Here is a 57,671-nt window from a genome sequence, read left to right on the forward strand (position 1 = left end):
GAACATTATATAGAGCAAAAAGATGACCGCAACTAAAATCCTTACTCTCAAAGAGGATTCGTCACGAAACGACTAACGTGGGAGCAAAGTTATCGATAAAAAATATGCAACGATTTGTCCATAACAGTCTTTAGGGTTTAGATGTAAAAAAGCAGCACTCCTATGAGTACTGCTTTTATAATAAATCGAAGTGATTACGCGTTTTTAAACGCTTTCATGGCTTGAACGTGTTGAGAGATCTTTTTGAATTTATGACTCTCTTTCTCATCCCAAATAATATCGTAGTAGTCTTCAAGTGCAGCTGCGGTTTTAGTGTTATCGTGAATTTCATCTTCACGTGAAAGTATCACTAAACAACGTCCCTTGTTTTTCATACGATACTGAGCGACGCACTTAGTTGCGATGTCTTCATATTCTTCTGGACGATCAATTCGACCAACCATATTTTTTTCTGGCTGTAGGTTAGGGTTGAACACCACTTGCTTAATACCACACAAGAAACCGATGCGCTCAGACCAAAAACCACCTAACCCTACACCACAGATAATTGGGTGAGGATCATCAGATTGTTCAATCACTTTATGCACTTCTTTTAGGAGATGTTGCATATCATGTTTGGGATGCAAAGTACTGTAGTTAACGAAACGAACGTCATCATCAATGAATTGCAACTGCAGTACTTTTTCGTGATTGCCAGGGCTTGTAGAATCGAAGCCATGCAGGTAAATGATCATTTGTACCTCCTCCGTTGAATGCTGGTACGCTTAGATAAATCTAACATGAAAAATAAGGTTTTAAAGAGAAGAACCCCGAAATTATATTTTTCACTTCCTAAACGTGATCCTAACTACAGAAAGTACGGCAGAGTACCTCTGCTTCATCCAGGTAAATTTCATCGCCCCACAATTGATGGGCGAGTAAATACCATAACATTGCCATCATTCTACTTCGTGGTAACCACGCCTCTACCCCCTTAAGCCAAGGTTGAACGTCATGAATGCCGCGTAACTGACAATACGTTTGAACCGCTTCAGTGACAGACACGCGGGCAGCCGAAATCGTTAATGTTAAGTCAAGCCTAGGGTCTGCAAGCGCCGCATATTCCCAATCAATGACTTTAATCCCCTAGTGGCTTCTCACGAGATTATAGCCACCGAGATCAAAATGACACAAAGACAAATCAACACTTGGGATACTGGGAGGTATACGCCACTCTTGATATATTTGGGTGCAAGTTTCCGTCTTATGAATCGCATCAAGCTGCAACCAGTAATGATCAACTCGCGCCGTAAAACAGAATGGTTGGAGAGGCAATCGTTTCGTGTTAACCAAATGCACTGAGATCAGTGTTTTCAGCAAATCATCAAGCTCTAAACCTTCATAGAGCGTATCGCCAGCAATCCACTCAACCAATAACCCCAGATCATTCACCACGATAGGACTTGGCCCAATACCAAGACGTTCTATTGCCGAGAGCACTTGATATTCTTCATGACGCGAAATGAAGAACGCTTTAGTTATCGGTGTGATAGGACGCCAAACATACTCAGTGCCATCAACTAAAACCAACTTCCAACAGCGATTGGTCAAACCACCAGTCAGCGTCTGCGCTCGGATTGGGGGATCAGAAAAGTAACCATCAAGCGAACTCAAACTGGTATCAAGAAGTTTGGCTTCAGACCAAGAAAAAATTGCCATTACTTATTCCCTATCAATGTCTTCATTGCCCTACAAAAAAGACACTGACCAAAAAGCCAGTGTCTTTTCATTAATAACACGCAATGCCCCACATTGGCGTATGACCTAGCTAAGCGCTGTCGTCAATAGTGACTTAGAGGGCAAGTAAGCGAAATTAGAGACCCAGTAGGCTCTTAGATTGTTGCTTACGGATTTCAGTTTCATCAGCCCATTCAATCAAACCCGACTCAAGATCCATAAGACGCATCGTCATCTTGTAGTATACATCTTCGTCGCTGCCGTCTTTCTTCACGATGCTTGATAGATTGCCGTACAACATGTATTGCGCACCAACCATCTTACCGAATTGAATCGCTGAGCTTTGATTTACAAGCTCATCATTGTTTTGGAAATTCAGTTGTTCACGAACAGACTCGACACGATCCATATCAACGAAACGGAACTTACCAGAGTTGAGCATTTTTGTACTGATGGTGTCCGTGATTGATTCTGTATCGATGTGCTCACTGGTTTTATTCTTGATTCGCTCTACGAACACGATTGGACGTTGTTCACGAGTGAGATAGGCTACAGAACCAGAAGCCATCATGCTATCCACCATTTCACCTGCAATCTTTTGAAGGTCAGTTGAACCAAAATCGATTGTCGTGGTTTCTACAGCTTGTGCATCGCCATAACTTACCTTATTTGAACAACCGCCTAAAATAACCGCTAAACCTAGTAGCGCAATGACACTCTTTTTCATTTTACTTCCTCAAATTATCACTGAGTGGGGCCACACCCTTACTCTTAAATAGTTGTTTTGGCGAATCAATAGATCCGCTTATCGCAATCTGACTTACTGCTCTCGGAACTGAACTCGAAATTGAGTTGCGTTCGGGTTTACCGACACTTCAGACAGCGAAAGACTTTCGAAACCACGAACAATCGCTTGCTTCCAAGGTCCTTGCTTTAGGTTGACCTCAAGGCCCGCATCGTCATACCAGTAAAAACGGTAAAGGATATTTTGGTCACCTTTATAGTCACTGCTTAAACGAACAATACCTCTTGTATGACCATTAACTTGATCGGTCCGAATATCGTCAACGATTAACCGGCTGCCTAATACCTTGTCTCCAAAGAATACATTCTGAGTCAAGCTATCTACCCTGACGCCCGCTGTATTATCAGCACAACCGGCCAGAACCATAAATGTCATAACCGCGACTAAGCTCACTAACCACTTTTTCATTACAGCCTCCCTAGCTGTTTATGCCACATTGTTGCGTTGTTCCCTTGTCGAGAAACCCAAACCAAGGTGGTCTGCCCTTCACGAATATCAAAATCATACGTTATAGCGCCTGCTTCTAACGTATATTGACCGCTATTTGCTACAAACGTGCTGCTCTTAACCTCAGCAGGTAAAGATTGCCAACTGCGCGTATCCGGTTGCTCTGTCAGTGTGTTCCACACATTAAACAAGAGGTTGCCAACATCATCGCCCTTGGCTGCTTCTTTACGAATACGATCTTTCGCGACCACTCGCAATGCTTGGCGAATAACAATACTCGTCATTCGTTCCGATAAATCGTTCTGCGCCATCGCATTAACATCTGTGATCAAGTGTTCTGGTAACGGTTGTCCACTGATTCGCAAGGCAGAGAATCGCTCCATGTTTTGCTTCGCATAATATGGCAGCGCAAGAGAGTATATTGCCCCTCGGTCACGACTGTCATAAACCGGTAAATCCAATCGCCAACTGTCCATCGCTTGAACAGCGCTCTGCTCTTGCAAAACAATCACACGACCTTGACCTTTATCAAGCTTAGATGATGGCTTGTAACGCTTTTTCAATGCAGCTAAATCTTGTCGCATTCCTAAACGCGTGGCGGTTGCCATCGTTCTGTCGATGATTTCTTGGTTGTCAGGCATCACAGCCAGAGCTCGGCGATAATCGACATAGGCGCTATTAAGATCGTTGGAGGCTTCATAAAGCAAACCCGACAAAAACATCAAATACGCATTCTGAACAGACTGCAGCTTTTTGCCCGCGTCTGGATAATTCGCAAGGATGCTGCCGACATTAGCAGACAACCCCTGCTGTCTCGCATCGCTGGCCGCTCTTTCTAACTCTGATTCACGTTGTTTCTTCGCTTGTTCTTGCACTTGGTTGGCGCGACGCATTTCAATCACCGCACCTTCTAAATCGTTTTTCTTTAGGTAATTTAACCCCAGGTAGAGATGAAGAAAACCTAACTCGTAATCGGGTGGCACATACTCGGTAATATTATCATTTACCGCCAACGCCCCTACACTGGTTGCGCTGTCAGAAATCGATATCACCGCTTTATTTTGTTGATCTTTGACCGCTTGATCGGCCAACTCAAACGAAGATTTACTCTCCGGATACTTTTGATCAAGTAGATTAATTCTGCCCCTTTCAAAATTATCAAGGATGTCGCCTGCCGCGTAATCGGGTAATTTTTGTTGAGCCTCTGAATAGTCTCCAGATTTTACGGCTTGGTATATCGCTTTATTTTGCGCGCTGTAATGACTGAACAAACTTCCTGCCGACATACTGGCACAACCCACGGTCAAAGCTGACAACAAGGCAATGGACGCGAATCTAAACGGTTGCTTCACTTATCGTCTCCGTACATGTTTAAAATGCCAACTTGAGTCGTTTCATTATACAAAACGAAACGGGGCAAAAAGAGCTTAAGCGAGTGAATATCCTACTCAATAGGCATAACGATAAGCTATGCCTATATAGAGACAACAGATACAACTTAAAGTTGGCATACAAACTACAAATTGTTCAGCTAGCTCATTAACAGCGGACCAAGCGGCCGACCACCAACCAAGTGCATATGAATATGATACACCTCTTGGCCACCATGAGAATTACAATTCACAATAAGACGATAGCCATCCTCTGCAATGCCTTCTTCTTTGGCGAGTTTACGAGCTACGGTAAACATACGTCCCATCATCGCTTCATCTTCGAGTTCGACATCATTGGTTGTCGGAATAAGCTTATTTGGGATAATTAAAATATGACTAGGAGCGCGTGGGTTGATATCACGAAACGCCGTTACTAGGTCGTCTTGATAAAGTAGATCGGTAGGGATTTCTTTATTAATGATCTTACTAAAGATGGTTTCTTCAGCCATGTTCTTCTCCGATAAAACACTTTTTTCTTAATGTTTTAAGTATGCGCTATGCCGCAACAAACCACAATAAATCCGACTTAAAGCATAATAAAAAACACCGTTCAAATCAAAAAAAATGAGTATTGACTCTCAAGAATAGCGTGTTGATTAAAGCTGAGAGTAATTTTTGACGTGTGCGTCATAAAATGCGTGAGTCAACCTCAATAAAATACCRACAATTTTGTTAGTTTTACTTTGACCTGCTATTAGGTTTGCATTTTATTTAGGGAGAAAACCATGAAGGGATCTGTGATCAAGCGTATGTACGCCGGTTTCGCACTGATCATCATCATGTTTGCCGTCACGATAATCATCATGATGAACAGCATGAATCAAATACATCACAATTTTAAGAGTGTCTCAGAAACATCACTACCACTGGTTACCCTTTCAAATCAAACAAGTGTTCAATTGCTTTCTGCTGATAAATCATTTAAAGATTATCTCACCACCCAAAATGCTGAACGCATGTCTGCAATGCGCACAGAATTTGCTGCATCACAAGATTCATTTTCAAAAATGCTTGGTCGCTTAGAAGCAGCGAGTCAAAACACCCCCTCACTTATCGAGCGTATCGCTCAACTAAGAGCAATGGAAGCGCGTTACTTCGCTGAAGCTGATGAAGCAATGAACAATTACGCGGCGATGTTTGAAGCACAGGAACAAGTCCAAAAAGCATCGCGTGATTTTCAACGTCTGCATTCAGAATTAACGGTTGGCATGAAAGATTACATTGCCGATCAAAAGAGTATCTCTGTAAAAGTGATGGCAAAAAGCTATTTCATTAAATTGCAGGACGCTGAGGTGATCACATCTGACGCACTAGCAAGCTCTGATGTGTCATTCGTACAAAAAGCCGTAAACCAGAATAAAAAAGCCGTTACTCACTTAAACTACGCATACCGAGGCTTAGCAGCACAACTGCCCGCACTTAAAGATGTGTTTGATGAACCAGTAAAAAAATTCACCAAAGACGTCGGTCAAAGAGGTGGCGTGCTGGACAAGCACAACAATTACCTAAAAGCGAAACAAGCGTTATACGTCAACATCGCTAACCTAGCCATTGAAGTTGATCAAGCGATGACGGTATTGGATTCATTCAACGTTACTGCAGACGAACAACTTAACGCTTCATTAGCAGAGGCGAGCAGCATCTACGACAAAGGCCTGTTCAATGCCATTACTATCGGCATCGTTGTAACACTATTTGCAGGTGCTATCGGTTACCACATCGCGAACAGCGTAAGAGAGCCATTAACTCGTATTCTGAAAACGCTTGAAGGCCTATCGGAAGGCGACATGACTCAGCGTATCGATATTCGTTACAACAACGAGTTCAGCAGGGTGAGCGGACATATCAACACATTGGCAGATAACTTACACAACATATTGGTTAAGTTGAACGATGCTTCAGATGCACTGACCAAAACCGCAAGCGTCAATCAAACAACCTCTTCAGAGACTCAGGTTCAACTGAACAACCAACGGGAGCAAACAGCAACCGTCGCAACAGCAATGACTGAAATGTCCCATTCAGTACAAGAAGTCGCAAATAGCGCGCAAAGCTCATTAACCATGGTCCAACAAGTCGAGTCTGCATCAGAATCCGGGCGCCAGATCATGAGCACCAACATCAGCACCATCAATCAACTTGAAGCTCGCTTGAATGAGTCTGTTGGTGCTGTCGGTGAATTGCAACAAATGAGTAGCCAAATTGGCTCGATTCTTGACGTCATCCGAGGCATAGCTGAACAAACCAACCTATTGGCGCTGAATGCTGCAATTGAGGCCGCGCGTGCTGGTGAACAAGGACGGGGATTTGCTGTAGTGGCTGATGAAGTTCGAGTGCTGGCACAAAAAACCACACAATCCACCGCTGAAATCGAGACCATGATCAGTAATCTACAAACAAGCTCGAAAAGCGCGAGTAACGTAATAGAAAGTTGCATGAGTGATATGGACATGTCTGTTGAGCAGGCTTCCAGTGCCAACAGTGCAATGGAAGAGATTCAGGCATTAATTCTAGAAATCAGCCATATGAGTACACACATCTCTCAAGCCGCGGCCGAACAGAGTGAAACTTCTGGCGATATAGCTCGTAATATCGAAGGCATCAACCACATCGCTGACGCCAGCTATCAGGCGATGTCATCGATTGCTGAAGCAAGCCAAAATCTAACCGTGCTTGCCAAACAACAAGGTGATTTAGTACATCAATTCAAACTATAGATAAAGACCCAATCAATAGATATTGACCTAAAATATTGGTATATCTAACCCAATAATGATAACTAATTGAACAAGGGCAACTTTTATCAAAAGTTGCCCTTGTTTTTTATGATCTTTGTCATCATATGGTTATTATGGCTTGCTGCTTTCCGTTTTTTCTTTCACTTTTATGAGTAAGCCGCTAATAAGGAATTTCTATGTCTGTTCATGTTGGCATTATCGATCAAGACCCCATTCGCTTGCTCACACCGCTGCTCGATTACCGTACGAAGAGTTCTCATATCGTATTTATCGGCGATAACAATCAAACCAGTATGTATCAACGCTTAAAAAGCGTTTTACAGAAGCGCGACATCACGAGTGAATTTTACGAAATTCCTACCATCGTCAACACTTCAATTATCAAAGAATCTATCCAGACATTAGCGGAAGACCTCAAAGCACGAGGTCAACAAGTCAGGCTCAACGCAAGTTGTGGTCTTCGACACCGCCTTCTTTCGGTGTATGAGGTATTCCGGACTTATCATTGGCCAATTTTCGTTGTTGAGCCAAACAGCGACAAACTATGTTGGCTTTACCCCAATGCTAAAGAAGATTCGCAAGTACAAGACCGGATCACTATCGACGACTACCTAACGGTATTTGGTGCTCGTGGGGAATTCAGCGATGTACAGTTATCACCACAATTGGATCAAAAACTTTACGATCTTGGCGAGCGCTGGGCAAGTAACGCACTCGAGTTAGGCCCAGGGCTTGCGACGTTAAACTACCTTGCGACCACCTGCCGTAAAGAACAGAAACTGGATGTCGAGCTATCAGAGAAACAACAAGGTTATCGTGAACTGAACATGTTGTTGGATGATTTAGTGGAAGCGAAAATTGCGACTTATGACAAGGGAATTCTGACGTTTTCTAACGAAGACGCGCGACGTTTTTCTAATGGTGAATGGCTGGAGACTCTGGTTCACAGCACCGTGAAGCAAATCCAAGATGATATGCCGACCATTCAAGATCGCTCTCTGAATGTTCAGGTATACCGCCAATTAGGTGAACGCGAAGTTCGTAATGAGCTGGATGTGGCATCAGTCGTCAATAATAAGCTGCACATCATCGAATGTAAGACTAAAGGCATGCGCGATGATGGTGATGACACCTTGTACAAGCTGGAATCGCTGAGAGATCTGCTAGGAGGCCTACAAGCACGTGCAATGTTGGTCAGCTTTAGACCTCTTCGTCACAATGACATTACACGCGCAGAAGATCTCGGGCTTGCATTAATTGGCCCAGATGAATTAAAAGACCTGAAAACACACCTAACGGTATGGTTTATCGCTGCAGGTGGTTGTGAAGATTTAGAATGCTAAAACGGTCGCACTATAAAGCCTTCTAAAATCAAACGATAAAGGCGAATGACCGATGAGGCCATTCGCCTTTATCGCTCTCCAATATCTTTTGCCCCAACAAAAAATGGCCGCATCATTCGATGCGACCATTGTTAAAATTTGAATTCAATTTAAGTGTTAAAGCATTTTACGAGCTGCTTCTACAACCACTTTGATTGAACGCGCTTCCGTTACTTTTAACGTATCGTGATCGGGAATCTCTTTTTGAGTACGGTTGATGATCACACCCGCAACGCAACCGGCTTTCAAACCAGAACTTGCACACATTGTGAGTAATGTTGCCGATTCCATTTCAAAGTTCAGAACGCCCATGTCTTGCCATTCTTGCATAGAACCTTGGAAACGCTTAACCACGCGACCAGAGAAGGTGTCGTAACGCTCTTGACCTGGGTAGAAGGTATCGCTGGAAGCTGTTACACCCATGTGAACGGCTGCGCCTGATTCTTCAACTGCCGCTTTCATTGCTGTGGCAACTTCAAAGTCAGCCACTGCTGGGAACTCCATTGGAGCAAAGTGTAGGCTAGCGCCGTCTAGACGAACAGAACCTGTAGAAACAATCATGTCACCCACGTTTACGTGTGGTTGGATAGCACCAGTCGTACCAACACGTAGGAAAGTGCGAACACCCAGTTGAGCAAGCTCTTCAACGGCGATAGAAGTCGATGGACCACCAATACCGGTTGAACATACAACAACTGGCTTGCCGTCTAGCTCTGCGCGGTAAAGCGTGTATTCACGGTGACTAGCAAGGAATACTGGATTCTCCATCTCTTCTGCAATTTTTTGCACACGAGCAGGATCACCAGGGATGATCGCAAGAGTAGCACCGTTAAGATCGGCTTCAGTAACACCTAAGTGGAAAACAGCTTGAGACATAGTTCGCTCCTTTTGGCTTATTGGGCTTTTTACCCTTATTTAAGCTCATAGTAAATTCGTGGGGTACCAACACACTTTAACCAAGCTGATGATAAAATGAAGTGATGCGTGTCACATTAATGATCGCAACAAGAATTCAAGTTTCACAAAAAACCGATTTGTATCACAAAAATAAGCAATCCGAACGCCTATGTTGCATACTAATGAGACAAAAATCGCCTTTAACGTATTACCGCTAAAGGCGCTTTTATATTAGATGTGTTCTCTATTAGCCGCGTTGAATAAGGCTAATCCATATCAGTAAGCTGAGCTTAATCCGCTTTAGATTTGAAACGAAGCAGACGCAGAGCGTTTAATGTCACCAAAGCTGTCGCACCACTATCCGCTAAAACTGCCACCCATAAGCCAGTAATACCTAGCAAGCTGGTCACCAAGAATACGCCCTTCAAACCAAGCGCAAGGGCTACGTTTTGACGGATATTGTTCATGGTCGCTTGCGACAGTTCAATCATCGCTGGTAGCTCAGTTAAACGGTTATGAGTCAGCGCAGAATCCGCCGTTTCCAAAGCGACATCCGTGCCACCGCCCATCGCGATGCCGACATTCGCTGTTTTCATTGCTGGCGCATCATTAATGCCATCACCGACCATTGCTACGTGCGACTGTTGAGACAACTCTTCAACATAAGATACCTTGTCGCTTGGCAATAGGCTTGCCTTGTACTGCATACCAATCTTGCTACTGATCGCTGCTGCACTGCGCGGGTTATCGCCAGTCAGCATGATAGATTGAATACCTAAGTCATTAAGTCGTTCAATCGCAAGCTTAGCGTCACTGCGTAACGTATCTTGCCAAGCAATCAGACCAATCACTGTCGTCGCTTGCTCTGTTGATTTAAGTTCAAGAGCCACCACAACCGTCTTGCCCTCGCCTTCTAATGCTTCTACCTGAGAAACCACATCGGCACCAAGATCGAACGTGACTTTAGACGGCGACAGAACCTGATACTTAACACCATCAACATCACCTTCAACACCACTACCGATAAGCGCAGTCTTGTTGTGTGATTCAGGAATCTCAATATTCAGATCTTTTACTTTAGCGACAAGTGACTGCGCCAATGGGTGAGTAGAGCCAACTTCAATCGCCCCAACCACACGCAACATCGCATCTTGTTGCCAACCCGATAGTGCCTGAATATCGGTTACCTGAGGTTTACCCTCAGTCAGTGTACCCGTCTTATCAAAAGCGATGGTTTGAATTTTGCCAAGCTGCTCCAGTGCTGCACCACCTTTAATGAGCGCACCACGTTTCGCCGCGGCGGCTAAACCAGAAGTAATCGCCGCTGGCGTCGAGATAACCAAGGCACACGGACAAGCAATCAACAATAGCGCTAAACCACGATAGACCCAGGTTTCCCATGGCTGTGCAAACAACAATGGTGGCGTGATGATGACCAACAGAGCCACCACCATCATTAGCGGTGTGTACCAACGACTAAACTTATCGAGGAATCGCTCTAATGGTGCTTTACGAGACTCAGCATCTTCAATCAGATGTAAAATACGGTCAATGGCGTTCTCACCTTGTTTAGAAGTAATAGTGATACGAACCACTTTATCCACCACCACAGCGCCAGCCATGATGCTATTGCCTTCGATATGTTCAACAGGAACAGATTCACCGGTTAACGCACTTTCATCAAAGCTTGCCGCGTCGGTAATCAGTTGACCGTCAGCCGGTAAACGAGAACCCGCCGCGACTTCAATCACATCACCAGGAATCAGTTCACTGACGGCAACTTCGACACGTTCGCCCTTAATGATCTTGGTTGCGTTTTCTGGTACCAATGCCATTAGCGCTTGAACGCCACTTCTTGCTCTAGATGAAGCAAACGCTTCTAAGCGCTCACCAATCAAGAACAGCAACAGAACCATCGCCGCTTCCGCGGTTTCACCCAGATACAAAGCACCCAGCGCGGCAACACTCATTAAAGTTTCAATAGCAAACGGTGTACCTGAACGTGCCAGCTGAACCGCTTTTTTCGCTACCGGATATAACCCCAGCAGACAAGTTACCGTAAACAAGCCTTCGCTTAATTGAGGAGAGGTATTTTTCAGAAGCGCCGCAAACAGCATTGCGGCTGCAATCGCGATAATCTGTAAATTAGGTTGGATATGAGCTTGCCAAAAAGTCTCAGGTTGTTGTTTTTCTTTCTTCGAACCGACTTCCGTAAGAGGGAAACCCGTTTTGATAGAGACCTGTTCAATGGTGTCGGCAAGACTTTCATTGTCAAATTTAACAACCAGTTTCTCAGTAGCAAAGAGAACCTTCACTTGAATAACACCATCGATGTTTCTGATCGCGTTTTCTACTTTTCTTGCACAAGCTGGGCAGTCCATTCCGGCCACCAACCAACTTTTAGAAAATTGAGCGTCGAGAGATAAAGTTGAGGACTGACTGTCTTCTTCTCCACTATCCGACGAACTACAACAATCATCTCCAGACGATGACTGAGCAGCAGAAGCGCTACAACAACCGGATGAAGTACCAGCTGCTGTAATGCTTGAAATTTTAGGGCTAGAGCAACAAACTCCCGCCGCTTGAGGTTGAACGTCCACTTTTGCTGAGCGGCACGCTGCATGTTTTGCGCACATAATGTATCTCCTTAATACTCCAAAGCCTCAAGGTTGTTGCCAGTAGGGTGAGCAACCAAACCTTAATCGCCTTAAAAGTATAAACCTTGGAGGTAACTCCAAGGTCAAGAAGAAGTTTTCAATCTCTTCGATTTTTTATCAATAGCTATTGATGTTATTACACTGTGTTACCGCGTCTTAAGCTCAACAGTCTCGTCTCTATTTGCTGAGACATCATCAATCAAAACCGCATCATGAGAGCAGAAAGGTTGTGTATTCAAACTCACGATAGACACGTCCTCTTCTCCACGATCGACTTCAGAACCTTGCATCAACTCGGCGATATGATAACGAAGCACCAATATGCCTAACAAACCAAACAACACATTACCGAAAGCTTGTCCATACAACACACCCAGCGCGCCATACCATTGTGAGCCCAAGTATACGAATGGCAGTGTACCTAATGTCGCTTTACCTAGATTCAGAGCGGTTGAGTACAACGGTTTACCTAGGTTATTGAAAGAAGTATTCGCGACAAAGAGTGCACCGTTAAACGTAAAAGTCACAGCAACATAAGTACAGAAAGCCGCCACAATAATGGCGGCATCGCCCTGAAGGCTAAAGCCTTGGATCACGTAATCTTGAACAAAGTACAAAAGAATACAGACCGCGATGGTGTAAGCCGTGGTAACCAACAAAGAGTTATTCAGGGTTTCTTTAACTCTATCCATACGCTCGGCACCAAAGTTTTGGCCAATGATTGGCCCTACAGCACCGGATAACGCGAAGATCACAGCGAAACACACTGGTGTCAAACGACCAATAACCGCGAAACCAGCAACAAAATCCTCACCGTATTGTGCAATACCAGTGGTCACGATTGCATTACCAATCGGCGTTGCTGTATTGGTGATAATAGCAGGAATGGCAATGGCCAGAATCGGGCGCAGATGAAGACGCCACTGCACCAAAGAAGGGGGAGCAACAAGCTGGTGGCTACGCATTAATGGATAAAGTGAAAATAACAGTACCGAGAAACGCGCCACAACAGAAGCAATTGCCGCCCCTTCAATGTTCCACCCAAAGCCAAAAATAAACAGAGGGTCTAAGATCGCATTAACAATACCGCCTGACAGCGTCGCCCACATCGAACGCTTAGCATCGCCTGCAGCTCTTAATCCCGCACCCGCAGCCATCGCTAGGGCGAGAAAGGGGCCACTCGGCAACAGAATTTGCAAGTAAGCTTGCGCTCGCTCAGCCGCGACACCTTTAGCACCAATCGCAGCCAATAACTCCGGAATATAAGCAAACATAACCGCAGTCACTATCGAACTGATCACAAACGCGGTTAACAGAATACTGGTACTGAGGTTTCGAGCTTTATCTTTATCTTTAGAGCCAATGGCTTTGGAAACTAAAGCGCCCATCGCAATGGAAGTACCTATCGACACTGAAGTCGAAAAGAAAGTCAGTGTTCCAGCAAAACCAACTGCGGCAGCCAGTTCTACTTGCCCCAACATACTGATGAACAGCATGTCGAGTAAATCGACAACAAATAAGGCCATCAAACCAACAGAGCCAGCGCCCGACATCACCAAGATATGGCGCATCGTAGAACCTTCTACAAACTTTGCAGTTTGATTTGACATAAAACCTCCCAAAACTGAAACATCACAAGCTAAAACTCCATAATTTTATGGCCCTTAAAAGAAAAGTTCTTCAAAGAGAGACTCAATAAACTCAAACTTCAAAAGAAAAAAGGCGCCAAAGCGCCTTTCTTTATTTTAGGGTACAGGTAAAAACCATGCTTGTTAACACTCGACTACACCTGATGTTTAAAACATTCATCTAAGTTCTTGCCAATGGCTTTCAGAACATCCGTTCTTGTGATCATTCCCACCAGCTTTTTATTGTCGATAACTGGGTACGCTTTGGGTTTTCCAACTTGCATCATATCCGCCAGTTCAATAATGGATAAGTCCGGCGATACCGATAACACCTCTTGGTACATGCAATCACCGACAATGTGTGTATCTTGGCAGAAATAACTCACTTTAACCAACTTCTCCAGCAAGTCTTGCTCCGAAAGAAAACCAATCACTTCCTCATTTTCACCCATTACCGGGCCACCCATATGATGGCTGCGCATCACTCTGTCTAAAGCGACGCTTAATGGCATATCAGGAGTGAATGTCACCACCTGCGGCGTCATGTAATCTTTCACTTTTATTGAATGCATAGTGATCTCCCTAAATACTTTTCGTTATGTCTTTCCTATCTCGATAATCTAATTGTTGTCTAAAATCTTGATTTTACTAAATGGATTTCAACAATTTTATTGATAGGTGAAACCTACCGACACAATAAAGCAAGGTTGCAAAAGGCTTGCGAGCACTTTAACGGCATAAAAAAACATAAGCCTGACAAGGCTCACCTTTAAGCGCTATAATCTTTTTTTGCTTTTCATCGTTCAAATACGGTCCAAGATGCCTTCTCAATCATCAGATCAAAGCTGTCTGTCCAAGTATCACTCAAAGCTAAAAACCTACTTCAATCAATTGTTAGACTTCCAATCACGAATTTGGGTTGTTCATATCATTGAAGACGCCATTACTGATCAGTCATTTGTGATTAACGAAGATAGTTTTAAAGAACCTCTAGAGTGGATGAAAAAACGCAATTATCACGCTAAAATGCTTGAGCGTGTAGAAAAAATGAAAGTATCACAAATTATTGAGATTAGATTTGAAGACAAAATGCATCGATTGATGCGGGTGAAGTAACCCTTATTTTTGACTTTTTATAGAAGAGACCAATAATAAAAACGAACACAAAACAGGCCGCCAATCGCCCGCCGACCTTTTCTTATGTGGTGCCATTAGCAATCTTCTACCGAGTACAATATGCTTCCCATAAACGCAGAGCCTTTGCATAAGCTTCCGCTTTATTATGCGTTTCTGCGAATAAAATCGCCGTCATACTGTCAACGACACTGTTCGCCATCAACGCCATCTCTTCAGCCGGCGTACCAAGTACACATTGACTCGGAAATGGCAGATCCAAGTTCATCATCTCTTCCCAGTAGAAAGACTCAACTTTTTCAGGAGAGCTCATCCATACGGTTTGGCTCACTTTCGGATTGTATTCCGACTCACCATTCATGCCTTTAAATGAAATCACCGAGTGGGATTTGTTACCAATCACATGTTCCACTTCAGCGTGCAGCTGTGGAAATCCAGGGTGAAAACTGCCACGCAGCCCTAAGCGCCCTCCTCCCGGGTTCAATGCGCGAACCACAGTATTGATAGGTGTTCGCAACCCATAACGATGTTTCCAACCAATCATGGTTTGTGCTTCTGGAGCAAAGTTCGCCAGCGGCAAGTAAGCAATACCATCGGCCTCAAGTATGTGTTTCGCATCCTGTGGGTCAATAGCACTGTGAACACCCACGAGCTCTAGGTACGTTTCTACGTGAGTGCGTCCGCTTGGCTTATCCATATAGCCGTGCATCAACACTTTGTAGCCATCGTCAGCCAAGATTTTTGCGGCCAGTAAATTCCACGGTTTACCACTTGCTGTATCATTACGCTTACCTGCGTAGCAAGGCCAATCAATATCAGCCCCCAAGTCAGGCATACGAGATTGAAATGCTTTTACAAAACCCGCAATTTCTTCATTCGTCTCATTCTGCACACGAATTAACATCAGTAGCATCGCCATTTGGTCGTCGCCAACCTCCCCGCGCAAATACTCATCCATGACGCGATGGGCTTGTTTAAACGATAAAGGCTTGCGCCCTCTTTCACCTCGTCCAACAGTACGAATACACTCTAAAATACTACTCATTAACCGTTAATTCTCTTCCGTAGATATCAATAATTTAATACGTATGCGATTTTATGACACCCATAACCTATTGCAAAGTGATTAGCAGCATATCATCTGCCTAACGATAGAGAGAAAGCACCAATAGGAACAATACGTACTGTCTGAAACAAAAGTACGTTCACTCACCACACGACATCCAGTACTGGCATCCTCTGCAATTTTTCATATACTGCACCCTATTCGGCGATCTACTACTTGATAGTACTCAAATATGGGCACATTTATGATCATCCTAACGACTCGTTTTGGCGACATCGAAATTGAACTGAACCTTGAAAAAGCGCCAGTAACATCAAAAAACTTCCTTAAATACTGCCAAGACGGCTTCTACGAAGGCACGACATTTCACCGTGTGATTGACGGTTTCATGATTCAAGGTGGTGGTCACACCATCGACATGACAGAAAAACCCACTCGTGCCCCCATCGTCAACGAAGCCAACCGTGGCTTAAAGAATGTGATTGGCTCTGTGGCAATGGCGCGCACGGATGCACCACATTCTGCAACGGCACAATTCTTCATCAACCTTGATAACAACGACTTCCTCGATCACACTTCAACGACTAATGCTGGCTGGGGTTACGCAGTATTTGGCAAGGTGTCAGCGGGAATGGATGTCGTCAATAAAATTGCATTAGCACCAACGACCACTCGCTGGGGACACGAAGATGTGCCTTGTGAAGATATTGTGATTACTAAAGTCACGGTTCGCGACTAATGTCACCGGCCTGCTTTCCGGTCCTTAAATTGATGACACAAGGAGAAGAAGGCAGCGTGAGAGACTAGAGGGTAAGGGGTCGACTTTACCACCTATATTCAAAGCTAGTTGTTAGAATCGTTACCAACGAGAACGATAAGTACGGTGACATCCCTTGCAAGTGTTATTCGCAGAATTTAACCCTTGCTCTGCACTCGATAAGTCTTGTTTAACACTCGGCCCTGCGCCGAGTGTGTTATTTTCGTCTCGACCATTTTATATAGCAAAATAATGAAGCAATGATCACCGCACCACCGATCAGCTTTTGCACCTCAACATTTTCGTCGAGTACACTCACGCTCAGCAGCAGCGTCCACACGGGCTCAAGAATCATGATCAATGCCGCCACTTCCATGTTTACAGAGTGCTGACCGACCGTTTGTAGCAAGTAACGAATAGACGTTGCAATCACCGCAGACACAGTGAACCAAAAGGCTAAGGTTTTGGTTATTTCAAACTCCGGTTGAGTCGTCATAGAAGCAAAGGCTAAACCACTTACGCCCACCACAAACAACTGCACGCAGATTGATGCGATAGGTTTGATATTGGTAATCACACGCTTGTTCATCACAAAATGAACAGACAACAACATCGATGCTAACAGGAAGTAAATCTGACTCTGTTCAACACGCCAACCGTGACCCAAAGTCAGCAATAACATGCCGATAATCGCGATCGGAAAAGACATCCAAAACGCGCGATTAGGCTTAACTCGAAACAGAATCCAAGACACAAACGGGGCAATGATCATGGCTAGGCTCATGATAAACGCCCCTTCCGACAAGCCTTCTGCCACCGACACCGCAAACACCCATACCTGCAATGAGGCCGACAACAACAAGCCCACTCCGCATAGAGAAAGTATCTGCTTAAGCGAAAGTTTACGAATATGGTGAATACAAAATGGCAGAAGAATCAAACTCGCGACAAAGAATCGCACACCAATGAACACCGGCCCTGGCATTTCCAATACCACCAGCTTAGAAGCAATCCATCCCACCCCAGCGAGCAGGGTGGCCAATAGAAGGTAAAGTTCTCCACGCATCGCTTTCACGTTCATCATTTAACTTGTTCCAATAACAAAAAAACAACCTGACTCTGCAAGGTTGTTTTTTATAAACATTCAACAGGATCAAGATACTATCTCAATACTCTGCTTCAGACAGCTGTTTTTAGCCTGCGTATTCTGGGTAATCCGTTAAACCTTTTTCAGCACCACCGAACAATGTGTTTGGATCGTGCGCCGCAAGTGGATAACCATTTTGAATACGAGCAGGTAAATCTGGGTTAGCAACGAATGGACGACCAAAGCCAACCATATCAGTTACATCTTCCGCAACAGCTTTATCAGCACGCTCGCTATCGTATTTACCCGCATAAATAAGGACACCATCGTAAGCTTCACGAACGGCCGTTTTAAATGCTTTTGGCGTTTCAGGTGCATCGTCCCAATCAACTTCTGCGATGTGCAGGTAAACAATGTTCTTTTTGTTAAGCAGTGCTGCCGCTGCTGTGTACGTCTCAACTGGCGTAGCATCAACGGTACCATTCAGCGATGTGAAAGGAGCAAGGCGTACACCAACACGATCAGCACCAATCGCTTCAACCATAGCTTCGACAACTTCGCCTAGAAAGCGTAAGCGGTTTTCAATTGAACCGCCGTATTCGTCAGTACGGTTGTTTGCTTCAGAATCGATGAATTGGTTGATTAAATAACCATTCGCTGCGTGAAGTTCGATACCATCAAAGCCTGCTTCAATCGCGTTCAAAGCCGCTTGGCGATACTGTTCAACCACTAGTTTGATATCTTGTTTCGTCATCTCACGAGGTTCAACCACATCAACAAAGCCCGGTTCATCCGTGCCGTTATCGATGAATACTTTTACGTTTTCTGCTTTCAGTGCAGAAGACGAAATGGGTTGCTCACCGCCAATATTGTCAGGGTGTGTGACACGGCCTACATGCCAAAGTTGAGCGAAGATAACGCCCTCTTTTTCATGTACCGCATCGGTGACTTTTTTCCAACCCGCTATCTGCTCATCAGAATAAATACCCGGAGTCCAAGCGTAACCTTGGCCCATCGGTGAAATTTGTGTGCCTTCAGCGATAATCAAACCAGCAGAAGCGCGTTGAGCGTAGTAAGTGGCCATCATGTCGTTGGCTAAATTACCAGGTTGCGTTGCACGAGAACGGGTCATCGGTGGCATAACAATACGGTTTTTAAGCTCGATGTTGCCAAGTTGAATAGGTTGAAATAGTGCGTTTGTCATTGTTATATCCTCGATTAACCTAGTTGAATCAGTTCGATTTGGTAGCTGTCTGGGTCAGTAATAAAAGCGATATGCGTTGAACCACCTTTCACCGGACCGGCTTCGCGAGTAACGTTACCACCTAGCAATTTGATCTTGTCGCATGCTGCGTAAATGTCTTCGACACCCAAGGCCAGATGACCAAACGCGCTGCCCATCTCGTACTCGTTGGTATCCCAGTTGTACGTTAGCTCGATAGTCGTGCCGCCTTGCTCATAACCAACAAAAACCAATGTATAGCGGTAGTCTTTGTTTTCATGGCGTTCAAGTTCCTTCATTCCCAATACCTGGGTGTAGAACTCGATAGACTTCTCTAAATCTGTCACTCGGATCATTGTGTGTAGGAATTTCATATTTCACCCTTTTTAGGCCCAGCAACCTGAGCCGATATAGTCGTGAGTGGAGGTTATCCACTTCTTTGTTAGGGTTAATATACGAGCTGACCGCAAATAAATGAAATTATCAAAAATTCTCATTGTGATAACTTTTTGTTATGAGATGCTTAATACAGATGATTTGTTATGGAGATATTCGGCAAACACCTGAACAATCGGTAACAGAGCTGTCTTCAGAAGAAAAGGCTCCAACAAAACCATCCGCTACAGAAAAAGAGGTCGCATAATGAAAGAGATGATGATTCCATACATCCTCATTGTATAGTCACTATTTGCGACAGGCGCACTTAAGAAGAACTTCAAAAACTACACATGGGCTGCCATTGGCGGCGTAACGATTCTTGCGATATTAGCGGTAATCTCTCGCTTGTGGGCACCCGTTGATTTAACCAATTCAACCACAGTGAAAGCTCCACACGCGGTGATGTCACCTATCTTTGGCCAGCAGATCGACCAAGTGCTTGTTGAGCACAACCAAATGGTTAAAGAAGGCGACGTAATTTACACACTCGTCGACATTGACTCAGCCGCAGACAAAGCAAAGATCGAATCTTCAATTGTTCAGAAAGAAGAAGTGATCAAGCAAATGAATCGCGACTTAGAGCGTGCTGAAACGTTACCTGAAATCTTCAATATACGTGACGTAGAAAAGTACGACTCCGATCTTCGAGTGCTACACGCTAAACTTGTGTCGTTAAAAGCCCATCCACCAAAAAGTAAATTGGGCGCAAGAGAAGAAAACCATTAAAGCTGAGTTTGACGGTCAGGTATTCGATAGTGAATATTGCTGAAGGTTCTGTCATGGGTAACATGCACCTCTACAACACCAGTAAACAATTCCTTGAGATGCGAATTTTAGACCAACCTTACAAAAAAGGCAGTGGAATCAACTCCAGCCCCAGCACACCGCTGATGCTCATCACCACCAGTAGAGAGACCTTGAAGACCGTCTTTGACCACTGGATGTAGTTGAGGCCATCGACTTTGCGGAATGTCACTTTAGTCCACATAAAACAGACTGATGCCGACACCGCTAGGTATTCATAGCCTGCTTCCCCGAGTAGGAACAGCGCCAATGATACTGCGCCAAACGCCACAACATACGCTTTCATATGCTGATGCGCTTTGTCGACGCCCTCTTTCACCGGTAACACAGGAATGCCTGCATCTCGATAATCTTGAAGGCGGAACATCGCGATCGCGTACGAATGTGGCATTTGCCATAAACAGAACATCGCGAACAACAAAACCGCTTCCAAACTAATGTAATTAGTCACCGCCGAGTAGCCCACTAACGGCGGAACGGCTCCCGAAATACTGCCGACTAAAGTGCCGTAAACCGATGTACGCTTGTACCACATGGTGTAGAAAAAGACGTAAAACACATAACCAAGCAACACCATGACCGCAGAGATCGGATTAGCGAACTGGAACAGAAGTGCTGTGCCTGCTAGCAGTAAAACCAAGGCATAGACAAACGCGACGTCTGTATTGATGTTGCCCTGAACCAATTCTCGATTTTGTGTGCGCTTCATCTTTTGGTCGATATCTCGATCAAAGATGTTGTTCACCACACAACCTGATGCAATCACAAGCCCTACACCCGCTAATGTCGTCAGTAACAACATCGCACTGGCTGGTTCTGTTTTTGCAGCGAGGAAGAACCCCGCCGCAACAGAAATCAGGTTGCCGAAAATGATGCCCGGTTTGGTGATAGACAGATATCTTTTCAGCATAGCCTACAACTTCATGTTGACGTTCATGTTGTAGATGATCCATACCGAGCCAGCGATAAGAATCAATACAACGATGGCGGTAAACATCAGTGACACCAAGTTCCAACGCCCATCGGAAGATTTCGCTTCCATGTGCAAGAAGTACTTAAAGTGCACAAAGATTTGCACCAGCGCACAGCCGAACAAGATCACGTAAGTTTCCGTGCTTGGTAGCGCATGTGCCCACACGATGTAGAACGGAATAATGGTGAGAATCAGTGACGCAATAAAGCCTTTCACATAATCCGTTGCACCGCTGTCTAGATGCTGTTCCATTACATCACCCCCATTAAGTACACGATGGTAAATACACAAATCCAAACGATATCAAGGAAGTGCCAAAACAGGCTCAAGCACTGGAAGCGCATCGACATGTTGTCGTTCAATCCTTTGGTTGAAAGCTGGTGATACGCCACCGCCATCCAGATCAGACCGAACGTTACGTGCAAGCCGTGTGTGCCAACCAAGGTAAAAAATGCTGAAAGGAACGCACTCTCTTGAGGACCATAGCCTTCTGCAATCAAGTGATGAAATTCATACACTTCCATAGAGATGAAGGCTAAGCCTAATACGAAAGTCACTTTGATCCAGCGCTTCAGTCCGGTCACATCTTTGCGCTTCATCGCAATCATGCCAAAGCCAAAGGTGATACTACTGAATAGCAACATCATGGTTTCGATAAACACGAACGGCAGTTCAAAGATGTCTTTGCCTGTCGGCCCTGCGATGGATCCACTCTCAAGCACGGCATAAGTCGCGAAAAGCGTGGCAAACAGGACACAGTCACTCATCAAGTAAACCCAGAAGCCAAACAACTTATTGCCCGCAGCTTCGTGGTGATGATCATGCGAGTGTGCAAGATCATAAGTGTGTGACGGAGTATTAGCTTGCATACGTCGTCTCCAAGTCATCTTTATTGTCTTTATTACCACTATCAGCATCACTGTCAGCGCTGTTACCACGACCAGAATGGTCGCCTTTCACTGACTGTTTTTTCGCTTCTTCAAGCTGTGCACGTCGAGCCGCTTCAATCGCTTTGATCTCTTCAACTTCTACGTAGTAATCCACATCGTCGTTGTAGCTGTGTTGAATACACGTCACCACGATGCCCACTAAGCTTGCAGCCGCTAGCCACCAGATATACCAGATCATTGCAAAGCCAAATGCCAACGCCCATGCAGACACATAAATGCCTGTCGGCGTGTTCTTCGGCATGTGAATACGTTCGTATTCTTCTTCCTGAGTTGGGTCAAACTCGCCACTTTGCTTTTGATACCAGAACGAATCGATCTCATCGCCCTTAGGCAGTTTTGCAAAATTATAGAACGGCGGTGGTGAAGACGTTGCCCATTCAAAGGTACGTCCACCCCATGGGTCACCGGTTAGATCTCGGTTTTGGTCGCGGTCACGAACACTCACGTAAATTTGAACAAACTGACACACAACACCCATCGCAATCACGCCCGTACCTGCCGCCGCAACCGCCAGTAGTGGGAAGAACTCAGGGTTGATTTCTTGGCTCAAACGACGCGTCATGCCCATAAAACCAAGAGCGTAAAGCGGCAAGAACGCCATCAAGAAACCGATGATCCAGCAGTAGAATGCGCGTTTTCCCCAAAGCTCGTTCAGAGTGAATCCGGTCGCTTTCGGGAACCAGTAACCAATTGCAGCAAAACAACCGAAGACAACACCACCGATGATTACGTTATGGAAATGCGCAACCAGGAATACAGAGTTATGCAGAATGAAATCCGCACCCGGAACCGCCATCAATACGCCCGTCATACCACCAACGGTAAAGGTAATTAGGAAGCCCACAGTCCACATCATTGGCGTGGTGAAACGGATACGACCTTTGTACATTGTAAATAGCCAGTTGAAGATCTTAACCCCGGTTGGGATAGAGATAATCATGGTCGCGATGCCGAAAAAGGCATTCACATTGGCGCCAGAACCCATGGTAAAGAAGTGATGCAGCCAAACCACAAACGCTAAAACCGTGATAGCCACCGTCGCCCATACCAGCGAGGTATAACCAAACAGTTTTTTACGAGAGAAGGTTGCAGTCACTTCAGAGAACACACCGAAGATAGGCAAGATTAGGATGTACACCTCAGGGTGTCCCCATGCCCAAATCAGGTTCACATACATCATAACGTTGCCACCAAGATCATTGGTGAAGAAGTGCGTGCCGATGTATCTATCCAACGTCAGTAACGCGATGGTTACCGTTAGGATTGGGAAAGAGATGATGATCAGGATATTGGCACACAGAGATGCCCAAGTGAATACAGGCATCTTCATCATTGGCATAGACGGAGTACGCATGCGCAAAATAGTCGCGAAGAAGTTCACACCCGTTAACGTGGTACCCACACCGGATATTTGCAGCGCCCATATCCAATAATCGACCCCGACTCCCGGGCTAGCCTCAATACCAGACAGCGGCGGATACGCCAACCAGCCCGTACGAGCAAACTCACCCAAGCCAAGTGACATGTTGGTTAGGATAATACCCACCACAAACAGCCAGAAACTCAAGTTATTCAGATAAGGGAATGCAACATCACGAGCACCAATTTGCAGCGGCACGATGATGTTCATCAAGCCGATAACCAATGGCATCGCTACGAAGAAAATCATGATCACGCCGTGAGCCGTGAAGATCTGGTCGTAGTGATGTGGCGGTAAATAGCCCGTATCACCAGCTGCAGAAAGCAATTGCTGGCTGCGCATCATAACCGCATCGGCAAAGCCACGAACTAACATCACCATCGCAATCGCAATGTACATGAAGCCCAGTTTTTTGTGATCTACAGATGTAAACCATTCATTCCAGAGGTATTGCCATTTACCGGCTTTAGTGACCGCGTACACCACTAAAGCACCCACCAAAGCAATCATGGTTAAGGTGACCAAAATAATGGGTTCGTGGTAGGGAATTGAGTCTAGAGTTAATCTTCCAAACATGACGATTATCCTTGGGTTTCCGGCAAACAGTTCATTGAACCAGGGTGCTGGGTCACAACATCAGTGAATAAAAATGGTGGGATACTAGAAAACAGCGTCACAGGTTCAGCCACACTTGGCGCGGCCAATGAACGGAACTGATCCCAATCTTCAATACGATCAGGACTTGCTTTCACTTTCTCTACCCAGTTTAAAAACGCCACTTGATCAGGCATGGCCGATGCGGTGAATTTCATCTGAGAGAACCCTTTGCCACTGTAGTTCGAAGCAAAACCTTTGAAGTCACCTTCGTGGTTTGCAATCAAATTCAACTTAGTCACCATTCCCGGCATCGCGTAGATCTGCGAACCAAGACGCGGGATAAAGAACGCGTTCATGATGTTGTCTGAAGTCAGCTTAAACGTCACCGGAACATCTTTCGGGAACGCAACATAGTTAACCGTCGCAATGTTTTGCTCCGGATAGATGAACAGCCATTTCCAGTCCAGAGAGACCACTTCGATCACCATGGGTTTAACATCACTTTCTAAAGGTTTGGATGGCTCCAGTTCGTGTGTTGTTCGCCAAGTGATGGTGGCTAGAATCGCAATAATGATGATTGGAATTGTCCATACCACTATTTCAATTTTGGTTGAGTGCGCCCAGTCTGGTGCATACTCTTCCGTGGTATTGCTTTCGCGGTATCGGTAAGCAAAGTAGATGGTCATCAGAATTACTGGGATGACGACAATCAACATCAGCAACAGAGCCGTGATAATCAGCTCTTTTTCCTGAACGCCAACGCTACCTTTTGGGTCGAGCAATGCGGAGTTACATCCTTCGAGCATCAGAATGGTTCCCAGCAAACCAATCTTTGACAAACTTGTCCTCGATAAAATGCGTTTATATCTTGAAGCTTCCATTAACTTTCTCGATGGTTATCCAGCCTCAGAACAAACGCCTAAGTACTGGTTGTCATGATCATTAGAATATTTATGTGGTGAGCATGTGAAACGCCGCATCTCAAAAAGCAATGCAACAAAGCCCGTTACTGCCGAGTTAAAATCACACAGAAAACATGACTCAATTGTTAAGCCTTGAAATACATTGTTAAATACATTGTTACATTTGGCGTATTATGAAGAGTTGAAATTGAAATCTCACCAAACAAACCTGGAAACTAACTTTCCACTTATGGACGCTAAAACTGAGAAGTAAAAGACGATTAAGACACACACCCGTAGCCTGCTACATGGGTGGAGCCAGTACTGACAAGGGATTTAGAAAAAGTAGATAAACACTCACTCACCACTAAAGCTCGGGGCAAGTTCAAGGTACATTAGAAAGAACGAATAAATAGAAGTGTGACGCCCATCATAACTGTAAATTCACATATTATTTACAAGGCATTCACTGGTTAGATTATTCAAAACCCACACCCATTCACCAAAAAGATAATCAAGCATTCATCGATGCACTAATGTGACGAATTGAAAGAATATAATGACTAACAGAAAGAATATTGTGGCTCACAGAAAGGATAGTTTGACTAGTTGAGTGTGTGATAGCGGTGAAAAGCACAACAAAATGGTAGGAATTGGGGTGAATTTATCGAGAATAACAACACCATAATCGAGCCAGATACGGCTCGATTATGGGCAATTAAAGAGTAGTTAAATTGAAGAGACGTTAAATTGAAAAACAGTTATACAGCTTGAGTAGCGATTGTTTTTCGCTGATTTTTAGTCATCAAATGATAAACCACAGGCACAAAGTAGAATGAAATAAACGTGGTTAATCACCTTCACGCCGCCGCCATCACGCAGGCTGTACTCCGCGCTGATGTTATCTAAACCACGCTCAAACGAGTGCTCCAAACGAGCCACTTCATCCTAACCTCAACTTAATTTAATAGGGATTCATGTCAGCCATGTGAGAGCGTTAACTTACGTCATTAGTCCTACGTAAAATCGATCGAGATAGTTCATATAACCGTCAATGATTCAGTCGTTTATGTACTTCCATCATAGCTTATTCAACGCTATTTCACCTTCTTGTTCGAAGCGCCAATCTGCCGCATCGCACAAGAAGACCGAGCCAACGTTGCATGATTCCCCATTATTGAATCCATGAGCGAGTTAGTTAAAATCTTGTGTCCAATAAGACATCAGTGATGGGTTTGATTTACTGGCTTTATATCCAATCCCCATTCTTGTGTGACTGCTGTTCATCACATTTTGACAATGCCCTTTATGACCAGCCCAACTAAAATGACCAGCATTATTCACTTTTCCATCACTTCGCGGATCGGTGTAACCAAAAATGGGGATCACAGCTGATTTCGATGAAAGGACAAATGCATTCTGACTTGAACTTTTTACAATAAAGTGACCTTGAGCATCTTTTCGGAATTGCTCATCGGAGTTCAACTGGGCATTGCTCGCGGTGCTATCATCCCAAGCAATAGGTGCGACGGGTGGGTAGTTACCAGTCGAAAATGATGAGCCAGAGGCGTCACAATAACGCGGTGTGGACCTCGCACAGTTTGTCGCAATAACCGATTGATACTTAATGCTGTCCTGACTTAGACCTTCTGGAATATTCACGATTCGGCACCATTTCTCATCAGCGACACCTTGGCCTGGCATGCCCCAGATCGCCCCATTGAGCAACTGATTTGCATCCAGTGATGAAAAATCGATAAGCGTATCGCTATAAAGTTGACTTAAATCCAAATCGATCTTTCCCGATAAAGCATTCAACTTAAAGAGCGAAGCCCCGGCTTCTTTTGCCGCCGCGTTTATTTTATCGCGCTGTAACGATTCCCAAGAATCACCAAACTGGTCCTTTAACTGCAGTCCATAGGCCTGAGCGATAAAGTCATAAGTGGGCAAATTAGACGCCATTCTACTCTTATCTTTGAACACGACACTGCCAACGGTTTCAAATTTCAAAGCACTGTCGAACACCGCATTGTTAAACACATACGAACCCAAATGATCACTAGAACAGCTGTTACTTTGAGCATCGAATCGATACTCCGAAATCGTACCGTCCACGAATAATTGATGATTCTTCCTTTGTGCCGTTAGCCCTGTTGTTTCGTAACAGTGCCAATCGTCAGCAAGGCGACTACCGTTATCGATAACAATTGTGGGTACATCTATCACCACATCAACCTGCTGAGTGTCTGCTCCTTGAAATGCTGGCAGTTCATTTTTAACAGTAATAGACGAAAACTGATGGATCGGCGTCGTGTGTTCGACAAAGCCGTCAATAGCAAAAATCATATTGTTACTGAGAGCCTTAATCGCCGGTTGGTGAGGGGGTGTATGACCACCGCCCGATGAACTTTCCTCACCACAACCTGCAATAATTAATGTAAGAAGCGCCACTGCCGAGATATGTCGTTTATTCATGATTTAATTCTTAACCAATATTTTTCGTTGTATTAGGATATTACATCATTAAATAGACTGAAATTTCAGACTAATGTCAAAAGCCCAAGATACTGACTCAATGGGTTCTGTTTGCTTAAATCAGAGAAGTTAACCTTCAAACCATGACCGGATCCGTTATGTTTGCCCTATCACTAGATTAGTCTCCATCGTCTTTAAATAGGGATGCCCTATCTGCCTTGCGACAGATAGGGAAACACGGTTACTCGTAGTCAGTCGCGTACGTCTCTTCGTATGTATGCGAGTAAAGTTCAAATAAGTTGCCAAACGGGTCTTCTAGGTAAACCATTTTCGCTTGTTTGCTGTCATCTTCTGGGTGGTAACGCATAATATCCATGCGAACCTTACCCCCGTACTGTTCAGTGCGCTCAATGACGCCCGCGAAGTCGTCTGTTTGTAAACAGAAATGAAAGATGCCCAGGCGAGTGAAATCGACTTCGTGACGTTCTTGACGATCTTTCATTTCAAACATCTCAACACCGATACCATCGCTAGTCACTAAGTGTGCAATGTTAAAGCCTTTGAAACCTTCACCAAATACAGCAATACACATACGGCCAATGGCGGTTTCGCGTTCTTCAATAACTTTGGTGTTGTTCATTACGATTTTTAGGCCCAGCGCCTGAGTGTAGAACTCAACGGCTTTGTCCATATCGCCAACCATGATACCAACGTGATTCATTTTCATAACTGTCTCCAAATTTGTTTTTAACGGTGTGCTTTTAGAAAGCTAGCTTCGATGTTTCGTTTCGATGAAGAGAGTATATGGATAGATGTTGATTAACTGAAATTATCATAATTTATATTTATGATAATTTTAAATTATCAATATCTAAAAACTAAAGATTTTCAGTGTGAAACCGGTTAGGGAGCTGAGGTGGAAATCTCTTAAAAACAGAAAGCCCAACCGACTACGATATCGACAATCGAGTACAGTTGGGCTTTCTTATTGGTCTCGTGAGTGTAACCGCAGACTACTCACACGGTGCAGCGAGGTGAATTAATGCAAGCCCTCCGAGTGATGTTTCACGATACTTCTTGTTCATATCTTTGCCCGTTTGGTACATGGTTTCGATAACCTTATCCAAGGATATTAGAGATTTACTGTTACGTTTGAGCGCCATGCGTGAAGCGTTAATGGCTTTCATTGCCCCCATCGCGTTTCGCTCAATACACGGCACTTGCACCAAGCCACCAATAGGATCACATGTCATACCCAATGAGTGCTCCATTGCGATTTCTGCGGCAATACAAATCTGTTCATTACTGCCACCGCGTAACGCCGTTAAACCGGCAGCAGCCATTGAAGAGGACACACCGACTTCACCTTGGCACCCAACTTCCGCACCGGAAATCGACGCATTGGTTTTATACAAAATCCCGATCGCCCCCGATACGGCTAAAAAGTCTTTTAACTGCTTGGTATCAAGCTCTTTAATAAAGCGGTGGTAATACATCAATACGGCAGGAATAACACCCGCCGCGCCATTGGTGGGTGATGTCACCACCTGGCCACCTGCGGCATTTTCTTCGCTGACCGCAAACGCAAACAAGTTGATCCAATCCATGATTTCCATTGGATCATTTTCAACCGCGGCATTCGCTTCAAGTTTTTTCAACAAATTTGGCGCTCGGCGTGTCACGTTCAAACCACCATCAAGAATGCCTTCGGTTTCAAAGCCACGCTCCATACAACGAGTCATCACGCGCCAAATTTGATCGACCTTTTCTGAAATAGCATCTGCGCTTTGAAAAGCCGCTTCATTTTGTAAAATCATGCCCCCCAAGCTCATGCCATTCTTATCCGCCTGCGCGAGCATTTCATCGGCACTGCTAAATGGGAACATCACCTCCGTCGGTTGGCTCTGACAACCACTTTGCAGTTCATCGGCGGTGGCAATAAAGCCACCTCCAATCGAGTAATAGGTTTCATCAACAATCACGTTTCCACTTTGATCAAATGCGGTAATCATCATCCCGTTTTCATGCAAAGGTAGATTGTCTTCGTGAAATAGCATGTCTGTTTGATAATTAAAGCCAATGGTGCGACAGCCACTCAACCGCATTTGTCCACTGTCGATAGCAAGACGCATGGCTTGATTGGCACTGCTTATTTTTATGGTATCGGGTTTATTACCGAGCAAGCCTAAAATCGTCGCTCTATCCGTGTGGTGTCCGATCCCAGTTAACGACAATGAACCATAGAGATCGACCTGAACACGAACCACATCTGTGATTCTATCGGCGATCAATTGAGTGAAATGAAAACCCGCAATCATTGGGCCATTGGTGTGTGAACTAGAGGGACCCACACCAACTTTGTAGATATCAAAAATGGACAGCATACATTTACCAGTTAAATTTTAAACCATTAAGAAAGAGCAGCATAAAGCCAATCAGGAATAACCGTACAAACCGCTATCGTAATAACAGCGAACACAAGCAAGCCGTAATGGCTGGCAGCAGGCTTTGCAAATAAGTGCTTCTGCGTGGCGATAAATGCCTGTTGTTGTTCATTGACTTTTCCCCAGAATCGACTGACGACTACACCTAAAATTAAGAAAATCGCAGTGCCCAGCAATGCTAACCAAGGCCAAGCAATGCCACTGTATTTAGCAATAAACACCCCGATAACGCTCCCAATACTGCCAGCAATCACACCTTTTTCATTGGCATTTTTGAAAAACAGACCGAGGATGAAAGAACCAAGGCGAATACCGACAAAAATAGAGGTTAAACTCGCAATAGTTTTCAGCACAGACTCGTTCGAGACCGCTAACAAAGCCGGGACAATAACCAGAACGGCGGCCACAAGACTCATTTTTCTTGCCACCGATTCGTAATGCGCATCCGAAGCTTGCTTGCAGAAAAAGCGTTTATAGAAATCGAACGTCGCGACCGTTGCCATAGAGTTGTAAGTGGAATCCAACGTCGACATTGCCGCAGCCGACAAGGCTGAAATCACCAGCCCAACAATGATTGGATTAGTATGGTTGAACACAAAATCGAGAATGACTTCATTGCTGTTTTCAAAACTTTGATCTTGGTAAAAGACACTGAGTAAGACGCCCATCACGGCAAAAAAGAGATAAATAAAGAACGCACCGTAGCCACAAAGCAGCATCGACTTTTGCGCCATCTCCACATTTTTTGTCGCGAGGGTTCTTTGAATAATTAATTGGTTAGTACCATACACACTTAGATGTAAGAAGCTGACGGCCACTACGCCTGCCCACAATGTCGTATCAACACCGAAATCAAAATCCAGATTAATTATATTTAGATGCTCGGGAGACACCGTATCTCCGCTATTAATCTGCATGAGTAATAAGACAAAAATGGCAATGCTACCAATAATAAGCACCGCAGACTGAAGCAGATCTGTCCATATTACAGTCGAAATCCCCCCCGAATACGTATACAAAGCAGTAAACAAACTGATATAGATGATCGATTCAAAAATACCAATCGGAAGCACTTGCACTAAGATCAGGGCAACCGCATACAGAATAACCCCAGCCGAAATACACTGAACCATAATAAATACAATGGAATTAATGGTACGAGCCACCACACCAAAACGATGCTCTAAATATTCGTAGATCGAGGTCAGGCCGAGTTTATAAAAAACCGGAACAAAGAAAACCACAGTGAAAAAAATCACTATTGGGTAATTTAAGTGGACACTCATCGCTTCTAGGCCGGAACGGTAAACCCAACCCGGCATGCCTACAAACGTCATCGCACTAATATAAGTCGCAAGAATCGACACACCTGCGGTAAACCAGCCGAACTGCTTTCCACCCGTTGAAAAGTCGCCACTAGAGCTTGAACGCTTATTAACTAAATAACTGATAAATAATGTCGTTATTACATAAAGAGCAATAACCACCACACTTGAGTACGTAACCATTTTAGATTCCGTTTATTTGATTCGGCGATATATTCGCATCCAATAGTACTCAAAAAAGAATAACTTCCTTCAAAAACTCATAGTAAGTGTGACTATTATCACTAAGATTGTAAATACAACCTCGCAAACACTCAATAAAATGCAAATCACAATCGAATGAGATCAAGATCACTAAAATATACAAAATGGGTACGCACTCATTTTAAAATTGACTTTGATCACGGAACTAATAACCATAAAAATTCTATTATCTCTTCCGAAATGAATGCGGTGTAGTGAACAGTAATGACCACTACACATAAATCAAAACTAAAAACACCCTATCAAAAATAAAGGTTTATCGGTCATGACTACTAAAAAACACATGAGCGAAGTTCCTATGATTCAAAGGGTAGCTGCTTATCTTGCAATTCTAGTTGGCTACTTTTTCTATTGTTATAACTTTGTAATTATTGACTACGTACGCCCCTACATCGTAGATGCTTATGATGGCATTAACTTAGCGGACACCGCACAGTTCTATACATGGCAGTCGATTGGTGCGCTTATTGGTGCTCTAAGCTGTGCCTGGGTGGCATCAAACTTTGGTAAGAAATCAACTCTTATTGTCATTACAGCACTGAACGGCGGCGCAACCATCATCAACATGATGTTTACTGACTACGCCATGTGGGCAGCGATGCGTTTCATCATTGGTATTTCTTTAGGTGGTTACTTCACGGTAGCGGTAAGCCTGATGATCGGCCTATTCACACCGTCGGTTCGCGGTAAGTTAACCGCATTCGCTTCTTCAATGTTCTCGGTTGCTCTAATGGCAATGGGTGCGTATGCAGCGTTTATTTCGAGCGTTGATGCACCTTGGCAGAGCCTAATGTGGGTAGGTGGTATTCCTCCTCTCGTCGCGGCTGCACTGATGATCTTCATCCTACCTAGCGACAAGAAAGTGATCGCGTATGGTGAAGAAGATCAACAAGCGACCACAAATGCCGCCGGCGAAGTCACCGAAGCGAAAAAAGGTTCTTGGGGTGAAATGATCAGCGCGCCATACCGCAAGTTAACGATTACATGTCTATTACTGGCTGGTCTTAACTTCTATGGTTACCAGTTCTTTTCTGGCTTCGTAACAACGTACCTAAAAGAAGTTCGTCAATTTGACGGCGCAACTATCGGCATCATCTTCTCTATCTCAGCTTTCGGTTCTCTGTTCGGTGCTTGGGTATGGGGAGCGATCGCTGATAAATACGGTCGTAAAGTAAACGCGTTTGGTTTCATCCTTGCGGGTGTAATGGCTTCAGTATTCTTCGTCGCACCAAGCGATATGATGATCGGCAGCCTAAACATGCTCGCTATCCTTGGTCTTATCTACAACTTCGGTCTGTCTGCTTCTGCTGTATGGGGTGGTTACTTCTCTGAATTGTTCCCAGCTCACTTACGTAGCTTCGGTGCAGCACTGTTCCACGGTGGCCGTATCATCGGCATGTGGGCTCCTATGGTGCTGGTCTTCATCCAAGCACGCTCCGATCTTGAGACAGCAATGTGGGGCTCGCCAATCGTATGGATTGTAGCGGGTCTACTGTGGCTATCTCTACCAGAAACACTGAAAGGCGGCATCTTCGATAAAAGCAAAAAAGCAGAAACAGCAAAAGCTTAATTCGATACTCATACGCTGAAATTCAAGTACGAAAAATTTAAAGCCGGCTGAAAAATCAGCCGGTAACAAAATCCCAATCGAGTCCTGTTCCGAATGTTGGCTCGACAACACAAAGAGAAATTATTATGTCTAAATATCAAGAAGCTAAACGCATTGTTCGTGAGTATTTCGATGCAATGGAAAACGCAACTCACGAGAACGTTGCTGAAGTTTTAAAAGCACACACGTCTGAAGATTACTTATGGCGCGGTGTTTACCCATTCCGTGAGCAAGAAGGCGCACAAGCAGCCGCTGACGTATTCTGGGCGCCAATGATGAAGTCAATGACTCGTATGCAACGTCGTCAAGATATCTTCATCGGCGGCAACAACGAAATCAACCCAGATGAGATTTGGGTAATGAGCATGGGTCACTTCATGGGTCTATTCGACGCTGAATACCTAGGCATGCGCCCAACGGGCAAGATCATGAACGTTCGCTACGCAGAATTTAACTGTGTGGTTGATGGCAAAATCACAAAAACAGGCCTGTTCCTAGACCTACTAGGCATGATGGATCAAGCGGGTTGCTACCCACTGCCACCATCAACGGGTAAGCACTTCGTCTACCCTGGCCCACGTAACCACGATGGTCTGTTATTCGAAGATGCGGCTCCAGAAGAAGGCGTTGCAACGCTGGCTCTAGTCAACAAAATGGTTGATGACTTGTCGGCTCTTAACGACAGCGGCGCGATGGGTTGCCCACCAGAAGTACTCGCGAAGAGCTGGTCAAAAGACATGATTTGGTACGGCCCATGTGGTATCGGCGCGTCTTACACCATTCCTCGCTACCAACAGCAACACCAACTTCCTTTCCGCAACAACTTGAAAGATAAGAAGTTCAACGGCCACGTTTGTCGTTTCGCTGAAGGTAACTTCTCTTGTTTCTTCGGTTGGCCAAACCTATCAAATACACCAACAGGTGGCTTCTTAGGTATGACGGGCGGTGAAGTACGTGCAAACATGCAAGTGGTTGACGTTTACTACCGCGACGGTGATAAGCTGTCTGAGAACTGGGTTCTTATCGACCTTCCTTACTGGCTACAACAGCAAGGTCTAGATGTGTTCGAGCGTACTTCAAGCATCATGAACCCAACGCTGTAATCGAGACGCTTTAATACAAACGATAAAAACCAAAAGTTTAAAAAGAAACAGTAGCAACCTAAACAGACATCGACTTTAGGTTGCTACGCGTACCGTACTAGGAGAGCCTTCTCGCTCCTAGTCAGTGCTCCAACACATTCATTATTGCTCCACTAATAACTGAATCTACTCGTGCCTCATGGATGGGGTACACCCTACCAAACCATTACTTATATAACGGGCTTGAAAGCACGGTGGCTTTCTGCGGCCTGAAATCAAGAGAATTACAATGAACAAGTCAATTCTTTCTGCGGTGATCCTAACAGCACTTACCTCAAGTTCTGCTTTTGCTGCACACACTTTTACCAATGACACGGGCGATAGCCTGACTTTAGACGGTCGTTTTGACATTCGTTACCAAGACAAAGGTGACGATCATAATGGCGAATGGAACAGCGGTAGCTCTCGTTTTGGCCTTAAAGGTCAAATGGGACTCGATAACGGCTGGACTGGCTTTGGCCATGCTGAATGGGGTTACAACTCTGGCGCTAACGGCGATAACATTTACGACCGACTTCTATACGTAGGCGTAGAGCATGACAAATACGGCAAGATCGCCGCTGGTACTAAGCAGTGGTCTACCTTCTACGATGTGGCTTGGTTTACCGATATGGGCCGTGTGTTCGGTTCGCGTGGTTCTGGTTACTACAACCTATCTGACTGGGGTATTGCGTCAGGTACAGGTCGTGCCGAGAACTCGATAACTTACCGCAACAACATTGGCGACAACTGGAAATACGGTTTCACTTACCAAACCACTCGCGAAGATGTTGGCCTCGCGAACGGCTTAACAGCAACGCTGAAAAACGGCATCGGCGCATCCACACTGTACACCGTTATGGATGGTCTAACGATTGGCTTGGCTTATCACCAGAATGAGTTTGATGATGTCGATGCGGGCGTTCAAAACATCAAAGATGGAGATACACAACGCATCGGTCTATTCGGTGTGAACTACACCCACGGCGGTCTATACGTTGGTTTCACCTACAGCCAAGGTTCAAACTGGGAAACCACCAGCCAAGCTGAATTCTACGACCACCTCGGTGCCGAATTTTTCACCTATTACCACTTTGAAAACGGTCTACGTCCAACCTTTAACGTTAACTACTTGACGGATACCGATGACAACGCCAATGGCTACAAACGTCAGTTAATTATCCCTGGCCTTGAGTACCACTTTAAGAAGAATAAGTTCTTAGTTTGGACGGAATACCAGTTTGATCATGGTAACGACAAGTCTGTTGGTAGCCACTACGAAAATAGCGATGACCAATTTGCTGCGGGTATTCGTTACTACTTCTAATGGCTTATGGTTTAAATAACCAGCGGCTTAGCGGCATGTTGATCATTTTATGGGTAAATTCGTAATCTAAAGCTCTGCTCTTACGCAGAGCTTTTTATCACTACCTCTGTCATCATACTGTTTTACCAATACAGAGAATGGGTTATACCCAACATAAAATTCAAAATAGACATTATTCCTTATTTTTCATGCCATTCCTTGGTATTACTTTATGAATACGTACCTAATTATGTTACTCTGTGCACAGTCAATTTGCTTCAAAAGTATGGTCTATGAGCTCTCCAAAACACTCCACGGCGTCAAAGCCAACCGTCACCTCTAAAGATGTCGCTAAACTTGCTGGCGTTTCTCAATCAACGGTATCTCGCGTATTTGTCCCGGGCAGTTCAGTGTCTGAAAAAACCAAGCAGAAAGTGTTCGATGCAGCAAAATCGTTGAATTATCGTCCGAATGCCTTTGCCCGCAGTCTGACGACAAATGAATCCAAATTGATTGGCCTCGTTTTCCCAGATGCCGACTACCCTATCCACATGAAAACTCTACAGCTTATCTCTACAGAGCTGCAAAAACAGGGGTACTCTGCGGTATTGATTCCTTGGCAAGTTGATGGAAACGACAACCACTCGATTCCTAATATCTTCCAATACCGAGTTGATGGCGTAATTGCAGCTTCTGCGACCTTTAATAAGTCGCTTTATGAAGAGTGTGAAGAGTTTGACATCCCTATCGTTCAGTTCGCACGTGTGGTTGAAGGGACGAAAAGTAGCCATGTAGTGAGCGATAACTACGCCGCTGGCCAAGTCGCCGCTCAGCATTTGCATAGCGTAGGAACAAAGTCAGCGGTTTACCTAACCGGTAATGTTCCGACCTACACCAACGGTGAGCGTGAATCGGGCTTTTGCTCAGAATTCGAAGATCTAACGGGCCAACAAGCTCGCGTTATTGAAGCTGATTATGACTACCTTGATGCTCTAGATACCATTCGGACTCTGTTTGCAGAACCCACACATCCTCAAGCGATTTTCTGTGCGACAGATAACCTCGCGATGGCGGTCATGGATGTGGCGCGCGTAGAGTTCAACCTGCGTATTCCAGAAGATCTTCAAGTGATTGGTTTTGATGATATCCCACAGACTCAATGGTTGAACTACCAACTCACTACTTTCAAGCAAGATTTCAGACGCCTTGCACGTGAATCCGTGAAAATTGTTGTTAGCCAGATTCAAGAGCAAGACACCAGTTTAGTTAAGCTGATGGTACCCGTGAAGTTTATTGAACGAAACACCACTTTGAAAGCAAAATAGCGTTTCTACCGCTTTTGTTTGCATACTTAAAATACGCTTTTAAACGGCCAAAATACAAAAAATCCCGCTTGGCTCCTTATATCTAGAATCATAATATAAGACGTCTAACGGGATTTTTAAGTTTTAGTCTAATATGATGATTTAAAAGACTCCACTCGCACATCGGTATGTTTAATCTGGGACTCAAATATTGTCGATAGGTGTTTTGAGAAAGCCATTAAGTGGTTGCTTTTTACACCTTGAAAAACAAGTAAAACTAATCATCGACGGTGCTAGGAACCACACACTCTTTTTTCATGATCTTGAGACCAACATCGAATGTTTCAGTCCAAGCTTGTTCAACCTGAGCATCATAGTGAGGATCGTATTTCTTAACGGTATTGAGCAATGACTGAAACCACTCGTTGAGCTCTTGTTCCGAAATATTCAACCCTAAATCTTTATGTCTTTTACCCAACTTCCTCACCGAATTTCGCACACTCGGCAGACCGACAGAGTTGTGGATGAGGATAATCGAAGCTTTAAGCATTTTAGTTTGTTGCTCTAACCCTATGTTTTCAAAGCGTTCTGAAAACCTTGGATTATGCTTGCAAAAATCCGCTAAAAAACTCTCCAAGAATTCTTGGTCAATCCGGCAACGCTTAAAACTCTCATAAAACAATTCACTCGATGTCATCTAGCAGATCCTTTGCAATAGGTGCGAGTCTTTAGGAAAAAAGAGCAAGTTTAGCGCTCTGATTCGCAAGCCCTAAACCATCAACCCAGCCTAATTATACGCCACTATGGCATAAAGTGAGTTGCACAGATCTTGTTTCCATCAGGATCTCGCAGATAGGCTATATAAAGACGACGCGCATCAGAGCCTCTCACTCCGGGGCCGTTTTCAATACTTGTACCCCCGTTTTCGACACCGACACGATGCCATTCGTCCACCAACTCGGGAGATGATGCGAGAAAACCGATGGTCATACCATTACCGTGTGTTGCTGGCTGACCATCAATCGGTTTAGTTAAACCTAATATGCCCGTTTGGCTGACATAAATACAGCGCCCTTTAGGGTCAACAGAACCTTCACTATAGCCCAGCACTTTCATGATGGGGTCATAGAAAGACTTCGCGCGCGTAATATCTTCGGTACCAAGAAAAACATGGCTAAACATAATTCACCTCTCTTTTAGTAAATGAACTCCCAAACTAGACCTTTAATTCGCCTTTGTCTAGACGGCTTCGCCTGATAACTGCTGCTTCGCCCATAGAGCAAATACCTGGAACTTGGTTCGCTGCTCCATGCCTTTCGGGCACACCAAATCATAGCCCTTACCAGACTCAATATTCATGAATGGAGCCACTAGCAACCCCTGTTCAATCTGCGGCTTCATGAACTCTAAGCGCCCTAATACAACTCCCATCGATAACATTGCAGCATCCATTGCGAGACGACTATCACTGTAGTAATCGCACATCAAGGTGCAATCTACATCACTTTGAGCTTCTGCTAACCAACGTTGCCAAGCAGAGACACCACCACTATGAATAAAGCGTACCTTAGCTAAAGCTTGTAGCCTCTCTTTCAGGACCAAGTTATCAATACTTGGCTTATCCAGAGCAAAAATCCCATCGTTTAATGCTTCGAATCCTAGCATCTTGGCATATTCAGGGCTGCATACCGGCGTTCTAGTCCCTGAAAACAAGCGCTCACTGTAATGATTAGGGTAGTGGCCTTTGCCATAAAAAATCGCCACATCATAAGGTTCAAATTGGAAGTCAGATTGGTTCTGCTTGGTGTGCAGTTTAATGCTCAGATTAGGATACAGCTTTCTAAATTCAGGTAAGCGTGGCATCAGCCAAGACGCAGCAAAATAAGGAGAAGTTGCGATATATAATTCACCACTCAATTCACCCGTTTGGATATCCACGAGTTCAGAAAATATCGACTCGAAAGAGGCGTTGAGCATTGATAAGACCCTTTGTCCTTCGGGTGTGAGTTCCAATTTACGAGTTTTGCGCACAAACAAACTGAATCTAAGCTGTTGCTCCAGTTTTTTAATACGATGACTTACCCCACCCTGAGTCAAAAACAGCTCATCGGCCGCCAAAGTAAAGCTCAAATGTTTGGCTGCAACGCTGAATGTATGCAGCAATGACAGTGTTTGTTGCCTGTTCTCAAACAACCCCATAAATTACCCTCAATAATGCATGACCCGTTAATTCTGGTTTGTAAACGTAGTCGCTTACCCTATAGATTACATCACGTAATGAACAAATCTTATCTCTGTGAATATGGACTCGCAAGACTCTCTTAAAGACCAAGACAAACTTGGTCAAGCGAGCGCACTTTTTATTATGAGAATAATTTTAAGTCTTTTCACTCCGCGAGCACTAAACTCATTCAAAACGATTAAACCTAGAACCTAACTTGTCATAAGGGTCAACAGTGAAACTCATACTCAACGCCGATGATTTCGGCCTCACCGAAAGCGTAAACGATGGCATCGTCGATTGTTTACAAGCGGGTATCGTGAAATCAACCACTATCATGATGAACCAACCAGGTACACAACACGCCATCGAACTTTATCATCAGGGCTTGGTTCCTGAAGTAGGCCTTCACTTTACGGTCACAGCAGGTAAACCCGTTAGCGCCCCAAAGCTAGTGCCAAGTCTCGTGGATAGCCGAGGTAATTTTTTTGATAAATCAACGCTACTCAACAAAACAGACATCGTCGAAGAGGAAGTAGCACTTGAGATTAAGGCGCAATATCAAGCAGCGATTGCAGCAGGTTTGAAAATAAACCATATCGACAGCCATCACTTTGGTGGTGTTTTCCAACCTCTTAAAGCGGCGTTTACTCGAACAGCCAATGAAATCGGCCTACCCGTTCGACGAATCGATAATATCGTGAGTGGGCAAGATGCACTGCGTGTACCAACACCTGATGCTTTCGACATGCGCTTCTTTGACGAAGGCGTATCGCTTAATGGCCTGCAGGATTTATTGCTGAGCTACCAAGCTACAATGCCTAACGGTGTACTTGAATTAATGTGTCATCCATCACTTTTTGCCAGTCACGAGCTTAGGTCACTATCTAGCTATCACACGAAACGAACGGAAGAACACGCCCTTCTAACTAACTCGGTTTTACAACAATGGCTCAAAGACAACAGTATCGAATGTATTGGATTCGATGATTTGAAAATTTAACAGAAAGACTACTACGCTCAGAGAACTGCCCTGTGATCAGAGAGTTGCCCTATCGTTAAATGTACAATGTTAGCCATGGCTCTCCTGTCCATGGAAACGATAGCCACTGACGGGATTGAATAGAGAAGCCACTAATCAAACAGTTGGATAACCAATTTATTATCTTTAATCACGAGATTGGGCTGAGATGACTTAATCAATAGCTCTTGCACTTTATTACTATCCAGTTTGTAAACCGGTGACTGGGACAAAGCAAAGCCAATCATAGAAACGGCAGGCTTAAGTAGTTTGGCGACCTCAGGCGAAAGCTGTTTATCTTTTTCTTCAAAGCGCTCTAGACGCAGAGACTTTAAGTAGACCTCACCACTCTCTTGGTCATATTCGGGAATCGCGCTGAATTCGATATCCAGATCTAGCCCCATGTTTGGCATGTTAAACACTTGAACCTTTGCATTGGTATTCGCCAGAACAGACACTCGCTCGGCATCAGCTCGACCAATTTGCACCGCTAAGTCATCAACCGCCACTTGTGCATACATAACGTTTTGCACACCGACTTCTTGTTCTAACATCACCGAATCTTGCAGGTAGTTCGTCATTTCTTGTTCAGTAACGCTGTAGCTCACACAACCACTTAGCATTAGGGCTACGAAGGCTATAATGAAGCGGCTCATTGATTTCGTTGTCATTGGGGATCGACTCTTAATATGTAATTGCATGGAACGGATTTTACCTCGAGATGGTACTGTAAAATAGTCGTCACAATTACAGTGTCGAATAACTAACCCAAATGATCCACTAAAGAACCACCCCCGTACAAAGAGGAACAGATAAAGAGTAAGGGAAGTCATGACTGCATTAACGATATTTTACGATGGGACTTGCCCACTGTGCGCCAAAGAGATGGCGGCACTTGCAAAGCATGATACCGAGAATAAGATTCAAACTATCGACATATACAGTGACGCGTTTTCAGACTATCCACAGATTGATGCAAACGCGGCTAACACGATATTGCATGCCCTCGATAAGAACGGGCAATTGCTGTTGGGGTTGGACGCGACCTACCAAGCGTGGAAGTTGGTTGGTAAGGGTTGGCTGTATGCCCCATTGCGTTGGGCGACATTCAAACCATTGGCTGACTGGTGTTATCTGCGTTTTGCTAACAACCGATACAAAGTCTCCTTCTGGCTAACAGGAAAGTCGCGCTGCAATGGAAACCGCTGCATTAAATAGTTTTTACTTAAGTCAGACCAACGGCGGTTTGGTAGAAATGAGGCTCAGCCATGCGGTGAATACCCACATAGCGGTCACCCACTTTAACCCGGCAGACAGCGTGTCTTTGTCCTTAGTTGTTTGATTACCGCCCCACAACACCAGCTTATTAATGGTGCTAACCTGCATACGAGTCATCACAAACAAAGGAACGGTTACCCAACTAAACATTGTACAGTACAGCAATTCAAAACATTTTTAGTGTACCTCAATCCCAAGAGAGAGCCTTTATGTCGGCAAAAGAGAGCAGCCTTCCCACACATCGAATGGCGAGATTCAGTAAATTTGCGTCGTTAGCGACCAGAGTTGCAGGTAACGTGATAACGGAAGGCACCAAGCAACTCGCGAAAGGCAACCGTCCTAGCGCTAAAGAATTAATGCTGACACCAAAAAACATTGCTCGCCTCACCGATCAACTGGCTCATTTGCGTGGCGCAGCCATGAAACTAGGCCAAATGTTATCAATGGACGCGGGTGATATTCTTGAACCTGAACTCGCGAACATTCTGAGCCGCTTGCGTTCCGATGCCGACCCATTGCCGGCGAAACAACTCAACCAAGTGTTAGAAAACGCACTGGGTGACAGTTGGAAAGCAAACTTTATCACCTTTAACTTTAAACCGATCGCCAGTGCCTCCATTGGCCAAGTCCACCAAGCTTATAGTGACGCTGGAGACAAATTAGCGGTTAAAGTTCAATACCCTGGCATTCGCAAAAGCATCGACAGTGATGTCAACAACGTAGGCACACTACTTAACATCGTGGGTTTGATACCCAAAACGGTTGATTATAAAGGCTTATTAGAAGAAGCAAAAAAGCAGCTCCACGACGAAGCCGATTATGCTCGTGAGGCTGATTACGCAACACGTTACTATCATGCACTTAAAGAGCACACGCATTTTGTTGTGCCCAAAATCCACCCTCAAATCTCGGCAGAATCGGTACTCGCGATGGACTTCATTGAAGGTGTTTCTATTGAACAAATAGAAGGCCATGACCAAAGCACTCGTGACTTTGTGATGCGTAGCTTGCTTGAACTGATGTTCAGAGAGTTGTTCGACTTTAAAATGGTGCAGACCGACCCCAATTTTGCTAACTACCTTTACGTTGAACACACTCATCAGATTGGCCTGTTAGATTTTGGGGCAACACGTGAATACAGCGACCGCTTCAGTGATGGTTATCGCTTGGCTTTTACTTCTGTGATCAACCACGATGAACAAGGCCTCAACCTGGGCTTAGAGCAGATCGGCTTCTTTAGCGAGACCATTCTCCCAGCTCAGCGCCAAGCGATTCTCAACTTAGTGAAAATGGCATGTGAACCCATGCTTGTCGACGAAGATTACGACTTCAAAGCCAGTGGTTTAGCACAAAGTCTTCGTGAAGCAGGGACCATTTTGAGTATGGAGCAAGAATATTGGCATACACCGCCAGCCGATGCCCTATTCCTACACCGAAAGATTGGCGGTATGTACTTACTGGCCGCTCGTCTTGGTGCAAAAGTGAACATAAAAGAATTAGTGACGCCTTACCTTCATTTATCAAAAAAATCGACGACTTAGAGAGCGTCGGTTCAATTTGCCGATGAACGTTTGCCAACAACAAATCGATCAAGCACAGTTTGAGGAATAACGATCACTGAGTATCGAACAAAGGCCACCAGCGTTATGACAGCGACAAAGCTTCCTAAAATAAAATCAGGCACATTCACCAGTGCTAAACCCATCAGGCGGTCACACACGATAGCCACTATCGAAATGCTTAACGCCACTATCCATTTTTTGTGTTGATAAGGTAACGGCTCCATGCTTTGGCTGACGAGATATAAGAGCAGTAACCGCAATAGGTAGATACCGCAAAGCACTGCCACAACGCCCCACACACCATAAATCGGTGTCACCACAAAATAACCAATCGCAGCCAAGATCGCGCAACCGCCTTGTATCCACATTTGTGATTGGCTTGAATCACCGCTGAAACAACCAAGGTTGAGGTAATCCCCTGCGTTCTTAATCACGCCAATCGCCAAGAGTGCGACGACGAGGGTACCCGCATATTGATAACTGCTTGGCAAAATCAAAGTAATAAAACCAGGCACAGTCAGGATCATCAAACACCCCAATACAATAGCCAGATTAACGCCGACCAGCGCTCTATCCGCACACGCTTTCTGACCATCAGATTGTTGCAGCATGGCCACCCGATTTGGAAACCACCAAAGCGCATAAGGTTGCAGCAACAATCCAAGGATCAACGCAAATTTGCCACTGACCGCATAAATCGCCAGTTCTTCGACACCAACGAAACTTGCCATCACCCATCGGTCTAACCCCGTAATCATGTACATCGAAGCACCACCGACTAACGTGGGCAATCCAAACTTTAGGATCTTAACTGAGTACTTAAAGCTGCCAAATGCGCCCATCTCTTGCCATTGATAGCGCAATAAACACAGCATCAACAACACGCTAGAAACGGCAGAAGAAATCAACACACCATCAATAACATACCCCGCTTCAAGCAATGCAAACGTCATTGCAGCTTGCACACTTGCCTTCATGACATTGAGCATGCAAAAGCGTTTTGCCATCGCATTCATTCGCATCAGTGTTAGCGGAATAGAAATTGCGCCATCGAGCATGGTTGGGATCAGAAGAAGTAGGATTTGATAAGGCTGGAACTCAACGGGCAGCATCAGCAACAACAGGGGCATACTAAGAGCAATTAAAGCGCCTCCTAGCACACAGACCAAAACACTCAATGTGAAACAGTTCGAGACCAGCTTTCTCTTCTCTTCACCCTCAGCGACGCCCACATATCGATACATGGCCTCAACAATCCCAAAACTAAAAAGGATCGTCCCGATGTCAGCCAACAACACGATGACCTCTAAGGAGCCGTATTCGACTAACGTCATTTTATGGGTGATATAGGGGATCATCACCAGTGAGATCCCTTTCATCATCACGATACCAATGGCGTAATAGGCCGACTGTTTTAATGAACCCATGGACATCATCCGTTCCCTAACATGCAAGCGTTAGGAAACTCTTACAGTCTCCGAGAAAGTGTCGTAAGGTTCTTTTTTGCGGAGCCAGCGCTAAAGAGCGGATGCTATAAAAGATGGCCCGTCGGTTCTGCTGTAAGCCTCTGTAATAGTCAGCGTAGCCTTCTAGTATCCTAGCGTTGGCAATTTTAAAACTGGACGTTGGCAGGTTCCATTGTTGACGGTCATTTTGATAACGTTGCAGGATGGTTTCTATAGACTGCAAATTTCTCAATTTAAGACTGTCTGTTTGGGTCACGGAGCTCGCTCTCATCAAGTAACCAACCTGCACTGAGTTCAACACACCAATCTGATGGTTTTCACTCATTCGCAGCCATAGGTCCCAATCTTCTCCATACTTAACATCAGCGTTGAAAGTGCCAGTTTGAGAAAAAACATTGCCTTTGACCATGACCGTCGATGTACCAATCACATTGTTTTCGATGATGAACTCCAGCGGGTTCTGGATGTTGATAAACAACTCATCTTGCTCTTGAAACTGCGACCAGTAACTAAAGCAATCGACGATCACTTGATAATCTTCAGTCAGGTGTTCGTAGTTAGTAAAACTCATCGCAAGATCTGGGTATCGTTGATGAAATTCGAGTTGTCGCTCGATTTTGTCTGGATACCAAAAGTCATCAGCATCTAAAAAAGCGATGTACTCACCAGAAGCTTTTTCTATGCCAAGGTTTCTTGCTTGAGGCGCTCCCACCCCTAAGGTGGATAGTTTAATGATGCGTTCATCATCAATCGACGCGAGATAAGTAGACGTTCCATCATTACTGTTGTCATCAATAATAATGATCTCGATATCTTGATGGGTTTGCTTGATCACACTGCCAATGGCTTTCGGCAGATAATCCAAACAATTGTAGGTGGGAATAATAACGCTCACTGTAGCCATGCTGACGCCTCTGATTGATACGGTATACAACTAACTTTGCACGTTCTATGCCGACAACCCACACGACTAAATTGCTTTCATATACAACCACCTACGCAGCTATTCTCAAAATGACGAACAAGGAAAACGGAAGAAGATCATCATAATTCCAATTTGATTATCAATTTGATAAAACTGACCACATCTGGCGGGATAACCTTAAGAAAGCAATCAAAAAGTCCTCCCAGCGCACCCTTTGATCTTGGTTCGTATCTTGCTTTATTACCTTATAGCTTTATAGCTTTATTGCTTTATTGCTTTATTGCTTTATTGCTTTATTGCGTAATATTCGAAGGAGCAAAGAATGAAGAAAGTAGCCTTTATAGCCCCCACTTATCCAGTACTCAGTGAGACCTTTATTCAAACAGAAGTTGATTCTGTTAAAGCCTGTGGACACGATGTTTGCGTGATGACATTTGAGAGAGAAAAGAGCGAAAAGTCGTTTGATTATGATATTGTGGAAATTGGTCGAGATGTTCGAATGAGTCAACTCACAAACATCAATTGGACCGGCATTATCAGGGCAGTATCCTTTGTTTCCAAGCAAACCAGTTTGCCTAAAAAATCATTGCTCGCTTATGGATTCAAATTGGCGCTGCAACTCTCCGAGAAAGAGATAGACCACGTACACGCACACTTCTGCCAACACACCGCTGCTCACGCGATTGTTGCTGCAAAGCTGTTGAACATCACTTGTTCGTTCGTGGCTCACGGTCACGATGTTTACGAATTTGCTTATGACATTCAACAGAAAATTTCTTCGAGTGATTTTGTGGTCGCAGTGTGCAAAGACATGCTCAGAGACTTCAAGAGCATGGCCAACGGCAATGTTAAGCTCTTGCACTGCGGAGTAAATACCCAACAGTTCCAATTGCACAAAAAGACCGAAGCGAAGCAGTTACGCTTAGTTTTCCTTGGTCGATTGGTTGAACAAAAAGGTATCCACCATCTGATTGATGCATTAGCACCGATTGCCGAACCTCTCGATATTCACCTCGACATTATCGGCACTGGCGATTTAGAACAACCATTAAAATTACAGGTAGAAGAGCAAGGACTCACCCAAAATGTGACCTTTCTTGGCGCCAAATCTCACGAGTGGGTCAAAGAAAACCTGTCGCACTACGATAGCCTCATCGCACCATTCTGTTTTTCAGAAACAGGTTGTGTCGATACTGGGCCGTTAGTGCTAAAAGAAGCGATGGCTGTCGGCACACCCGTTATTACAACCAACATCATGGGCTGCAAAGAGATCGTCTCACCAGAGACTGGTTTTGTGGTTAGTGAAAAGAACGTTGAGGAATTAAGAGAAGCGATTGAACGTTTTGCGCAATTAAGCAGCAATGACAAAACCGAGATGGGGTTAAAAGCGAGACAACGTGTGACCAAGTACTTTAATTCGATAAAACAAGCTCAGCAGTTGTCGCAATGGATTGAAAACCCAACCTAGAAACAGGCGTAAAAATAAAGAAATGGGCGAAACACCTACCAATGAGTATCAAGGTCATCGATAGGTTTCCCGTTTAGCCGGCTCGCAGTGCCAAAATAGAGGCAATATCTTCAATATCACGATATGGAACCATTTGTTGCTCTTTCGATGAGATAGCCACAATCGACATTCTATCGGCCAATTCATTGCCTTCAATGCCCACGTGACCGTTCACATGATAAATCGTAATTTTAGATGCCAATTCTTGGTAAAGAGCATACGCAGGTTGAATAATATCGAGGTTTTTAATCTCGCCGCCCGACTTGGTCCAACCCTTTTTCTCCCAACCCGTTGCCCACAGAGTAATGCAATCTATCGAGTATTTGGAGTCACAATAAATCGCAACAGACAAACCCGCATTGAGCTTCTCTTTCGCGAGTATAAACGCTTGCTTAAGCCCGTGTAACTCAGCGGTATTGTTGGTGCCCACAGGCTGATACAAGCCATACCACAATTCTGTTAACTGGTTGTGTTGATAAACCGCTATCCCCGTTCCCGCTTCTCCAGGGTTGGGTTCACAAGCCCCGTCAGTGAAGATTTTAATATCAAAAGGCATATCCGTGATTTGTTGTTCCGAAAGCGGTGGCACCTTCGCTTTCGTTGCTCTGCCCGTTGAGCTTGGCTTCGCGGCGCTAGACGTCAAAGAGGTTTTACCACCGAATGCAGACTCAGCTTCGTTGAGTGTTGGAAACGATTTATATCTCGCGCCAGCAAAACCATCGACTTGTGCTTTACACTCGTTCCAAGTGGTAAAAATGCCCGCTGTACGACCTTTCCAAACCACATAATATTTCTTAGCCAAACTGACTCCTAACCAAAACTGTAAAACTCGATACCCATGCCGCCACGGATTCCGTGGCGAGCTTGAATTCGAGGCTACCCATGAATAATGTCACCGACAAAGCACATCAAAAGTCATGCGATTATTGTTGTGACTCTTTAACGATAACGTCACTTAAACGATACCACCCATCCGCCAGCTTTCCTGTATTCGCCAAATTTACAGGTTTGCTGTCAAGACTTTCGCTCACGGCTATTTCGACATAGTAGCGGCCGGCTTTTAGTGCCATCGGCAATGAGAGGTTTACCGTCGATTGATACAGTCCAGGAAGCCACGTTTCGCTGCTGGTGCGGTCTTTTCCAATAGACACGACCTTACCGCTGCTGTTTACTAACCGATAATACGCATAAGAAGGTTGGTACGTTGGTGCCACGCCATCGTTAACAATATGGGTTGTCAGAGAGAGATGATGCCCCGCCAACACGCGAGCTGAATGACGAATCGAATCAACTCGGAAACGATACCCAATCTTTAGTAACGCTTTATCTAATAAATCACGGTACTGCTCTGGAATCGGTGTCGATTTCAAATTAAGACTGCTTGCGTGGTGGCTAATCGCCCAGTCCAATGACGCTGCGACTTGCTCTCTCGTATAATGTTGTGTCGTCCACCAGCCACGCATGTTACCACACACTTCGAAACTAACCGGCTCGCGCTGCCAAGCGGTATCGAATAATGGCGTTTGCGCTTTTGCTTGTTGAATTCTATACGGGTAGTCATCTCCCATATGGCTCCAAGTCGGAGAAAAATGATGCCAATCACCCCAGCAATCGGCGCGCCACCCTGCGCCTTTTTCAATAGCGTAAGAAAGAGAAGATCCTCCACCAATTAACATCAATTTGGCCGTATTTGGAAATGCCGAAAAATACAAATCAACGAACGTATTTAACTGCTGATCTGAATATCGACTGTGCAGAGGCTCGAGATCAGGAAAGTTACTGTTATGCCACTCCCCCCAAGAGCCCACCATGCCGATGTCAATCTGAGCAAGCCGCAAGTCATCATCGTAACGTTGACCAAAAGCACGGAGTAACTTTTCAACATAGGAGAGGTATGTTGGGTCATCAAGATCAGCCACGAAGGTTTTTCCATTTTCAACCCACTGCCCTGCAATCCCCTTATCGATAAGCCATTGTGGGATTTTTGTGCCTGAAGATGGTTCGTCAAGCGCCATAAAGCGCAAAGCGACTCGTCGTGACTGCTTGGTGTTATTTTCAAGCAAGCGATCAATAAGAGCAAAATTGTACTCACCTTCGCTTGGCTCAAGCTCACTCCAATAGTACCGATAATATCCAATTCCCGACGCTGGATATTGTTCAAGGGTTAAGTCCGTGCCCCAACCATCATGGAACGTTTCCACCCCGATACCGGGATTGGTGATCAGTGTATTAAGTGCCGTAATTGGCGTGACTTTTTCTCCCCCTTCGTCAGCATAGACTTTAGAGGCCACAAGGCTGACGAAAACCAATAGGTATAACCATGAACACGACCATCGAACGGCTCTTTGCACTTGTTTATTTTTTGTCATTGACCACTCCCGCGGCTCCCTTACAGTGATTGAAACCAATCCCATATCCCTAGTGAAAAATTCTTGAACAAGTCAATGCCTAACGCCGACTTTAACAAATACAATGCCAACAAAGAGAGCATCACCCCCGTAAGGACAAACATGGTGAGGCATATCGTCGTTAGGTAAGCTAACCATTTCGACTCACCTTGACGTGCCGCAGCACGATGATCACGTCCACTCAGAAATACCACATAGAATCGCTTGCCAAACCAAGGAAAAATTTTACGGATATCGACAGAGTGCTTTGCGACTAAGCCAACTTGATTCACCGCTTTTTCAATGGCTAACTTTTGCTCTTCACTCAAGCTTTCTTGAGTTTCTTGCTGCAAAACTCGGTAAAACTGGGTCACCGCACGACTCTTTTCGGGCTCAGCCGTGCCATTATTTTGATTAGTACGCTCAGTCACGCTTATTTCCCACTATTTTATTATAAACGTCCGCCGTTTGATTCGCGATTTTATGCCAGTCATATCGTTCTAATAGGGGGGAATATTCTTGTAATGGCATCACACACCTTTTCTGTATTGTCTGTGATAATTCGTCGATATTCTTGACCGAAAAATAGCAATCCGAATCCAGTTCAACCGCGCAATTAGGGGCAATATCACTCACTACCACAGGCAACAAATACGACATCGCCTCTAGCAGTGCAATCGGTAAACCTTCATGATAAGAAGGCATTACGAATAGTTTTGCTTGAGAGAAGACAACTTGTAGCGCTTCCCCTTTAAGAAAACCAGTCAGTATTACACCAGGGATATCCTTCGCCGCTTGTTTCAACGAACGGCTGTATGCACTTTCATGGTCGCTATCCCCGACCAACACCAGTGGCATATCAAGCTTAGATTTTGCGTAAGCTTGAAGAAGATCATGGAAGCCTTTTTCTTCAACAAAACGCCCCACCGCGACAATATATCCACGTGCGGATAACTGATAGCGATCTAATGTGCATTGTACCGCCTCCTCAGCCACAGCCTTTGGAGCGTTGACGCCATTAAAAATAAGATTGGCATCATATCTTTGATAAGAGCGTTTAATCAGGTCATTGATCACTTCTGATATGACAATGACTTCATTGGCATAGTTGACGGCAAAACGCTCGCCAAGCTTCAAAACAACTTTGGCTAACTTTCCCCATTTCTCTCGCTGATAATCTGGACCATGGTGAGTGAATACCACTTTCTTTCCCATCAAACGTAATAACGGCACGACTAGACCAGGGCCGATTGCATGAACATGTACCACGTTAGAACCATCGGTTAAGGTTGACAATGCCGCAAGAGTCGAATGAACGATAGCTTCCAAAGACGTTTTTTTAGGTGCCCACAGAGTCTTAGTTTTGACCCCTTGATAACTCGCTGTTTTATAAGTGACATAAGGAGAGCGCGCGATAACCTCTACCTCAAACCCTTGCTCAACAAGAAGAGGATAAAGGTGCTGACAGTGTGTTTCGACACCCCCTAACACATCAGGAATGCCACGTGTTCCTAATACGGTTATTTTCATGATGGTTGACCTAATAAACGTTGATACAAATCCACTAACTGTCGATGATGTGAACTCAATGAGTAACGCGACTCTAACCTTTGCCTCGCTTGTTCGCCGTAGTGCTGTGTTAGCTCTGGATTTTCCGCAAATTCATTCATCACACTGGCAAGATCATGAGCATTACCCGCTTCAAATAAACGCCCTTCTTTTCCATCTCGAACTTGCTCAGGGATACCTCCGATGTTCGCACCGATAATAGGCTTGCCGTATGACATAGCCTCAAGAACAGACATTGAACAGTTTTCATAGCATTCAGAAGGGACAATAACCGCACTGGCTTGCTTAATCAGTGAGTGCAACTCATGGCCTGTTTTAAAGCCTAACCACTCAACCTTACTCTGTCTGCCAGACAAAGTGTCAGTAAGTGGTCCTGTACCGACTATTTTTAATGGTATTGATTGGTTAGATAACTCGTAAGCCGCGACCATTGTTGCCACGCCTTTTTCCTGACTCAACCGCCCTAAATACAAGAAATATCGATGATCAGCCACACCTTGCTGATCAACGTTCTCATCAATTCCATTAACAATGACTTCAATTCTATTCGTAGGAAGCTTGCGACGAATGATATTGGCTAAAAACTGACTCGGTGAAATGATCACATCCAGTGATTGATAGTTCTGAGCAAGCGATTGATACATCGCTTCTGCAACAAGCAAACCACTTTTAAACCATGAGCCTTGCTGGCATCGATACTTTAATGCATTAAATACACTGCCTTGCAAGCAAGCTTCACAGGTATGCCCATCGCGATACATGGTATAACTCGGGCAGGCGATTTTAGTATCATGAGCCGTGAGAACCGTTTTACATCCCGCCTGTTTGGCCACCTTGATGATGGAAGGCGTCAACTGATGGTAAATGTTGTGAAAATGGACGATATCGGGTTGCTCTGCGGCAATTAATTCGGAAAGCTTTTCACACGCTTCGGTGTTATGGACAAACCGTACTGCTGTTTTCAATGCACTGAGCAAACCGGTGTTGGCGTGGTAATCCACATTATCGACAAAATTCGCACTGTAGTCCGAAATGACATTGTCATTGTGGACCATTGCAAAGTCGATGACCGAAAACCCTCGCTCAATCAGCATCTCTCTTTCTTGAAAAAAGACCGTTTCAGCGCCGCCCTTTAAGAAAAAAAACTTATTGACCATTAACACTTTCATAATGGTTCTCGCTCGATCACTTTATGTTGCGGGGGTTGATTCGGATCTTTAATCGGTGACAATAACCCATTGACTAAGCCCGCAGCAAACACCGTTAAATTAACAACGCTCAGCGCTCCATCCTTTATCGAGCGATTTTTCAACGCTTTCATTATAAAGAAGAGCAGCAGTGGCAACAGACTCATCACCAACACAGACACATTGCCCACGAGCAACACCAACATTAACCAAGCGAGATAACAAGCAAAAATCAGCTCATTTCGAACCACACGTACCGCTTGTCGAAAATACGCTTGACCAAACGCACTCTTTAATAACTCACCTGACGCAAACAAATAACCCCGCTTCCAACGATAGCGCAGTAGCGTTAATGTCGGCATGTCATAAGAGGTATGGTGGAAAAATGGGGCATCCAAGCGATGTAATTTGTACCCCGCGTATTGAAGCCTCATACCAAGCTCTGCTTCCTCATAGGCATGTAACGTACGATGTGTTAGATAACCGATATCCTTGACAGCACTCGCTCGATACAACCCACCTCCAGCGAGATGATTGCAATCCCCCGTCGGGTATATTTTATGATGCCTTTGTTGACGAGACTTAAATTCATAGCTATTCGCTTCATCCATTTCAACCGTCCCAGCCACCGCGGCGTAAGTCGGTTCTTTTTCCAGAAAATTTATCGCCTCATCAATGAACCCGTCTTGCAAACACATATCGCCATCCAATAGCAGCAGATAATCACCGGTACTGTATAAGTAGCCAAGTTGAGGACCTACGCCGCAGCAACGATCCTTCTTATTCACTAACGTCACCACTTTAGCGCCATTTTCTAACGCGATTTTTTGCGTATCATCTTCGGATAAGCTGTCGGCAACAATGACATCATATTGGTAATGACTGAGATGACTTTGCACACTTTTAATCGTTGCAGCAATACCGTCTTGTTCATTGAGTGTTTTGATGATCACGGTAATTCTAGGTAAATGACTCATAACCTTGCTCCCGACTGAATAACAGACTTGCGTATCACGAGGCTTGCACCCAGTGATAAATAGAAAAGAAACTGCAACATAGGCACCAACATCAAGATTTGACTGTAAGGTAGGCTTAATAAGCCTGCAACGCTAAACGCAATAAACGCGGGTTGCCAAGAGAGCAGTTGAATATCTTGTGTCGATAGCTGCTCACGCTTGAGCACTTCCTTGGGCATCGATACCTTGAGCACCAGTAACATCGGACATAAAAATAGGATAAGTCCAACGACACCAAACTCCCACAACATCATGCTGAGCGACGTAGAATCGAGAAGCACGTTAAATATTTGGTTTAAGAAACCAGGCGCGACCGAGCTACCGTGGTTGGTGGCATTTAACCCATAGCCAAACCACACACTAGACCAACCATAAAGCTGATTATTATCCAACCAAAAGAACAACGTGGTCATGCGCCCTAATTCTCCCGTAGGTAAGATGTAATTTGAGTCATAGATATACTCTAAGGAGTCCCAAAACACCTGAAGAGCACCATGGTCAGGGGCAGTATTGAAGGTAGTCGCATACGAGGCGGCAAGCACCACGATGGCGAATAGAACCAATGCTGCCATCGCACAAACCATAAGAAATACTTTCTTTATATCCTGCTGCCTAACACCATAAACATAACTGGGGCATAGCCAAACAAAAACCAGCAGTACAGGGGCAAGCAAAATGACAAACTTAACTTCACCAAGCACACACAAAATGAACGCAGCAACAATATGCCCTATCATATTGAGTCGACTCACGACACCATGTCTAAATTCAGATAACTTAAGAAGCATTATCAGTAAACAGAATAGCCCTAGCGCTGCCGTGTTCCCCCCACCCATAGGATCACCGCCAAACGTCCCAACCACAGAGTCCCACTTTTCAAATGGACCTTTAAAAGCCACACGTTGCGGGACGACAACGAAAATCTGATACAAGATAACGGGGAATTGCAGATAGAAAATCCAATATAACGTCTGCACCACGCGGTAAAGCTGCGACTCTCGGATAAACCCCAACAGCAAACATAGAAAAATAAGCGACAACGCGAGTTCGTTCTTCCAACCGACAATGGTCACCGTCAGTCCGCTTTGCAAAAAGGTCGATACTAAGATCAACGTATAGGCCCCCACCAACAGCACAGAGAGTATGATTTCTATGTTATCGAACTTAACCGCCTCATAATTGGTTTGCATCAATCGCAATATCACCATCGCGAAGGCCGCAACAAACGGTAACCAAAGCACAGCCCCGATTCCGGTCAAATACTGCACTAACCCGCAAATAACCAACGTAACAAAGGCGTAAACCTGTAAAAAAAAGCCGTTATTAATCTTCAAGCCATCTCCATCGTGCGACGAAGTTGCACAGCCGTTTTGTTTACTTTGACATAGATAAACAGATATCGAATCGAAGAGAGTACTGAGAAAGCGATCACCGAATACGCATAGTCATGGATAAGAAATGGCAGTGCACCAAAAGCCAATAACACCACCACAAATTGCTCTAGCTGAATACGGAGAAAGTACCTAGGCGAACCATAAACCAATTCAAGTACGGTCAATGGGCAGACAGCTAATGCCATAAACAAATACGGCAACAGATAGCGAGACGTTGGCACTGAAGCGACCCATTCAGCATTAAAACCCAACTGCATCACTATCGGATAAAAAATAAAGACTCCTACTACGGCTACCGTTCCTAATACAAAGAGCAACCGGCGCACCTTTGAAAACTCGGCGTAATTGAACTGGCTGTGTCGAAAATCGACGGACCAACTGGAAAAAATAGAGTTTCTGACGGCATTGCCAACAATCACAATCGGCGCCAAGCAAAAGCGGCTTACTACCGCGTAATAACCAGCGACAACCGGACTGAACCAAACGTTAATGAGAATAACCGGTAAATTATTCGTCACCATAGCCAAAACCTCCGCGCTGCCAACTTTAACAATATGATGCTTGTGTTTACGGAAGAACGGAGACACAGGTGAAAACGAGAATAATTTCATATTCATCAGGCTTTTTGGTAGCGAGTAACCAATACATAGCAGCATGTACACCAACAATGATGCACCCCAAGCCCAATAGAATGTGCTCAAGTCTCCACTGATAGAAATCAGTAACAATACCAACATCGAAATGGATGTTCTTTGTAACGCAAGCAAGGTCATCTTCTGGTCTCTAAGTAATAAATTCTCAGAGATCAAAACCCATGCATGCGCCAAGGTTAAAATTAGAATTTGAAGAATAGGACGATCAAAAAACCATGCGATGCTCGCCGAATAAACCAGCGATGCACAAACACTAAACCAAAAACAAAAAGAGAGATTTTGCCCTAGCTCATTGAACGGTTGTTTTGGTAAGAGTAGTTGTGAAGCAAAGGTACAAACTTGTGCACCTATTAAGGCAATACTATACGTTAACGCGTACGACCCAACTTCCGACATCCCGTACCAATGCGAAATCAACCATATCGATCCAGCCCCAATTAGCTGAGACAATATCGATGATGTCGCAATAGTAGAAATGCTCTTAAGCAAACTCACTAAGACGCCTCGTCGAGCTTGAGTATATCCATGCTACCCTGAGCAATAAAACGCAGAGATTCTTCACCAACAATCCGGTCGTCACTCACTTGATTAAGCACGCCAAAAGCAGGCTCATTCAACAACGGTGATAATTTATTCAACTGTTGCTTTATTTCACTCGCCGTATGTTTCTCAGATTTAACCACGACAATCAAGCTATCCAAAAAGCGCAATAAGAGCTGTGTATCCTTACTATCATTCAGCGCTGGAAGCTTAATAATGACAGTATCGAAACGCTGACGAAGTGCCCTCAATGCAGACTCACACTCTGGACGAGAAAAAAACGTTAATGGCGATTCAGCCAGAATGCCCGGAGCAAGATAAGACAGTCCCGATGATAGAGGCTGAATGATTTGATCAATATCGAGTGATGATGGGACGTGTGATAATGAAGCACTGTTTTCAGTTCCGGTTTGTATCGAACCCAATTGATTCAACACGAGTTGACTGAATCCAGCCACTTCCTCTTGGTCGGCTGACTTAATGGTATCGCTGTCCGCAATAATATCTCTCGTGAACTCACCGTCTCCTCGATAATCCAAATCGAGTAATAGGGTTGATTTCACTTCACTTACTGCCGCAGCCAATAACAATGCCGTTGTTGTTGCCCCTTCTTTTCGGTATGATGATACAACACCTACGCATTGGCTTTTAGGGCGAGCTAACGATAGAGCAGTATAGGCCCCATTGCCGATCTCGTTCGCATATTGGTTAGAGAAAATTTGTTTACCTAATGCCCATGTCGACATCGGCTCACCAGTAAATACGGGCATATCCGTGAGTGGAATCAACCCAAATTTTTCTTCCAACTGTGCAAGTGTTGCTATTGTTTGCTTGGTGGCAGCCCGAATAATGATAATCAAAGCGCCGATTATCATTGTCATTATACTGACCATCACAACTAACAACGGCTTATTCGGTTTCGCAGGACGATCACTGACCACTGCCGGATCATAAATACGTGCGTCTTGCTCCCTATACGTAGTATTAAGAGCATGTTCGGTAGTGCGCAAATAAAGCTGCTCATACAGGGATTGCTTTTGAGTAAGATCGGCCATCAAACCGTCATAATGCTCGCGCTTACTGGCTAGTGCAGAGAAATCCTTTTTATGCAAAGCTAAAAGCGATTTATAGCGATTTTCTTTGATAAGATCGGCTTGATATTTTTGTTGAAGCCCTTGGCTCAATTCATTAAGCAACTGTGCCGTTTGCTTCTGAATCACCTTTATTTCAGCATTAGCTTCAATCACTTTAATATGTTTCGGGCCATATCGTCGAGTCAGCTCGGATAGTTTTCTTGTTGCTTGTATAAGCGCAATTCTCAGATCTTGTAGCTGAGGGTGAGAAGAAAAATCGGGCATCGAGGAAAGATCAGTATTATGATCTTTCATATATTTATTCACTAATTCATAATTGGCTTGTGAGGCTAAACGTCGCTCTTTTGCATCCGCCAATTTATTCGTAATAATAACGAGCTCTTCTGTTTGAAAGCCATCAACACCACGAAAAGTCAGCAACCCTTCTCTTTGCAAAAATGCATCTATCTCTTGCTTTTGCTGACGAATTTGCTTCTTGAGTACATCAAGCTGTTGCTGATTCCATAGTTTAGCTTGTTGTGTCCTTGCTATTTTTTGCTCCACCGTATAATCAATAAAGGCTTTTGCCACCCCATTGGCTATCATTGATGCCTGTTGTGGGCTGGCAGATTCATAAGAGACATAAACCAATTGAGTTAAGCGCACTAAAGTAAAGGTTAAATGCCGTTGCAGCTCTTTCACTGCATGATTAATGCGTAACTCTCTAGATAATGTCCAATCTCCATTATCGGCGAGCATTGCTCCATTAAATTGTTCATTTTTTTGCAACGCCATCGCCTCGACGGCTTTGACTAACACCACTCTGGATTGCATAAGGCTAAATTGAGTTTCGTAGTACTGTGAACGAGCAGAATCATAATTTTCTATCGGATCTATGGGTGACACATTGTCTGATTGCGCTTTTATCAATACCGTCGCCGTCGAAACGTATTTATCCGTCATTGACCAAA

Annotated in this window: 50 protein-coding genes and 4 pseudogenes (1 of these 54 running past the window's edge); 13 read left to right on the forward strand and 41 right to left on the reverse strand. The window is 44.5% G+C overall.

The window, feature by feature from the left end; all coding sequences use genetic code 11:
• Window positions 1–194: 194 nt before the first annotated feature.
• The 6 genes and pseudogenes from ycfP to hinT form a co-directional block, all read right to left on the reverse strand.
• Complete coding sequence (ycfP, locus tag L4B77_RS06570; protein WP_261839311.1) at window positions 195–734, reverse strand: alpha/beta hydrolase YcfP; 540 nt, start codon at window positions 732–734, stop codon at window positions 195–197.
• 109 nt (window positions 735–843) lie between these two features.
• Window positions 844–1,698, reverse strand: a pseudogene (locus tag L4B77_RS06575) (phosphotransferase).
• A 154-nt stretch (window positions 1,699–1,852) separates the two neighbouring features.
• The gene (gene lpoB, locus L4B77_RS06580) at window positions 1,853–2,443 is read right to left on the reverse strand and encodes a penicillin-binding protein activator LpoB (RefSeq protein ID WP_261839309.1); all 591 of its coding nucleotides are present in this window, start codon (window positions 2,441–2,443) and stop codon (window positions 1,853–1,855) included.
• 93 nt (window positions 2,444–2,536) lie between these two features.
• Window positions 2,537–2,929, reverse strand: a complete 393-nt coding sequence (locus L4B77_RS06585) for a YcfL family putative periplasmic lipoprotein (protein WP_261839308.1) — start codon at window positions 2,927–2,929, stop codon at window positions 2,537–2,539.
• Window positions 2,929–4,320, reverse strand: coding sequence for a COG3014 family protein (locus tag L4B77_RS06590; RefSeq protein ID WP_261839307.1), 1,392 nt, complete (start codon window positions 4,318–4,320; stop codon window positions 2,929–2,931). Before L4B77_RS06590 ends, L4B77_RS06585 begins: the two co-directional genes overlap by 1 nt.
• Before the next feature lie 179 nt (window positions 4,321–4,499).
• Window positions 4,500–4,850, reverse strand: coding sequence for a purine nucleoside phosphoramidase (gene hinT, locus L4B77_RS06595; protein WP_261839306.1), 351 nt, complete (start codon window positions 4,848–4,850; stop codon window positions 4,500–4,502).
• 276 nt (window positions 4,851–5,126) lie between these two features.
• Between hinT and L4B77_RS06600 the strand changes: the two genes are divergently transcribed.
• Window positions 5,127–7,118, forward strand: coding sequence for a methyl-accepting chemotaxis protein (locus tag L4B77_RS06600; RefSeq protein ID WP_372041105.1), 1,992 nt, complete (start codon window positions 5,127–5,129; stop codon window positions 7,116–7,118).
• A gap of 197 nt (window positions 7,119–7,315) precedes the next feature.
• Entirely contained in the window at window positions 7,316–8,482 is a 1,167-nt protein-coding gene (locus tag L4B77_RS06605) for a DUF1887 family protein (protein WP_429749281.1), read from the forward strand.
• A gap of 156 nt (window positions 8,483–8,638) precedes the next feature.
• Here L4B77_RS06605 and udp read toward each other — a convergent pair whose 3' ends face one another.
• From udp to L4B77_RS06625, 4 genes are all read right to left on the reverse strand, one after another.
• Entirely contained in the window at window positions 8,639–9,397 is a 759-nt protein-coding gene (udp, locus tag L4B77_RS06610; protein WP_061018938.1) for a uridine phosphorylase, read from the reverse strand.
• A gap of 311 nt (window positions 9,398–9,708) precedes the next feature.
• A complete protein-coding gene (locus L4B77_RS06615; RefSeq protein ID WP_429749284.1) occupies window positions 9,709–12,054 on the reverse strand; it encodes a zinc/cadmium/mercury/lead-transporting ATPase in 2,346 nt (781 codons plus the stop codon).
• A gap of 167 nt (window positions 12,055–12,221) precedes the next feature.
• Window positions 12,222–13,685 (reverse strand): MATE family efflux transporter, encoded by a 1,464-nt coding sequence (locus L4B77_RS06620; protein ID WP_372041102.1) that lies wholly within the window; start codon window positions 13,683–13,685, stop codon window positions 12,222–12,224.
• A gap of 173 nt (window positions 13,686–13,858) precedes the next feature.
• Entirely contained in the window at window positions 13,859–14,275 is a 417-nt protein-coding gene (locus tag L4B77_RS06625; RefSeq protein WP_261839301.1) for a CBS domain-containing protein, read from the reverse strand.
• Window positions 14,276–14,522: 247 nt separating this feature from the next.
• Between L4B77_RS06625 and L4B77_RS06630 the strand changes: the two genes are divergently transcribed.
• Entirely contained in the window at window positions 14,523–14,819 is a 297-nt protein-coding gene (locus tag L4B77_RS06630; protein ID WP_261839300.1) for a hypothetical protein, read from the forward strand.
• Window positions 14,820–14,925: 106 nt separating this feature from the next.
• Here L4B77_RS06630 and L4B77_RS06635 read toward each other — a convergent pair whose 3' ends face one another.
• Window positions 14,926–15,882 carry a glycosyl transferase family protein gene (locus tag L4B77_RS06635; protein ID WP_429749287.1) on the reverse strand — a complete coding sequence of 319 codons (957 nt, stop codon included), beginning with the start codon at window positions 15,880–15,882 and terminating at the stop codon, window positions 14,926–14,928.
• 265 nt (window positions 15,883–16,147) lie between these two features.
• Between L4B77_RS06635 and L4B77_RS06640 the strand changes: the two genes are divergently transcribed.
• On the forward strand, window positions 16,148–16,642 hold the full coding sequence (locus tag L4B77_RS06640; protein ID WP_429749355.1) for a peptidylprolyl isomerase: 495 nt from the start codon (window positions 16,148–16,150) through the stop codon (window positions 16,640–16,642).
• A 120-nt stretch (window positions 16,643–16,762) separates the two neighbouring features.
• Here the strand turns inward: L4B77_RS06640 and L4B77_RS06645 are convergent.
• The 4 genes and pseudogenes from L4B77_RS06645 to gloA all read right to left on the reverse strand — a co-directional run.
• Window positions 16,763–16,858, reverse strand: a pseudogene (locus L4B77_RS06645) (cytochrome c); the annotation flags it as partial.
• A gap of 19 nt (window positions 16,859–16,877) precedes the next feature.
• The gene (locus L4B77_RS06650; RefSeq protein WP_429749289.1) at window positions 16,878–17,744 is read right to left on the reverse strand and encodes a DMT family transporter; all 867 of its coding nucleotides are present in this window, start codon (window positions 17,742–17,744) and stop codon (window positions 16,878–16,880) included.
• A 109-nt stretch (window positions 17,745–17,853) separates the two neighbouring features.
• The gene (locus L4B77_RS06655) at window positions 17,854–18,951 is read right to left on the reverse strand and encodes an alkene reductase (RefSeq protein ID WP_429749291.1); all 1,098 of its coding nucleotides are present in this window, start codon (window positions 18,949–18,951) and stop codon (window positions 17,854–17,856) included.
• Between the two features lie 14 nt (window positions 18,952–18,965).
• Complete coding sequence (gene gloA / locus L4B77_RS06660; RefSeq protein ID WP_429749293.1) at window positions 18,966–19,343, reverse strand: lactoylglutathione lyase; 378 nt, start codon at window positions 19,341–19,343, stop codon at window positions 18,966–18,968.
• Window positions 19,344–19,611: 268 nt separating this feature from the next.
• Between gloA and L4B77_RS06665 the strand changes: the two are divergent.
• Window positions 19,612–20,255 (forward strand): annotated as a pseudogene (locus tag L4B77_RS06665) (efflux RND transporter periplasmic adaptor subunit); the annotation flags it as partial.
• On the opposite strand, the gene cyoE reads toward L4B77_RS06665, so the two are convergent.
• From cyoE to L4B77_RS06715, 10 genes and pseudogenes are all read right to left on the reverse strand, one after another.
• Window positions 20,252–21,121, reverse strand: a complete 870-nt coding sequence (gene cyoE, locus L4B77_RS06670; RefSeq protein ID WP_429749295.1) for a heme o synthase — start codon at window positions 21,119–21,121, stop codon at window positions 20,252–20,254. The pseudogene L4B77_RS06665 and the gene cyoE sit on opposite strands and share 4 nt — an antisense overlap.
• A 3-nt stretch (window positions 21,122–21,124) precedes the next feature.
• Window positions 21,125–21,436: a cytochrome o ubiquinol oxidase subunit IV gene (gene cyoD, locus L4B77_RS06675; RefSeq protein WP_016786088.1), complete on the reverse strand. Its 312-nt coding sequence runs from the start codon at window positions 21,434–21,436 to the stop codon at window positions 21,125–21,127.
• On the reverse strand, window positions 21,436–22,053 hold the full coding sequence (gene cyoC / locus L4B77_RS06680; protein WP_429749298.1) for a cytochrome o ubiquinol oxidase subunit III: 618 nt from the start codon (window positions 22,051–22,053) through the stop codon (window positions 21,436–21,438). The genes cyoD and cyoC overlap by 1 nt, the downstream gene beginning before the upstream one ends.
• The gene (gene cyoB / locus L4B77_RS06685) at window positions 22,043–24,130 is read right to left on the reverse strand and encodes a cytochrome o ubiquinol oxidase subunit I (RefSeq protein WP_429749300.1); all 2,088 of its coding nucleotides are present in this window, start codon (window positions 24,128–24,130) and stop codon (window positions 22,043–22,045) included. The genes cyoC and cyoB overlap by 11 nt, the downstream gene beginning before the upstream one ends.
• A 5-nt stretch (window positions 24,131–24,135) precedes the next feature.
• Window positions 24,136–25,032 (reverse strand): ubiquinol oxidase subunit II, encoded by an 897-nt coding sequence (gene cyoA, locus L4B77_RS06690; RefSeq protein ID WP_429749302.1) that lies wholly within the window; start codon window positions 25,030–25,032, stop codon window positions 24,136–24,138.
• Between the two features lie 861 nt (window positions 25,033–25,893).
• Window positions 25,894–25,998 (reverse strand): annotated as a pseudogene (locus tag L4B77_RS06695) (lipocalin family protein); the annotation flags it as partial.
• A gap of 249 nt (window positions 25,999–26,247) precedes the next feature.
• Window positions 26,248–27,528 carry a CAP domain-containing protein gene (locus L4B77_RS06700; protein WP_429749304.1) on the reverse strand — a complete coding sequence of 427 codons (1,281 nt, stop codon included), beginning with the start codon at window positions 27,526–27,528 and terminating at the stop codon, window positions 26,248–26,250.
• A gap of 241 nt (window positions 27,529–27,769) precedes the next feature.
• Window positions 27,770–28,255: a VOC family protein gene (locus L4B77_RS06705; RefSeq protein WP_261839296.1), complete on the reverse strand. Its 486-nt coding sequence runs from the start codon at window positions 28,253–28,255 to the stop codon at window positions 27,770–27,772.
• A 286-nt stretch (window positions 28,256–28,541) separates the two neighbouring features.
• Window positions 28,542–29,912 (reverse strand): L-serine ammonia-lyase, encoded by a 1,371-nt coding sequence (locus L4B77_RS06710; protein WP_429749307.1) that lies wholly within the window; start codon window positions 29,910–29,912, stop codon window positions 28,542–28,544.
• A 26-nt stretch (window positions 29,913–29,938) separates the two neighbouring features.
• Entirely contained in the window at window positions 29,939–31,480 is a 1,542-nt protein-coding gene (locus L4B77_RS06715; protein WP_429749309.1) for a sodium:solute symporter family transporter, read from the reverse strand.
• Window positions 31,481–31,826: 346 nt separating this feature from the next.
• On the opposite strand from L4B77_RS06715, the gene L4B77_RS06720 reads away from it, so the two are divergent.
• From L4B77_RS06720 to L4B77_RS06735, 4 genes are all read left to right on the forward strand, one after another.
• Window positions 31,827–33,131, forward strand: coding sequence for an MFS transporter (locus L4B77_RS06720; RefSeq protein WP_429749311.1), 1,305 nt, complete (start codon window positions 31,827–31,829; stop codon window positions 33,129–33,131).
• A 125-nt stretch (window positions 33,132–33,256) separates the two neighbouring features.
• The gene (locus tag L4B77_RS06725) at window positions 33,257–34,273 is read left to right on the forward strand and encodes a nuclear transport factor 2 family protein (RefSeq protein WP_261839292.1); all 1,017 of its coding nucleotides are present in this window, start codon (window positions 33,257–33,259) and stop codon (window positions 34,271–34,273) included.
• A 268-nt stretch (window positions 34,274–34,541) separates the two neighbouring features.
• Window positions 34,542–35,618: a porin gene (locus L4B77_RS06730; RefSeq protein ID WP_429749314.1), complete on the forward strand. Its 1,077-nt coding sequence runs from the start codon at window positions 34,542–34,544 to the stop codon at window positions 35,616–35,618.
• Between the two features lie 272 nt (window positions 35,619–35,890).
• Window positions 35,891–36,922, forward strand: coding sequence for a LacI family DNA-binding transcriptional regulator (locus L4B77_RS06735; RefSeq protein WP_429749316.1), 1,032 nt, complete (start codon window positions 35,891–35,893; stop codon window positions 36,920–36,922).
• Window positions 36,923–37,178: 256 nt separating this feature from the next.
• Here L4B77_RS06735 and L4B77_RS06740 read toward each other — a convergent pair whose 3' ends face one another.
• From L4B77_RS06740 to L4B77_RS06750, 3 genes are all read right to left on the reverse strand, one after another.
• On the reverse strand, window positions 37,179–37,598 hold the full coding sequence (locus L4B77_RS06740; protein ID WP_372041094.1) for a globin: 420 nt from the start codon (window positions 37,596–37,598) through the stop codon (window positions 37,179–37,181).
• Window positions 37,599–37,702: 104 nt separating this feature from the next.
• Entirely contained in the window at window positions 37,703–38,083 is a 381-nt protein-coding gene (locus tag L4B77_RS06745; protein WP_261839285.1) for a VOC family protein, read from the reverse strand.
• Between the two features lie 57 nt (window positions 38,084–38,140).
• The gene (locus L4B77_RS06750) at window positions 38,141–39,100 is read right to left on the reverse strand and encodes a LysR substrate-binding domain-containing protein (RefSeq protein WP_372063183.1); all 960 of its coding nucleotides are present in this window, start codon (window positions 39,098–39,100) and stop codon (window positions 38,141–38,143) included.
• A gap of 257 nt (window positions 39,101–39,357) precedes the next feature.
• On the opposite strand from L4B77_RS06750, the gene L4B77_RS06755 reads away from it, so the two are divergent.
• The gene (locus tag L4B77_RS06755; RefSeq protein WP_429749320.1) at window positions 39,358–40,125 is read left to right on the forward strand and encodes a carbohydrate deacetylase; all 768 of its coding nucleotides are present in this window, start codon (window positions 39,358–39,360) and stop codon (window positions 40,123–40,125) included.
• 131 nt (window positions 40,126–40,256) lie between these two features.
• Here L4B77_RS06755 and L4B77_RS06760 read toward each other — a convergent pair whose 3' ends face one another.
• On the reverse strand, window positions 40,257–40,814 hold the full coding sequence (locus L4B77_RS06760; protein ID WP_429749322.1) for a YceB family lipoprotein: 558 nt from the start codon (window positions 40,812–40,814) through the stop codon (window positions 40,257–40,259).
• Between the two features lie 160 nt (window positions 40,815–40,974).
• Here L4B77_RS06760 and L4B77_RS06765 point away from each other — a divergent pair, with 160 nt between their 5' ends.
• Complete coding sequence (locus L4B77_RS06765; RefSeq protein WP_429749324.1) at window positions 40,975–41,361, forward strand: thiol-disulfide oxidoreductase DCC family protein; 387 nt, start codon at window positions 40,975–40,977, stop codon at window positions 41,359–41,361.
• A gap of 12 nt (window positions 41,362–41,373) precedes the next feature.
• On the opposite strand, the gene L4B77_RS06770 is transcribed toward L4B77_RS06765, so the two are convergent.
• Window positions 41,374–41,571 (reverse strand): hypothetical protein, encoded by a 198-nt coding sequence (locus tag L4B77_RS06770; RefSeq protein WP_261839280.1) that lies wholly within the window; start codon window positions 41,569–41,571, stop codon window positions 41,374–41,376.
• Window positions 41,572–41,630: 59 nt separating this feature from the next.
• Between L4B77_RS06770 and L4B77_RS06775 the strand changes: the two genes are divergently transcribed.
• Window positions 41,631–42,962: an ABC1 kinase family protein gene (locus L4B77_RS06775; protein WP_429749326.1), complete on the forward strand. Its 1,332-nt coding sequence runs from the start codon at window positions 41,631–41,633 to the stop codon at window positions 42,960–42,962.
• Window positions 42,963–42,973: 11 nt separating this feature from the next.
• On the opposite strand, the gene L4B77_RS06780 is transcribed toward L4B77_RS06775, so the two are convergent.
• Both L4B77_RS06780 and L4B77_RS06785 read right to left on the reverse strand, forming a co-directional pair.
• Complete coding sequence (locus L4B77_RS06780) at window positions 42,974–44,410, reverse strand: lipopolysaccharide biosynthesis protein (RefSeq protein WP_429749328.1); 1,437 nt, start codon at window positions 44,408–44,410, stop codon at window positions 42,974–42,976.
• Window positions 44,411–44,426: 16 nt separating this feature from the next.
• A complete protein-coding gene (locus tag L4B77_RS06785; protein ID WP_372040458.1) occupies window positions 44,427–45,353 on the reverse strand; it encodes a glycosyltransferase family 2 protein in 927 nt (308 codons plus the stop codon).
• 343 nt (window positions 45,354–45,696) lie between these two features.
• Here L4B77_RS06785 and L4B77_RS06790 point away from each other — a divergent pair, with 343 nt between their 5' ends.
• Complete coding sequence (locus L4B77_RS06790) at window positions 45,697–46,842, forward strand: glycosyltransferase family 4 protein (RefSeq protein WP_429749331.1); 1,146 nt, start codon at window positions 45,697–45,699, stop codon at window positions 46,840–46,842.
• A 73-nt stretch (window positions 46,843–46,915) separates the two neighbouring features.
• Here the strand turns inward: L4B77_RS06790 and L4B77_RS06795 are convergent, their stop codons facing one another.
• The 9 genes from L4B77_RS06795 to L4B77_RS06835 all read right to left on the reverse strand — a co-directional run.
• The gene (locus L4B77_RS06795) at window positions 46,916–47,683 is read right to left on the reverse strand and encodes a ribonuclease H1 domain-containing protein (RefSeq protein WP_429749333.1); all 768 of its coding nucleotides are present in this window, start codon (window positions 47,681–47,683) and stop codon (window positions 46,916–46,918) included.
• Between the two features lie 121 nt (window positions 47,684–47,804).
• A complete protein-coding gene (locus tag L4B77_RS06800; protein WP_261839274.1) occupies window positions 47,805–49,250 on the reverse strand; it encodes a DUF4832 domain-containing protein in 1,446 nt (481 codons plus the stop codon).
• A gap of 20 nt (window positions 49,251–49,270) precedes the next feature.
• The gene (locus tag L4B77_RS06805; RefSeq protein ID WP_429749335.1) at window positions 49,271–49,699 is read right to left on the reverse strand and encodes a hypothetical protein; all 429 of its coding nucleotides are present in this window, start codon (window positions 49,697–49,699) and stop codon (window positions 49,271–49,273) included.
• Window positions 49,692–50,798, reverse strand: coding sequence for a glycosyltransferase family 4 protein (locus L4B77_RS06810; protein WP_429749337.1), 1,107 nt, complete (start codon window positions 50,796–50,798; stop codon window positions 49,692–49,694). Before L4B77_RS06810 ends, L4B77_RS06805 begins: the two co-directional genes overlap by 8 nt.
• Window positions 50,795–52,006, reverse strand: coding sequence for a glycosyltransferase family 4 protein (locus L4B77_RS06815; protein ID WP_429749339.1), 1,212 nt, complete (start codon window positions 52,004–52,006; stop codon window positions 50,795–50,797). The genes L4B77_RS06810 and L4B77_RS06815 overlap by 4 nt, the downstream gene beginning before the upstream one ends.
• Window positions 52,003–53,001 (reverse strand): glycosyltransferase family 2 protein, encoded by a 999-nt coding sequence (locus tag L4B77_RS06820; protein WP_429749341.1) that lies wholly within the window; start codon window positions 52,999–53,001, stop codon window positions 52,003–52,005. Before L4B77_RS06820 ends, L4B77_RS06815 begins: the two co-directional genes overlap by 4 nt.
• The gene (locus tag L4B77_RS06825) at window positions 52,998–54,374 is read right to left on the reverse strand and encodes a capsular biosynthesis protein (protein ID WP_429749343.1); all 1,377 of its coding nucleotides are present in this window, start codon (window positions 54,372–54,374) and stop codon (window positions 52,998–53,000) included. Before L4B77_RS06825 ends, L4B77_RS06820 begins: the two co-directional genes overlap by 4 nt.
• Entirely contained in the window at window positions 54,371–55,582 is a 1,212-nt protein-coding gene (locus tag L4B77_RS06830; protein ID WP_429749345.1) for a lipopolysaccharide biosynthesis protein, read from the reverse strand. The genes L4B77_RS06825 and L4B77_RS06830 overlap by 4 nt, the downstream gene beginning before the upstream one ends.
• Window positions 55,582–57,671, reverse strand: the 3' portion of a protein-coding gene (locus L4B77_RS06835) for an exopolysaccharide transport family protein (RefSeq protein ID WP_429749347.1). 127 nt of this gene lie beyond the right edge of the window; 2,090 of the gene's 2,217 nt are visible here — the last part of the coding sequence; the start codon falls outside the window, past its right edge — the gene reads right to left on this strand; it ends in the stop codon at window positions 55,582–55,584. The genes L4B77_RS06830 and L4B77_RS06835 overlap by 1 nt, the downstream gene beginning before the upstream one ends.

This window comes from Vibrio minamisatsumaniensis, from assembly GCF_050337445.1.
Lineage (GTDB): Bacteria > Pseudomonadota > Gammaproteobacteria > Enterobacterales > Vibrionaceae > Vibrio > Vibrio artabrorum.

Excerpts from the sequence above, each read along its gene's own strand:
- L4B77_RS06745 (WP_261839285.1), bottom strand. The coding sequence starts at position 38,083 with ATGTTTAGCCATGTTTTTCTTGGTACCGAAGATATTACGCGCGCGAAG.
- lpoB (WP_261839309.1), bottom strand. The coding sequence starts at position 2,443 with ATGAAAAAGAGTGTCATTGCGCTACTAGGTTTAGCGGTTATTTTAGGC.
- L4B77_RS06710 (WP_429749307.1), bottom strand. The coding sequence starts at position 29,912 with ATGCTGTCCATTTTTGATATCTACAAAGTTGGTGTGGGTCCCTCTAGT.
- L4B77_RS06620 (WP_372041102.1), bottom strand. The coding sequence starts at position 13,685 with ATGTCAAATCAAACTGCAAAGTTTGTAGAAGGTTCTACGATGCGCCAT.
- cyoD (WP_016786088.1), bottom strand. The coding sequence starts at position 21,436 with ATGGAACAGCATCTAGACAGCGGTGCAACGGATTATGTGAAAGGCTTT.
- L4B77_RS06625 (WP_261839301.1), bottom strand. The coding sequence starts at position 14,275 with ATGCATTCAATAAAAGTGAAAGATTACATGACGCCGCAGGTGGTGACA.
- L4B77_RS06770 (WP_261839280.1), bottom strand. The coding sequence starts at position 41,571 with ATGTTTAGTTGGGTAACCGTTCCTTTGTTTGTGATGACTCGTATGCAG.
- L4B77_RS06810 (WP_429749337.1), bottom strand. The coding sequence starts at position 50,798 with ATGAAAATAACCGTATTAGGAACACGTGGCATTCCTGATGTGTTAGGG.
- L4B77_RS06585 (WP_261839308.1), bottom strand. The coding sequence starts at position 2,929 with ATGAAAAAGTGGTTAGTGAGCTTAGTCGCGGTTATGACATTTATGGTT.
- L4B77_RS06700 (WP_429749304.1), bottom strand. The coding sequence starts at position 27,528 with ATGAATAAACGACATATCTCGGCAGTGGCGCTTCTTACATTAATTATT.
- L4B77_RS06800 (WP_261839274.1), bottom strand. The coding sequence starts at position 49,250 with ATGACAAAAAATAAACAAGTGCAAAGAGCCGTTCGATGGTCGTGTTCA.
- L4B77_RS06635 (WP_429749287.1), bottom strand. The coding sequence starts at position 15,882 with ATGAGTAGTATTTTAGAGTGTATTCGTACTGTTGGACGAGGTGAAAGA.
- L4B77_RS06780 (WP_429749328.1), bottom strand. The coding sequence starts at position 44,410 with ATGGGTTCATTAAAACAGTCGGCCTATTACGCCATTGGTATCGTGATG.
- ycfP (WP_261839311.1), bottom strand. The coding sequence starts at position 734 with ATGATCATTTACCTGCATGGCTTCGATTCTACAAGCCCTGGCAATCAC.
- L4B77_RS06605 (WP_429749281.1), top strand. The coding sequence starts at position 7,316 with ATGTCTGTTCATGTTGGCATTATCGATCAAGACCCCATTCGCTTGCTC.
- L4B77_RS06640 (WP_429749355.1), top strand. The coding sequence starts at position 16,148 with ATGATCATCCTAACGACTCGTTTTGGCGACATCGAAATTGAACTGAAC.
- cyoB (WP_429749300.1), bottom strand. The coding sequence starts at position 24,130 with ATGTTTGGAAGATTAACTCTAGACTCAATTCCCTACCACGAACCCATT.
- L4B77_RS06735 (WP_429749316.1), top strand. The coding sequence starts at position 35,891 with ATGAGCTCTCCAAAACACTCCACGGCGTCAAAGCCAACCGTCACCTCT.
- L4B77_RS06600 (WP_372041105.1), top strand. The coding sequence starts at position 5,127 with ATGAAGGGATCTGTGATCAAGCGTATGTACGCCGGTTTCGCACTGATC.
- L4B77_RS06650 (WP_429749289.1), bottom strand. The coding sequence starts at position 17,744 with ATGATGAACGTGAAAGCGATGCGTGGAGAACTTTACCTTCTATTGGCC.
- L4B77_RS06740 (WP_372041094.1), bottom strand. The coding sequence starts at position 37,598 with ATGACATCGAGTGAATTGTTTTATGAGAGTTTTAAGCGTTGCCGGATT.
- L4B77_RS06725 (WP_261839292.1), top strand. The coding sequence starts at position 33,257 with ATGTCTAAATATCAAGAAGCTAAACGCATTGTTCGTGAGTATTTCGAT.
- L4B77_RS06615 (WP_429749284.1), bottom strand. The coding sequence starts at position 12,054 with ATGTGCGCAAAACATGCAGCGTGCCGCTCAGCAAAAGTGGACGTTCAA.
- hinT (WP_261839306.1), bottom strand. The coding sequence starts at position 4,850 with ATGGCTGAAGAAACCATCTTTAGTAAGATCATTAATAAAGAAATCCCT.
- L4B77_RS06630 (WP_261839300.1), top strand. The coding sequence starts at position 14,523 with ATGCCTTCTCAATCATCAGATCAAAGCTGTCTGTCCAAGTATCACTCA.
- cyoC (WP_429749298.1), bottom strand. The coding sequence starts at position 22,053 with ATGCAAGCTAATACTCCGTCACACACTTATGATCTTGCACACTCGCAT.
- L4B77_RS06790 (WP_429749331.1), top strand. The coding sequence starts at position 45,697 with ATGAAGAAAGTAGCCTTTATAGCCCCCACTTATCCAGTACTCAGTGAG.
- L4B77_RS06760 (WP_429749322.1), bottom strand. The coding sequence starts at position 40,814 with ATGACAACGAAATCAATGAGCCGCTTCATTATAGCCTTCGTAGCCCTA.
- L4B77_RS06705 (WP_261839296.1), bottom strand. The coding sequence starts at position 28,255 with ATGAAAATGAATCACGTTGGTATCATGGTTGGCGATATGGACAAAGCC.
- L4B77_RS06750 (WP_372063183.1), bottom strand. The coding sequence starts at position 39,100 with ATGGGGTTGTTTGAGAACAGGCAACAAACACTGTCATTGCTGCATACA.
- L4B77_RS06820 (WP_429749341.1), bottom strand. The coding sequence starts at position 53,001 with ATGAGTCATTTACCTAGAATTACCGTGATCATCAAAACACTCAATGAA.
- L4B77_RS06785 (WP_372040458.1), bottom strand. The coding sequence starts at position 45,353 with ATGGCTACAGTGAGCGTTATTATTCCCACCTACAATTGTTTGGATTAT.
- L4B77_RS06655 (WP_429749291.1), bottom strand. The coding sequence starts at position 18,951 with ATGACAAACGCACTATTTCAACCTATTCAACTTGGCAACATCGAGCTT.
- L4B77_RS06730 (WP_429749314.1), top strand. The coding sequence starts at position 34,542 with ATGAACAAGTCAATTCTTTCTGCGGTGATCCTAACAGCACTTACCTCA.
- L4B77_RS06765 (WP_429749324.1), top strand. The coding sequence starts at position 40,975 with ATGACTGCATTAACGATATTTTACGATGGGACTTGCCCACTGTGCGCC.
- gloA (WP_429749293.1), bottom strand. The coding sequence starts at position 19,343 with ATGAAATTCCTACACACAATGATCCGAGTGACAGATTTAGAGAAGTCT.
- L4B77_RS06715 (WP_429749309.1), bottom strand. The coding sequence starts at position 31,480 with ATGGTTACGTACTCAAGTGTGGTGGTTATTGCTCTTTATGTAATAACG.
- udp (WP_061018938.1), bottom strand. The coding sequence starts at position 9,397 with ATGTCTCAAGCTGTTTTCCACTTAGGTGTTACTGAAGCCGATCTTAAC.
- L4B77_RS06775 (WP_429749326.1), top strand. The coding sequence starts at position 41,631 with ATGTCGGCAAAAGAGAGCAGCCTTCCCACACATCGAATGGCGAGATTC.
- L4B77_RS06815 (WP_429749339.1), bottom strand. The coding sequence starts at position 52,006 with ATGAAAGTGTTAATGGTCAATAAGTTTTTTTTCTTAAAGGGCGGCGCT.
- cyoE (WP_429749295.1), bottom strand. The coding sequence starts at position 21,121 with ATGCTGAAAAGATATCTGTCTATCACCAAACCGGGCATCATTTTCGGC.
- L4B77_RS06720 (WP_429749311.1), top strand. The coding sequence starts at position 31,827 with ATGACTACTAAAAAACACATGAGCGAAGTTCCTATGATTCAAAGGGTA.
- cyoA (WP_429749302.1), bottom strand. The coding sequence starts at position 25,032 with ATGGAAGCTTCAAGATATAAACGCATTTTATCGAGGACAAGTTTGTCA.